Source organism: Streptomyces sp. NPDC001351, assembly GCF_042896045.1.
Classification (GTDB): Bacteria; Actinomycetota; Actinomycetes; order Streptomycetales; family Streptomycetaceae; genus Streptomyces.
In genome coordinates this window covers 1-47022 of record NZ_JBIAWS010000029.1, presented here as the reverse complement: position 1 = coordinate 47022, position 47022 = coordinate 1, and the positions used below count along the sequence as shown (strand labels likewise).

Sequence of the window (47022 nt, the reverse complement as noted above, 5' to 3'; positions counted from 1 at the left end):
CATGCTCAAGCACCGCACCCTCTACCAACCCGGGCACGAACAAACAGCCTGACCAAGCCCACAGACCTTGACCGAACAGATAGAAGCACCCCCCTTTGCGTCACTCAGCAATGCACACTAACCGACGTTTTCGCACTGGAGGTGTGCGGTCCGTGTCGATCACGTCATAGGGGTCCTTAGCCGACAAGGCGGCGCTCACGCATCGCCGCCGTGTACACCTCCGCCGTCGCCGCCGCGGCCGTGTCCCAGCCGAAGGAGCGGGCGTGGCGGGCCGCGGCCTCGCCCATGCGAACGGAGAGGGCCGGGGCGTCGGCGAAGCGGCGCAGTGCCCGCGCGTAGTCGGCCGGGTCGTGGCCCGGTACGAGCAGGCCGCTCACCCCGTCCCGTACCGCCACGGGCAGACCGCCGACCTCGGCGGCGATCACCGGGGTGCCGCAGGCCTGTGCCTCGACGGCGACCAGGCCGAAGGACTCGCTGTAGGAGGGCATGACCAGGACGGATGCCGCCCGGTACCAGTCGGCGAGCCGGCCCTGATCCACGGGCGGCCGGAACAGTACGACGTCGGAGATGCCGAGGCGGGCCGCCAGTTTCTGCAGGCCCTCCGGCTCGGCCAGGCCGCTGCCGCTCGGCCCGCCCACGACCGGCACCACGATCCGCTCCCGCAACCGCGGCCGCTCCTCCAGCAGCCGGGCCACCGCGCGCAGCAGGACGTCCGGCGCCTTCAGCGGCTGGATGCGGCCCACGAACAGGGGGACGAGGGCGTGCGCGGGCAGCCCGAGGCGCGCTCGGGCCGCTGCCCGGCCGGCCTCGACTCCGGACCCGTCGGGGCGGAAGCGTTCCAGGTCGACGCCGGGGTGCACGACGGACACCCGGTCGGGGTCGGCGTCGTAGTGGTGGAGCAGTTCCTCCGCCTCCTGCTGGGTGTTCGCTATCAACCGGTCGGCTGCGCGGGCGACTTGGGTCTCGCCGAGCACACGGTGCGCGGGCTCGGGGGTGTCCCCGTCGGCGAGGGCGGCGTTCTTGACCTTGGCCATGGTGTGCATGGCGTGGACGAGCGGGACGCCCCAGCGCTCGGCGGTGAGACGGCCGACCTGGCCGGCCCAGGCCTGGGTCACGCCGTGGGTGAACGCGCACAGCTGCGCGGGCAGGTCCTCCTTGGCCAGGCCCTCGTAGGGTCCGGCGGCCACATGCCGCACCAGGACCCCGGGCGCGAGTTCGACGCTGGGCGCAAGGGCGGCGGAGGTGGCCCGGGTGAAGATCTCCACCTCGATGCCGAGGGCGGCGAGGCGCCCCGCGAGCTCGACGATGTAGACGTTCATGCCGCCCGCGTCGCCGGTGCCCGGCTGGTGCAGCGGGGAGGTGTGCACGCTGAGCATGGCGACGCGGCGGGGGCGACCGGGGGCGCCGGGCAGTCGCTGCCGGGGCGGGACGAGCAGGGTGCCGCCGTGCAGCGGTGCGCGCGGGGTCACGCCACGGCCTCGGCGGTGAGATCGACGCGCTGCTCGCCCGCGTACACGTTCATGGAGGCACCGCGCAGGAAGCCCACGAGCGTGAGCCCGGTCTCCGCCGCCAGGTCCACCGCGAGGGATGACGGCGCGGAGACCGCCGCCAGCAGCGGGATGCCTGCCATGACGGCCTTCTGCGCGAGCTCGAAGGAGGCCCGTCCGGACACCAGCAGAATGCTCCGGGACAGCGGGAGTCGGCCGGACCGGAGCGCGCGGCCGATCAGCTTGTCGACGGCGTTGTGCCGGCCGACGTCCTCGCGCAGGTCCAGCAGTTCGCCCTCGGGTGAGAAGAGCGCGGCGGCGTGCAGGCCGCCGGTGCGGTCGAACACCCGCTGGGCGGCGCGGAGTCGGTCGGGCAGGGCGGACAGCAGGGCGGGGGTGACGCGGACCGGGGGTGTGTCGGCGATCGGCCATCGCGCGGTGGTCCGTACGGCGTCCAGGCTCGCCTTGCCGCACAGTCCGCAGGAGGAGGAGGTGTAGACGTTCCGTTCGAGCGTGATGTCGGGGACGGGCACTCCGGGGGTGAGCTGTACGTCTACGACGTTGTACGTGTTCGAGCCGTCGGCGGTGGCGCCCGGGCAGTAGACGATGTTCGCCACCTCGTCGGCCCGGGCCAGGACTCCCTCGCTCACCAGGAAGCCCGCGGCCAGGGCGAAGTCGTCGCCGGGTGTGCGCATCGTGATCGCGAGGGGTCTGCCGTTGAGGCGGATCTCCAGCGGTTCCTCCGCGACCAGGGTGTCGGGTCGGGTGCTGTGCGCTCCGCTTCGGATGCGCAGTACGCGTCGGCGTTCGGTGACACGTCCCATGGCCTCAACTCCTGGTTCGACTTCCTGCAGCGCCCGCGCTCTCAGCACTCGATGACATTCACGGCGAGCCCGCCCCGTGCCGTCTCCTTGTACTTGACCGACAAGGGGGCGCCCTGTTCGACTGGTCCCTTGACCTGCAAGTTCGTGGGAATATTCTTGACCCACTCAGCGAGTAGGGACTTCTCAGGGACTTTCGGCTGGGAGTGGTCCTCCAGCCAGGAGTCCATGGCGACGAGACCGCGCTGACCTGCGCCGGGCATGAAGTGAGCGTAGTGGTCGAGGGTGACCTTCGAGGTCGAGTGCCCGAGCCACTTCGACAGGCTGACGATCGACTCGCCGGCTTCCAGCTGTACGCTCGCGTAGGTGTGCCGAAGGACGTGGAACATGTCCTCTCGCGGGGCGGCGTAGATAGGGACGCGACGTATGCGGCCTCCGTCGCGCCGCACCTTTTCCCCGACAGGCTTGATGATGCCGGCATCGACGAGGGCAGGCTTCCAGCTGCGGTCGTTCCAAGTGCGGTAGTAGATCCGGTTGCCGTGCGAGGTGGTAAGGACCAGATTCACCGTGATCGGCTTCCGCTGACGCTCCTCCAGGGCGGTGGCCGGTGGCTCGGGGTTGCGCCAGGGCAGTGTGCAGGGCGTCGAAGGAAAGCGCCGAAAGTGCTCGCGTGCCCGCATGGCGAGGTTGGGCGGAAGAGGTACGTCGCGGGTCTTACGCCCCTTGGGGAGCGAAAAGTAGGGACGTCCCTTGATGTCCCACTTCAGCTGGCGTCGCACGTAGACGACACTCGCATTGAAGTCGAAGTCCTCCTGGGCGAGACCGAAGGCCTCCCCTTGACGGAGCCCCAGCCCGATGCCCAGATCGACAGCGAACCGGTAGCGCTCCTGGAGGCCCGCCCGAACGGCGTCGACAACCTCACGAGCCCAGGCCTTGGCCTTCTTCTCGGTGGGGCGCGGGGGTTTGACGCTGTTCTTGGCCTTCATGGGGTTGCGTACCAGGCGCTGGTCGTCCACTGCGCTGCTGAGGATCGACGACAGATGCCCCCAGATCACCTCCGCCGTTGTCTCCTCGACACGGGAGAGCAGCGAGGCTTTGAAAGAGCGCAGGGCCGCTGCGTCGATGTCACGCAGAGGGAGGTCGCCCACCAGCGGGATGATGTGGTTCCAGATACGGCTGCCCAAGGGCCCTGCGGTTGAGGGCTCGTCGGCTCGGCCTGGCCACCAGTGATCCACGATGTACTCGGTGAGCGGGATCTCGCCCCTGCGTGCGTCGACGAAATCGCCACGGCTGGAGTCAGTCTGGGAGGTGGCGAGCCACTGCTTGGCGTCCTCGCTCGTTTCGAAGGAGCGGTCCTGGACGCCGGGAATTCCCTTGACCCGGTAGCGCTTTCCCTTGCCGTACAGGGCGGTGCGCTCGCGTTTTCCGGTCTTCTTGTTGGGCCGCTTCTTGAGCCAGCGGTCTTCTATGTAACCGGCCATTCAGTGTGGTTCTCCATGCTTGCGTGCGTTGCGTAGTGGTCGGTGGCAACGCACTTCGCATCCGGTGCTTATCCCGGTCGCGGATGCTCTTTTCCTGGTCTTTTCGAAAGGCGGCTACTCGCGGGGCTTGGCGCGGCGTTGAGGCTTCTGCGCAAGAGGGTTGAGAGCAGAGTTGGACCGGGAGTCGGCCTGTTCCTGGGCTTGCACCCACGCGTCGAGAGCGGCGATGCGGTACATCACGCGGCGCCCCATCCGAAAGCTCGGCGGGCCTTGGCGGCGATGGCGCCAGACATAAAGGGTGTTGGGGGAGATGCCGAGATACTCAGCGGCCTTCGGGAGGTTCAGGAAGGCGGCCTCGACTATGTGATTCGGCTGCGACATGACTGTGCTCCTGCCTTCGGTGCGGCTGCGACAGGATGAGAATCCGGAGAAAGGGCAACTTGGTCGGGCCGGGAATTTCTGATATCCGGTGACGCCGGTGGGTGCTCGCGTCGGAACCGCGTCGGTGAGGACGCGTCGCGCAAGTACTCGGCGGAGGCAGGCGCCCACGGACCCCTGTGTCGGCGGGGGCGCCCCACGGGTCGTGGTGCCGACCGTGGCGAGACGGATCACCCCCGCAGACGTGGCGGTGATCCGAGTAGGTCTACTGAGAGTGCTTGACAAGCAGAGTGCTCCCCACCGCCCCAGCGCTAGCGGTCCATCGGCGGTGACCGAAGCGCGGGTTGCAGGCATCGCCTACGGCTGCTGCTACGAACTGGTGCTGGCTGTAGCCACTGCTCCCGCCGCATGGCTGTAGGTCGACCGTTCCGGGAGCCCCCGTAACTCTCGTGTGCATGGATGTAGACGGGACACTGTTCTTGATCGAGTGAAGGCCCGTGGTCCTGCGGTACTGCAATCTGTGAACCCCGGCGAAGTGACCGAAGTCATTTCAGGTCTGTGCAGTCCGGCCACCGCGGCGATGCGGATCCGGGGACGAACGGCGCTCGCCCGGGAGTAGCGGCGAGCTATCGCCGTCGTGATCGGCGTGGCTGGAGGCACCCGCCGGTCGGTGACCGTGCGTCAGTAGGTTGCAGGGGACCCAGCGCTCTGGTCGACCCGGTCGACGACACCTACCGCCGGCTGATGAACCGGCAGCTGACCGTGCAGGAGTCCCGCCACCGTCTGGCCCGCGCGATCTGCCACGGCAGTCGCGGCCAGATCCGCTAGGCGTACCGCGAGGGCCAGGAGGACCAGCTCGCCGCCTTCGGCCTCGTCCTCAAACGCCGTCGTCCTTTGGAACACCCGCTACCTGGACGCCGCCGTCGCCCAGCTCCGCGCCGAGGGCCACAAGATCAAGGACGAGGACGTCGCCCGCCTCTCTCCGCTCAAGGACCGGCACATCAACTTTTATCTGGACACTTGGCAGCTGTCGATGAGGCGGGCAAGGACGCTGAGGGTGGCCAGTTGTTCCAGTGATTCCTGCTCTGTCCACTCGCCCGTCTCGTGTGCGGCGGGGTTGCGGATCGCGAAGAACGATCCGAGCCCGAGTTGCAGGGCACCGCGTTGCCGACTCTGGACGGTAGGACTCGTCGCGTCGCCGGGGACACGGAGCCGAGGCTTGCCGGGCTCGGCTGGTTTGTCGCTGAATGCCTCTTGCACGAGCTTGTCGTCAGCAACGTCTCGGCGCCCGAGCTTCGCCTGGAGGTGAGCGTTGATCGCGCTGGCGGCTGCGTGCACGGCTGCGCGGTAGTGCTGAGAGTCCCAGAAGGTGCGGGCTGCGTCCCAGACCCAGGGGTGGAACTGGTCGGCCGGAAGGGACGGAGCGTCGGGCGCCAGCCTGGCTGCCCATTCGTCCATGTCAGTGAGGATGCCCAGCCCTCGCTGCACTTGGCTCCGGGCGTGTGACTCTCCCGCCATCGCGTCGACGTTTATTTCTTGCGCGAGTTGAGGGTCAAGGCGTCGCAGAATCTGCTTGATCGTGGGTTCAGATCGATGCAGTTGCTCCAGGAGAGCCTCGTCCCCGATGTAGTCGCCGGGCCTGGCGCTGTTTTCGTAGCGCATGGCCAGGTTGTCAAAAGCTTCGAGCTGTTGCCGCATCCAGTCACGATCCACTGCCGCATGGTAGGTGACCTGCCGCGCTATCCGGAGTGGTTTCTGTGTCCTGAGATTCGCCGAGGTCAGTGAGAAGCTGCCCGATCCGGGAGGCGATGGCGTTGTGTCGTTCGACCTCGCGCGGCCAGCCGCGTTCAACTGCATCCTGGGCGAGCTGCTGTTCACGGGCGAGCCTGGACCGCAGTCGCGGTGCGTACTCGCTGGTGGTGAGGAACTTCGAGCAGCGGAGGTAGAGGTCGCACTCGCAGGGGCCTTCGGCGGGCGCCCGCAGGCAGTGGCCGAGTTCGAGTTCGGTCTTGAAGAAGTTGGTCTTGAGCCAGTTCAGGGTGTCCTCGCCGATCCGGCTGGCCAGCAGTTCCTCAGCAGCCGGGCCCGCGAGGCGTCGAGGACCTCCTCGATGACGAAGTGTTCCTCCAAGCCGATGATTCTCATGCCGTTGCCTCACCTTGGGATTGGTAATTGGTCGCGTCCATGGCTCGGAGCGTGCGGCCCTTGGCGCCAGGACAATTCGCTGCCGTTAGCCATCGCCGGGACGCGCAGCCCGGTCGGCCCGGTTGCTCTGTCGGCCGTTCGCGCTCGTGGATCGCACGGACGCAAGGACCCGGGCCATGCCGCTCTCGCCGACGGCGATCCCGAGCAGTCCCGTCAGGCCGATCAGCGGCGGCACCGGGATCGGCGTGTGCAACAGTGCGAACACCGCTCCTGCGAGGATTCCCGCGATCAGTGACAGCAGGTAGCCGACGGTCTGGCGGGCGCGTGCCGTCACAAGGTGCTCCACCAGGTTGCGGTGATGAGCATGCCGCCGAGGCCCACCATGGCGATCAACGGAGCGCGGGCGACTTGATGCGAGCGAGCGCGTGGAGCGCCCCGACGAGCAGGCCGACCGCGGCCATCTCGGCGTAGGCCATAAGGGTGTCCTCTCCCGCCGACTGGGTGTCCGTGCCGCTCAGGTGCCGAGCAGCGCCGGGACGATGATGTCCTCGCTGGTGAGCAGGCGCTTGGAGAGGCCCTGTTCGTGGTGGTAGCGCAGGAACGTGTCGACGACCTTGCGGTTCGCTTCGAGGCCGTAGGGCCACCAGTCCTCACCGAGGAGCTGCCGGTTCTCCTCGAAGTGCTTGCTGAACCACGGAGTGATGACGCCCATGTGTTGCTTCAGGGCACCGTTGCGGTACTTCTGCTGGGTGAGTTCCTTAGCCTCGCAAAAGGCGCGGTAGATCGAGATCATCAGGTCGTTCTGCGTCGCCAGCTCCCGGGGAACCGCGACGATGTGCATGGCGGGGAAGATCCCGGTGCGCCGGTAGTAGTCGCGCTCCACGCTCTCGTACTCCGGGAACAGCCGGGCGATCTTCGTCGAGCCATTGAGCAGGGCCTGGGGGACGTCGACCGAGATCAGCGCGTCGATCTCGCCGGACTCCAGCATCGCGCCCAGGGTCTCCCCCTCCGCCGCGTGCCGCACATCCCCCCCTCCGGCACCGGCTGTGGTACCCAGTCGAAGGAGGGGATGGGGTGATCGGTGCCCCCGATGACCCAGCGGGACTGATCAGGCGTCAGGCCATACTCGTCGGAGAAGATGCCCTTCATCCACACGCCGGGGTCGTGCCCGAACATCGCGAACTCGCCGATCGTCTTGCCCGCGAGGTCCTGCGGCTTCTCGATCCCCGCCGCGGTGTTCACGAAGACGGCCGAGTGCCGGAAGTTGCGGTTCGGGAAGATGGGCAGCGCGAGGAACCGCGAGTCCTCGAGGTCGAAGGTGCGCAGGAAGTAGGTCAGGCCGAACTCGGCCACGTCGTAACGGCCCTCGATCGTGCGCTGGAAGATGTCCGACACCAGCGAGGCCGTCTCGTAGGTGGCGTCAACCCCGTCGATCGAAACGCGGCCGTCGAACAGCGCCTCCGTGTGCTCGTAGGTGTAGGCGGCGACGCGCAGGGGTGTACTCATCAGGGACCTCTCACTTCCGTGAATGACCTTTCACGTTTAGAGTGGGGTCGGCGAGCCGGGACTGTCAAGGTGAATGGCCATTTACGTTGGAGGTGGATCATGCCACGCATCACCCCTGAGCGTCGCGAGGCCAGACGGGCACAGATCGTGGCGGCCGCGCGTCGCTGCTTCTCGCGTGACGGTTTCCACCAGACCTCCATGCCCGACATCGCCACGGAGGCCGGTGTGTCCGCCGGGGCGGCCTACCGGTACTTCGCGAACAAGGAAGAGATCATCCTCACCATCGCGGAAGACGCCTTCCGCCTCGTCTTCGCCCCGGTCCAGCAGCTGGCGGCGACAACCGACCACGCCTCCCCGGCGGAGTTGGTGGCCGCCTCCCTCGACGCGTTGAGCACCGAAACCATCATCGATCCCGCCGGGGCTGAGGTGCCGGTCGAGGAACTGCTGCGCTGTGGGGTACAGAGCTGGTCAGAACTGCTGCGCAACGAGACGGTGCGCACCCGCGCCGTCGAGGGCTTCCAAGGGATGCTGGCCAGCATCACCGACGCCCTTCGCCGCGGCCAGGCCGCCGGCGCCGTCCCCGTCGCCGTGGATCCCGAGCGCGGAGCAAGGGCGGTGATGGCCCTGCTGCACGGGTGCCTGCTACAGCGCGTGGGCTTCGGCCTGACCAACACGGCAGGAATCGCCGACGATATCCAGATGCTTCTCGGCTCCACACACGCACCACCGCGGGAAGAAGGTCGCGCACTACGGAGTAGGAGCCGGTGAAGCCCTGCTCGCGTAGTTCGGCGTGGAGTTTGGAGGCGTCGGTGTGACCTTCGTTCCAACGCCGGTGCAAGTAGGGCTTGTAGGGGTCGAGGATGCTAGGGAGGTTCTGCCACCGGCCGGTGGCCAGTTCCTGCCAGGTGTCGGCCCGGGCGTAGCGTCGGACGGTGTTGCGGGCCAGCCCCAGTCGACGGCCGATGGCCCGCATGCTCAGGCCCTCGTCGAGGAGGGCGTGCACGGCCGTGTGATGCTGCTCGACCCTGACGGTCAGACGACCGCCCTGTGAGGCGGACGGGTGCAGGACCTCGGGCGCCATGCCCGGAGCGGCTTCGGGGCCGCACAGGCACATACTGTGCTTGCTGACCAGGCGTTTGATGGCCTCGGAGAGGTTGTGCCAGACATGCCACAGATCAGCGATCTGGACGGCGCCGGGGGCGCCGGTGCGGCCACCCTCGGCGTAGGCGCCGCCCCGGTCGCGGCAGATGATCTCAACGCCGGGATGCGCGGTGAGCCAGGCAGCGAACGTGGCCGCCTCCCGCTCGGGCAGCAGGTCGACGGGAGCGCGGGTCTCGCCGTCGACCAGCACCGTGCCGCAATTGTGGCGGCCCTTGCGCCAGGCGAACTCGTCGGCCCCGAGCACCCGGGGCGTGGCAGCGGGCGGATCCGGCAGCGCCATCACCAAGGACAGCAGAGTGGTCCGGCTGACCGGCGCGGGCAGCCGGGCCGCCAGGCGTTCACCGGACCGGCCGGCCAGGGCCACCGCGATCGCGCCCAGCAGGTTCCCCAGCTGCGGTGTCCGCCGCCCGTAGCGCACGGTCAGTCCACCCACCTGCTCGGCGAACGTCACCCGTGCGCACCCGGAGGCATCGCAGAACAGACGGCGCACCGTCAGCTCGATGCACACCTGGCGGCCGCCGACCGCACCGTCGCCGAGGCGGCGCTGGTAGCCGCTGTGGCGCCGCCTCGACGGTGTCCCGCAGTCTGGGCACGCCACCGGTACCGACTCGGAGGTTCTGGCCACGATGCGTAACACCCCGCGCTCGGGGTTCACTTGCTCCACGAGCACCCCGCCCACGTGCGGTAACACCGCCTGCAGAAGCTCCCCACACTCGACGAGTGTCACGCCGTCTGTAACGGAGCGTCACCGGCGCACGGAAGCATGATCGGCTTCACGGAAATCTTGACAGAGCCAGCGTTCGGCCGTCGCCGACACCCCCATCGCAGAGGCGGAAACCTTCCCGCTTCAGGCCAACGACCCGTTGCTCGCGTGTGGGCTATTACTGACTTCGGCTCGTCAAGGTGATGCTGGCTCGTCGAGAGTCAGGCCGGTGCCCGCTATGAAGCCGTCGAGGGTGTCGGCCCGGTACTGGAGGCGTTTGAGCCGGTTGCGGACGAGCGCTTCCAGGCGGTCGAGGGCGACGACGGCGAGGTTGGCCAGGCTGCGTTTGACGTGTGCCCACACGCCCTCGACGGGATTGAGGTCGGGTGAGTACGCGGGCAGCAGGAACACCGTCAGCCATTCACGCTCGGCGATCAGCTCACGCATGGCGTGGGAGACGTGGGTGTTGAGCCGGTCCCACACCAGCACGATCGGCGCCTTGACGAGCTGGTGGACGCCGTCGATCAGTGCGATGAAGTCACGCTCGCCCATGCTGCGGCGCTTGCCTTTGCCCGCGGGATGGGTGCGCAGACGGTGACACAGCCGGGTGCGGGAGCCCGGGCGCCACGCGATCAGCCCGGCCACCGACAGGCGCCCCGAGCGCCGCCCGCTCACCGTCACGACCGGGGTGCGGCCCCGCCGGCCCCAGGTGCGTCCTTTGGGCGGCCGACGGGTGAAGCCCGCCTCGTCCTCGAAGCAGATGTAGCCCCCGCAGGCCGCCCGGGCCCTTTTACCTCCGCCCAGGTCGCCTCCTTCCAGCCGGTCACGGCCTCTTCGTCGCGCTCGGCCACCCTGCGTGCGGGCATCTGCGGAGTGAAGCCGAGTCGGCGCATCAGCCTCGTCGCGCCCGAGACGCTGTAGGAGACGTGGAACTTCCTGCCGATCAGCGTGGCCACGCGTGCAGCCGTCCACACCTGGTCCTCAATCCAGCCGTGCGCGGCCGGTCCCTGCTCGAGATACCCGGCGAGCTTCTCCAGACAGCGTGGCGAGAGGCGACACCGGCCCCCGCTCGGCCCTCGGGAAAGCAGCGCGTCGGCACCACCTTGCCGCCACAACTGCTGCCACTGGTAAGCCGACTTCACACTCACACGCAGCTGCCGGGCCACCTCGGGCGGTTTGACCTGCTGCGCGAACAGCTCCGCCGCCTGCATCCGCACCGCTTCCCGGCGCCGCCGTGCTACAGGCGACAGCCCGCCCCCATCCGTATATCTCACGCACCACGGACTACCGGCAACTCCACACCCACATCAGGACGTTCGGCAAACATCACCCTAACGAGCCGAGATCAGTAGTCGGTGCGGCAGGACGCCTTGGATTGTGCCTGAGGCGGTGTTCAGAGGCGGCTGGGTAGGGTCGTGGTACACCGAGCTGGAGAGGTAGTTGCATGGCCAACGAGATTGTGATCGCGCAGACGACCATCGACGACGAGGGCCAGGCAAGGGCGCTGGCACGGGGCGCGGTTGAGAGTAAGTTGGCAGCCGGTGTTCACATCGACGGGCCGATCACTGCCGTCTACTGGTGGAAGAACGAGGTCGAGACCGCCCGGGAGTGGCGTGTCTCGTACATGACGACGACAGACCGTCTCCCGCAGCTGGAGGCGTGGCTGTCCGAGAAGCACCCGTACGACGTCCCTCAGTGGATCACACTGCCTGTGACCGGCGGGTCGGAGGCTTACCTGTCGTGGGTTGTTGAGGAGACAACGCGGGACTGACGAGCGAGGTCCTGCGCGACCGCGTCCGTGTTCTCAGCTTGTCCGTGTCCCGAGTGAGGGGATCGGTTCAGGACGCGAACTGCCGCAAGTGATGGGCGAGCTCCCGCTCGCTGTCAGGGAGCCACTCCGCGATTGTCGCGGCGCGTTCCTTGCCCATCGTGTTGGGCTTGGCTTGTGAGGCGGCCGTGAACTGGCGCGATACGTAGACGCCTTGTTCGACGTCGCCTCCTCGTAGCAGGGCCGAAGCGAGATCGCCGAGGACTACGACGCCGCCGTCCGGTAGGTCGTCCCCGAGGCGGCCGACTGCGGTGTCGGCGGCAGCGGTGAGTTCGGAGCGCCCCAGCTGCCCGTACACGGAAAGAGCCAACGAATCCATCCGGTACGGCGTCACGAAGCGGACCCATGCCTGCTCGCTGGCGTGATCCGCGAAGTCGTAGGCGAAGCGTGCTCGGTCAAGCGCACGCAGCGCCCCTGTCTCGTCGCCGACCGCAGCAGCTTCCTCCGCGTGTCTTCCGAGGACCCAGGCTGCGGCCGTGGCGTTGCCGTGGCCGCGCACATCCTGGGAGGCCTGGGACAGGAGTTGCAGTTTCCTCTTCGGTGTCGGAGCCCCGTAGCTGGCGTAGGTGAGGGCCAATGCTCTGAGGGGAGGATGCCCGGCCTTCGCCGCGCACTCAGTGGTGACTTTGTAGTAGGCGCCAGCCTTGCCGTACTCGCCCAGGTCCCAGGCCACCCATCCGGCAAGGGCGGCGGTTTCCCCGGCGGCGATGGTGAGAGCCCGTTCGTGCTCGCCGGCGTGAGGCAGGGCTGCGGTGATGGCGTCGAGGTGCGACTCAACGGTGTTCTGCAGGCGGCGGGCACTGAGGTTGAGTTCCTGGACGTGCAGGTCAGCAGCGCGGTTGATGAGCGCGACGGCAGCGGGCGTGTCGATGCGGGAGCTCTTGCTGAGAGCGAAGGCAAGCCGCCCCCAGGGCTCGGCAGCCGCGCTTACGCCAATGGCGGCGCTACCCAGCAGCTTGCGGCGCTTCACGTCGTCCTGGTCCTCCTCTTCACGAGCAGTCCCCCTCCTCCGTCGGGCGCGGGCGGCCTTGGCCTCCCGCAGTAATTCTTCGTAGGGGACGCCGCAGGCCACCGCGATGTGGGCGAGTGTGTGGTTCGTAGGGACGTTCTCAAACTTCTCATAGCGGCTGATCTCTCGGCGGGTCATGGTGTCCCGGCCAGAGACGGCGTTGATCGCGTCTGCCTGCTGCTCTTGCGTCCGGCCTGCGTCCTTCCGGAGCCGGAGCAACAGTTCGGCGAACGGATCTGGCATGAGTGTGACCTCTGTCGTGGATGGAATCCAATCATGGCCCCAACTCCCCCTTGGAGTTTCCCCCTTGACAGACTTTTCCCCCTCTGGATTCCCCTGGTAGACGGCTTGGTCGCGCGATGCGATAGGGGCATGACGACGTTCCTGAAGTCGGGTGACCGAGGCCAGCCGGCGCTGCTCTGGGACGAGATCGAGTTAGGCCGCTATCTCCTGCCGGATCCGGTTGAGGGCATGCTCCGCGGCTTCCTTGATCTCCGGCAGCCAAGGGTCCGCCGCGCGCACGATGCGCTGCAACTGGTGGGGAAGACGCTGGCGGACAGCTTCGTCGATCGCTGTGTTGAGGGACTCAGCAGCGCCGCCGCAGTCGTCGGCGGCCAGCCGTACTCGCGCCACTGTGATGAGCTCGATGACGCGCCATTGCGGGGCGACCGTGCTTGTCGGCACTGGACTTCCCTTCTCGACCAGGGCCACGGCGGCTTCCGCCCGGCCGGTGGAGATCAGACCCCGCAGCCGGATCTCGTGCAGGGCATACGGATTGAACAGCGACGTGTGTTCGGTCTGGTCGAGGAGCTGGCCCGTCTCCCGCATCACGCGGTCGAACAGCGGTCGATTGCCGATGGCGCCGGCAGCGCGGGCGAGCAGGGGGAGAGCAGCGGCGCGGGCCTCTGGATCGGGTGCCAAGGCGACGGCGCGCTGCAGACGGTCGACGGCGGCGCCGTGGATGCGGGCTTTGCGCAGTTCGTTGCCGTGCATGCGCAGAACGTAGGAGGTGAAGGCAGCGTCGTCGAAGTATTGGGCGACGTCGATGCTCTTGGCAGTCCAGCGGGCAGCGGTGCTCAGCCGCTCCTCCGGCAGGACGTTCCCCAGGGCGACGCCGAGGCCGACGCGGGCGCGGGCGAGGAGGCGAAGAACATCCCGCTCCGTGTGTCCGTCCTCCACTCGGGCCTCCAACCGGGCGACCAGCGGCCACAGTTCAGCGACGGCTTCAGAGGCGTGGCCGGACTGTCGCGCGATCTCGGCCAGGCGGACAGTGGACTCGCCGAACTGCAGCATGGCGCGGTGGTCGGTGTCGGCCGGGTCCGTGACGCCAAGGACGTGCGGGGGAAGCCTCAGGGATTCGGCGATGTGCCGGCGGGAGCCGATGTCGTCCAGGCTGCGCTTGCCGAGTTCGAGATGGGAGATGTACGTCTTGTCGTACCCGAGCACCAGTCCGAGTTCGGTCTGGTTCATGCCGTGCACGCTGCGGTGGAAGCGCAGGATGGCACCGAGGTCGCGCGTGGCGAGGATCGCCTCCGCCTGGGGCGTGGCCCAGCGCCACAGGACGTGCTGCGCCCGGCGCGCCACCTCCCCTCTGGCCACGGCCGGTTACATCCGCTCGTACCACGTGGCGATGGACTGCTTGTACCCGTCCGGCATGGTCAGGCCGGGCACATCCTCCGCGGCGAACAGGCCGATCTCCTTGTGCTCGTTACTCACCACGGGCTCCCTGTCCGGGCTGAGCACAGTGCAGCCGTAGGTGACGATCACCACCCGCCGGTCCGGCAGAGTCTCGGGCAAGGGCTGGTAGATCCACACGTCGAGGAGATGGCCCGCTTTCACCGCCCAGCCAGTCTCCTCCTCGATCTCCCTTTCCACCGTCAACTCCGGTGTGGGGTCGCCTGCTTCGAGGCGGCCGCCGGGCAGTTCCCATTCCTCGCGTTCGTTCTTCAGCAGCAGTACGCGTCGACGGCTGTCCAAAGCCACGCCCTTGACGGAGACGGGCCAGGTGGGGGGCGTGTTCGCCATCGCTCTCCTCGGATTACGCGGATGGCCGGGGGCGCTCGGAACGTACCACGCTTGCCGCAACCGCCGTCCTTCATGGGCGAATTGCCCGAGTCGACAATCTGTCGCTTTACCTCATGCTCCGTGACTCCGAACAGTGGGAGCACCCAACCGTGGCGAAGGAGATCCGTGATGCGCCGAGCCCCTCAGCTGTATGCCGACGCTTTCGCGCACCACCACATCGACCTCGCGGCGCCGGGGGCCGATTCGATGCTCGCGGCACAGCTGCGGGACACGGGCCTGGTCACGCTCGATGGCCTCACCTCGCGCAACGCCGTGATCGCCTTCGCCAACCGGATCATGAACCTCGTACCGCACCGCGACAGCGACTCGGACGGCCTCACGACCATCCGTGACACCCGCCGACACATCAACCGAGCGGGTTTCGCTGGATTTGGCAACGGTGATCTCGATCCACACACCGAACGTTCTGGCACACCCGCTCCACCCCGTCTGATGCTTCTCGTGTGCGGACAAGCTGCGGTGACAGGCGGGGAGCCCCTGCTCACCGACGGGCGGGCCGTTCACGCCGGCCTGTTCATCGGTGGGTGGGAGGCCGGGCTGACGCTGTCACAGCCCCGGACAGCGTTCTTCGGAGCCGGAGACGGTCACGCCACACAGGTGTTCACCGTCCATCGTGATCAGCGTGTATCGGTTCGTGTGCGGTTTGACGGGCTCTCACACTGGAGCCCGATCGTTCAGCCCTATGTCCCTCAGCTGAGGACCGCAGCCATACGCCATCAGATCCCTCTGCCATTGGCGCCCGGCCAGGGCTATCTGCTCGATAACGAACGCTGGCTGCACGGGCGCCGCGCCTTCGCCGGTGATCGGCTCTGCTGGCGTGCCCTGGGACATCCCCGCTTCCCCATGCCGCAAGGATTCGAGCCTGCCCCGGAGACGGTCCTTCCGCCCATGCTCTCGGAGGCGGGATGACGACCGGACGAACCGCGACGGTCCCCGTCACGTCATTGACGACCATCACAGCTAATGCCTCAGCCGACTCAGATCACGCAGCTGTACGCGGCTTCGAGGTCGATTTCCTTCCTGCTGACTTCCGCGTCGGGCACATGCGACGGATCGTGTCGGCCCACCTACACCTCTGGGACCTGACAGGACTGTGTGACTCAGCCACTCTGGCCGTCTCGGAACTGGTCACCAACGCCGTGCGACATGGCCAAGGGAAGCCGGTCGGATTCCGGGTGACGAACACCGACAACGAACTACGCATCGAGGTCACTGACGGAAACTCGACACCGGCCCGGCTCCGCGAAGCGGGTGAATCTGCTGAGAGCGGCCGCGGGTTGTTACTCGTCGGCGCGCTTGCGAAAGAGTGGGGTGTCAGTCCCGACGGGACGACGACGTGGTGCTCCTTCGCGATCCCCAAAGGGGGATCTTGATGGTCGCAGTGACGCGCGAGGTCGCCGCTGAGCTGACCGGACGGTGCTCCACCGATGACGCCACGCTGGGCGTGGTCCTCTTCTCACTGCGCCGCTCTCTAGCACGCGAGGCGATCAGCGAGGAGCTGTACGACGACCTGGAAGCCGTTCTCGGGGAGTTCTCGCGACCTGACCCAGACGAGGTCGGGGTCATCGCGGATGGGTTCCGGAAGACGACCACCAAGCTCGTGGAGATCGTGCCCTACCTCGTGAAGCCGTACCCGATCGATGAGATACGGCGCGTTATCGATGTGAGTGCCGAGCACCCGTGCCCTGAGCACGCACAGGGCCACGTCGTCCGCTTTGGCCTGGCCATCCTCTCGATCCTCGATCTGATGGGGGACGACGCGTCGTGATGCGCTCGCCAGCACCGACTGTTGGACCTGTACTGAGCGACAACAGCTTGTGGCTCCGCCCGGCGTCGGGCGAACACAGCTCCGCGCGTCCTTCTCGGGAAGTCGGAAATCCCTGGCGACTGTCACTGTATCCGCCATGTCGTACCCACCTTGATCGCCGCGATTTTCCCCAGGTCACCGCCGCCGCCCATTCTCTGGGCAACCACACCTGACTCCCATGCGCGGCAGCCCCGTTGCTAGCCACTGCCGCGCATGGGTTCCACACCCCTGTTCGCGCGATGTGCGAGCAGTCCCAACCAACATCTCGGAGGCATTAGATGACAGTCCAGATGGACGAACAGGCCACTGCGACCACTGGGCCGGCCACCGACCTCTTGCCGTTCTCGGACGAGGACTGGCAGCTCGAGGTCACGATCACCGACGCTCCGCGTTCGGTGCCGGCCAACTGCGACACCAGCGACGGCTGCGAGTCGTCATGCGCGTCCTCCTGCACCAGCGACTGATCCCACTCAACAGAGCCTGTTCCTGCGGGCCGGAAGTTCCCGGCTCGCAGGACCAGACACATCCGACGAGGACGAACATTGACGCGGACCAGACTTCTCCAGCGCGGCGACGTGCTTCTTCTGCGCGCCGCGGTCGCCCCCTTTACACTGCAGCACACTCGCTGGCCTTCGCCCGACGATGCGAAAGCCTGCCGTGAGTGGCTGGCCGGGATGTGGGCTGACCAGGCAGACTTCGCCACTGCGGTGCAGTCCGCCACGCCGCGCCTGACCCGCGCGGTGGAGCAGGCCGTGAACGACCTGAGTCTGTCACCCAGGAAGGTCCGCAGGGCGGCCACCGCCACAGCCCGGTACCTGCTGCGGGCCACCGGCCGTCCGACCCCTTTCGGTCTCTTCGCCGGGGTGACCACCGCGCACATCGGCCCCGCCCTCGCCCGATTCGGCAGCGAGCATCGCCCGATAGCCCGCCCGGACACCCTTTGGCTTGACCACGTACGCCGCGACCTCGAGAACCGCCCCGACGTCCTGCCGCACCTGATCGTGGCAGCCGACACCCTCACCACACGGCGCGGGATCACCCTCGAACGCCCAGCACCCGGCGGCCGTACGGCAACCGTCCGGCTCACCCGGCCGCTCGCATCCCTCCTGGAAATGGCGGTCAAGCCGGTGCCGTCCGCGCAGGTCGTGGAACACCTCACCGCGATGGGCGGCTCCGAATCGCAGGCGACGGGTCTGCTCGCCACTGCGGTCCGTGCGAGCCTGCTGACCACTCATCTCCATGCCCCGGTCACGGACATGGACCCCCTCGGCCACCTGCTCGGCGTCCTGGAGCCGGTGTCGTCGAGTCTGGAGCCAGAGACCGTTGCGGTGCTGACTGAACTCGCCGCTGTCCACCGGTTGCTGGACGGCCACAACACGGCCTGGGATCAGCGAGCAGCGAGGAGGATCCGGGAAGAGGCCGAGCACCGGATGACCACGCTCAAGAACGCCGGCCGCGTACGGCTGAGCGTGGATCTTCGTCTCGATGCCACCGTGCAGATCCCCGCCCCCGTCCTGGACGAAGCGGAAGCCGCCGCCCACGCTCTGCTCCGCCTCACCCGCCACCAGAGCGAGAAGCCCGAATGGGCCGCCTACCACAGTGTGTTCTGGGACCGGTACGGAGCGGGCAGCCTGGTCCCCGTCCGCGACGCCGTGGACCTGGCTGCCGGTGTGGGGCTGCCCGGCAACTTCCCCATGTCGCTGTGGCCCGAGCAACCGACGCGGCCGCTGCCGAGGGACGAGCTGCTGATGCGCCGCGCGTGGCAAGCCGCAGTCACCGGCGAGCAGGAAATCCGCCTCACGGATGCCGATATCGAGGAGCTGAACCCCACGCCGCGAACCGCGGACGACGAAGCAGCGGTGGCCCCGCACGTCGAGATGGGGGTGCGGGTCTACGCCGGAAGCCAACAGGCCCTCGACCGCGGCAACTTCACGATCTCGGTACGCCCGGCGTGGAGCACGGGGAACCTCACCGGCCGGTTCGCGGCCATGCTGCCCGACAGCGGCCTGCGCGAGGTCTACGGGAAGCTGCCCACCCTCGTGGACGGGGCACTCGCTGCTCAGCTGTCCTTCACCCCGGACTACCCGCACGCCGAGAACGTCGTCCGCACGCCGGCCTTCCTGCCGTACGTGATCCCGCTGGGCGAGCACCGCCCGCCCGCCGACAACCTCATCCCCCTTGACGACTTGGCGGTGCTGTCCACCGGCAAACGGCTTCACCTGGTCAGCGTTTCGCGCCGACGTGTCGTCGAGCCTGCGGTCCTGCACCCGCTGGCCCTGGAGAAGCAGGCACCGCCCGTTGCCCGTTTCCTGGCCCAGCTCGGCCGGGGCTTCGCCACCGCGTGGACCCAGTTCGACTGGGGCCCGCTCGCTGCCGGGATGCCGTTCCTGCCCCGCGTCCGCTACCGCAAAGCCCTCCTCACTCCCGCCCGTTGGCACATCGCCGCGAGGGATCTGCCGGCCGGACCCTTCACCCCTGGCTGGCACGAAGCCCTGACCGACTGGGCACGGACCTGGCGATGCCCGCAGTTCCTCGAACTACGCGAGGACGACCGCACCTTGCGTATCGACCTGCGCGAGGCCCTGCACGCACGTCTGCTGTTCGACCACCTTCGGCGGCACGACATCGCCGACCTCCACGAAGCCGCCACAGAAGAGGACTTGGGGTGGATCGGGCACGCCCACGAGATCGTCCTACCGCTCACGTCCACCCGACCGCCGGCGCCTCACCCGGACCTCGACAACGCACCCGTGATCACCAACCGGATGCAAGCCACCCCCGGCGCCGACCAGCCGTGGGTCCAGGCCAAGCTGTTCACCGCACCCGCCGCCATGGACCAGATCCTCGCGCGTACCCTCCCCGACCCACTGGAACAGCTGGACACCTGGTTCGTGCGCTACCGCTCACCACTGGAGGAGAGCCACCTGCGGCTCCGCGTCGCCGCTGCCGAACCGGCCACGCACGCCGGTATCACCCAGACCCTCGTGACCTGGGTCCGACAACTTCAGGACGACTCCCTCGTCTCCCGCCTCGTCTTCGACGGCTACCGGCCCGAGATCGGCCGGTACGGTACCGGCGCCGCGATGACGGCCGCGGAGAACGTCTTCACCGCCGACAGCAGTACCGTCCGCTACGCCCTGGCGGACCTCCCGCGCGCAGACCGGCGCGTGCTGGCCGCGCTCGGCATGATCGACATAGTCCTCGACTTCCTCGGCGACAAGCACGGCACCCGCTGGCTGGCCACCACACCCGCCCGCCGGACCGGCCTGTCGGCCGTCACCCGCGTCGTCGCACAGCACACGGCCTCCGGCCTTCGGGCCCGGCCGCTCGGCTGGACCCCGCGGCTCGACGCCGCGAACGCCGCCCGACGCGCCGCCCTGCACCGCTACCGCGAACACGTCGCCGACCGGCAGGTCACGGCCGTACTGGAATCCCTGCTGCACATGCACCACAACCGGCTCGTCGGACCGGATCGCGACTCGGAGGCCGCCTGCCGTCACGCCGCCCGCCAGGCGAGCCGCACCGTGTGGGTGCGGGAGGCCACCCCATGAGCCAGCACGCCTGCGACCTGGGCACAGGGGCAGTCGGAACGCTCCTACGCCAAGCCGTGATCGCACGCAGCGACGGCGCTTGGGACGCAGCACACCGCACCGCCCGCGCGGTCGCCGCCCAGCCCGCCACCAGTCACCCGGACGACGCCAGCCTGTACCGCGGCGCACCCGCCCTTGCCTACGCCCTGCACACCGCTGGCCACCCGGCCTACCACTCGGCACTCAAAGCCCTGGACGAGACGGTCGCAAATCTCGTGCGCGTCAGACTCGTGGCGGCGCACGCGCGGATGGACGCAGGCCAGCCGCCGAGAATGAGCGAGTACGACCTGATAAGCGGCCTTACCGGGCTCGGCGCCCACCTCCTGCACCGCCGCACCCGCCCGGAGCTCCTGGAACAGGTGCTGCGCTACCTGGTCCGGCTGGTACTCCACCCCGTCACGATTGGCAGCCTCGTGCTTCCGGGCTGGTGGACCTCGGACGGCCCCGGCGGTCGGCCCGTCAATGAATTGCCGCACGGGCATGGCAACTTCGGACTCGCTCACGGCGTTGCCGGCCCCCTAGCCCTCCTCGCTCTGTCCGCCCGAGCAGGAGTGCGGGTGCCCGGAGGGCAAGAGGCGCTTGAGCACGCCTGCCGACTGCTGGAACAGTGGCTGTGCCCCACTCCCCAGGGTGCGGCGCTCTGGCCCGAGACCCTCACCGCCCACCAGTGGTACGCGGGGCCGCCCCCCTCCATCACCCCGGGTAGACCCTCCTGGTGCTACGGCACCCCCGGCATCGCCCGAGCCCTTCAACTGGCCGCACTCGCCTGCGGCCGTGTCTCGGCACAGCGAGACGCCCAACAAGCCCTGGCCGCCTGCCTCACCGACCAGTCGCAACTCGACTTGCTCGGCGGTGCCACGGTCTGCCACGGCTGGGCCGGGCTCGCACTCGTCGTCAACGCGGCCGCGGCCGACGCCCCCGCCGGCAGCCCGCTCCCAGCGCAGATCCCCCTCCTGCGCGAACGTCTGAGCACCCACCTCGACCAGCACCCGATGCCGGACAACGGCGGCCTCCTGACGGGTTCGGACGGCGTCCTGCTGACCCTGCACACCCTCACCCCCACGCGGTGCGCTGCACCGACGTGGCAGACGTGTCTCCTCCTCAACTGATAAGGATGCAAAACGTGAACGACACCCCCACCGTCGATGTCCTCCGCAACAACCTCGTCGACCAGATCCTGGCCAAGCGGCAGCTACCACCCCGCGTCGAGCAGGCCATGCGCACCGTGCATCGGGAGATCCACCTTCCCGGCCTCGACCCGGCCGCGGCCTACACCGACAAGGCCGTCACCATCAAGGACAACCCCAACGGGCCGCTCGCCCTGTCCTGCGCCTCCGTGCCCTCCACCGTGGCCATGATGCTCACCCAGCTCGACGCACAACCCGGCGATCACGTCCTGGAGATCGGCGCCGGCACTGGCTACAACGCCGCCCTCCTCGCCGAGATCGTCGGCAACGATGGTGAGGTCACCACCCTCGACATCGACAGCGACGTCACCCTGCACGCCCGCACCGCCCTCAACAACGCCGGCTACGAGCACGTACGCCTCATGGAACGCGACGGACTGAAGGGCGCACCCGAATACGGCCCCTACACCCGCATGATCGGGACGGTGGGCTTCTGGGACATCCCTACAGCCCTGCGCGACCAACTCGTCGACGGTGGTCGCTTCGTCCTGCCACTGCGCTGGCGCGGCCAGACCCGCTCCGTCGTCCTCATCCGCCAGGGCGAGACGCTGCTGTGCCAGGGCATGGAACTGTGCGGCTTCGTCCCCATCATCGGACAGGACGGCGAACACACCGCCGAACTGGCCGACGGCACCGTCCGCATCTACTATGACCAGGACCAGGACATCGACGCCGCCGGGCTGAACTACGTCCTCGCACAGCCGGCCACCGAGACATGGTCGGACGTCCGAGTCGGCAACCAGGAGTCCTTCGATGGAATCTGGCTGCGAGTCACCGCCTTCGACGACACGGTCTGCCGACTCGAAGCCACGCCGGCCGCCGTGGACAAGGGACTGCGCCGCCCCGTGATCCTTCTACGGAGCCCTGCTCTGGTCTCCGGAGGATCCCTGGCGTACCTGATCGCCAAGCGCGATGACGGGGACCCCGAACGGCGTTCGCTACTGGGTGCTGCCTACCTCGGCGCCGACGGCGCCGATCTGGCCAAACGCCTCATTGCCCACATCACGGCGTGGGGAGCCGACCGTACAGCTGTGCCCCACCTCGCTGTCTACCCGTCGGGCACGCCGCACCGTGACCTACCCGCAGGCCACGTCATCGACAAGGTCAACTCCCGCATCGTCCTTTCGTTCGCATAAGGCGACAGTGGGGCTTCGAGTTGGAATCGGGGCCCCACTCTGGTCATCCCGGCACAGGAGGAGGTGAAGACACTGCTGAAGCACCATCGCCGACACGGAGCGAGGTAGAGGCGACTGCCGTCGTGATCGAGTTCAGGCCCAAGCCGGATTCCGCCGTCTGGGATCCGGACGCGGTCGTCCTGGACGTCGAGGCGCTGACCACGGACGCCCTCCCGGGCCGCGGCGACGACAAGACGTACGACTGGCCCACTGTGCTCGGACCGTGCCGCGCACGCACAGCCCCGGCTGTTGCATCTTGGAGGCTTCATGCCCACCCAGCGTCTGACGTTGCCACCTTCGACGAGGCCGAGCGTGCCGCTGCCCGCAACGAGCGCGACGTCACCGCCCACGTGGTCCTCGTGAAGGCCGACGACCGCACCAGCCTCCCCGCACCGCGAAGGACAAGCTGCTTCAGCCCGCAGAGGCGAGGGCATCGGCCCGGACCGCGACGAGCCGTTCCCGCTCGCCGAGGCCGTCATCCGCTCCTGGGGTCCCGACCGAGTTGAGCGAGTAAGCCGAGCTCATGAAGGAACTGACGGCATGAGCGAGAAGAACGAGCGGCCGAAGCCGCCGGCCCGCCGCACCGGCGGGCGTGCCCTGGTCGGGGCCAAGAAGACGGCCCCGCCGCCCCCTCCCCCGGCCGCCGAGCTCACCCCCGAGCAATACGCCGCCGAACAGGCCGCCGCCCAGGGCGAAGGTCGGCCCACTGCGAGCAAGGCGCAGGTTCAGCCCGCTGCTTCCGCCATTCCCGCCGAGGCATCGGCACACGGCCGGACTGAAGCGGTGCCCGAAGTGGCGCAGACCTCAGCCCAGCCGACTGCCGACGTGCCGGGCGGCCTGGTGCCGGAGCCGGCCGCCAGCCAGCCGACTCACCCGGCCGTCGACGTGCCCGAGGCCGGTACTCCGCCACGATCAACTCACGCGCCCCAGCCCCCATCATGCACAGCTCAACGAGCCACCCGAGCCCGAGCCACGGCCAACCGTGCACGAGGTCGTTAGCCGGACCGACCGGAGCAGCTCTCGTGCCTAATCACTCCCTCTACGCCCACCGGCTGCGGGAAATCGCCGACGCGCTCGACGCTGAACCCCAACCAACCGTCGATGCTCTTACGCCACACCCGGACACTCTGGAGGTCATCAGCAACCGGCACACCAAACGCGGACAACTCAACTACGCCGTCCCCGAGGCACTGGAGCCCCAGCGCCGGATCCGCCGTTGCCACGCCGACACTGGCCTACCGCACGGGGACATCGTGGCTATGGCTGCGGACACCTGGCTCCGCGCCAAGGGGTACCCGCCCAGTTTCCCCCCAGGCCAAGGCGGAAGCACCATGACCGTGCAAAAACGGCCAACTACCCGCTGAGGAAACGCACTTGTCCGAAGGCTGGGAGCCGATGTCCCCCGGCAACTCACCAGCTGGGTTGAACTCGTTGACCCGGCCTCGCCAGGAGCGCGGCTCAGTTGTGTGCGCGGATACTCCTCGGGCAGCTGCCCGCGCACCAGTTGTCCCACCCAGACGTCGGAACCAGATCGAAGCAGACACGATCTGAAGCGTCATCGACCACTTTGAGCCAAGGAAACACCTCTGTCCCTGCAGTATCAGATACTGCTTTGACTCACGGTGGCCACGGACGTGCGTCTGCCCGTGAGCGGGGTTGGAACGATGTCGGGAGTGCGATGCAGCTGACCCATGCCAACGTGATCAATTTCCGCGCCCTGGACAAGGCGGACGTGCGGATCGATCACCAAACCACGCTCATCGTGGGACGCAACAACAGCGGCAAGACATCGTTCGTCAACCTCTTCGAGAAGTTCTTCGGTGACGACGACACGCGCTTCGTGCTGGAGGACTTCTCCACCTGCCGGATCCCCGAAATCGAGCAGGCACTTCAGATCTTCGGTGAAGCACAGAGACATGCGGCCGAAGGCGATCAGGAGACGCGGGAGGGCCTGCTGGCCAAGGCGTACGAGCTCGTGCCGTCCATCCGGCTGGGACTCACGATCGAGTACGCCGAGGACGATGACCTCGCTCCACTCACGGACGTGATCCTGGACCTCGATGACTCCTGTTTCACAGTCAAGATCGAAGCGGCGCTGGAGGCGGCGAGGCCGCACGACCTGCTCAAGGACTTCTGGACTGCGAGTCAGAGGCCGAAATTCGAGCCCATCAAGTGGCTGCGCAAGAACTTCACGGACTACTTCGCCTCCGTCTTTCGAGCAGTGAGCCCGGTCGACGAGAAGGTGACGAAGGAGATCAAGCGCAGTGCCGCGCAGGCGATCGTCTCGGTCAAGTTCGTCTACGCGCAGACCAAGGTCGACGACACCCCAGGAGACAAGGCACGCACGCTGTCCAAGACGTTCGAGACCTATTACAAGGTCAAGAGCGGGCCTGAGGGGCGTCATCAGAGCGTCGAGCAGATCGAGGATGCCCTGGCCGCAGCGTCTCTGGAGCTCGACACCAGCTACAAATCGCTGTTCGACCCGGTCTTCGAGGACCTGCGTAGTTTCGGGGTTGGGACGATCACACCTGTCGAAAAACCTCGCATCGTGTCCCTCATGGAGGGCTCGGGCATCCTCAGGGGCAGCACGCGGCTCCAATATCCCTCTGGAGACGGCGACTTCCACCTTCCCGAAGGCCACAATGGGCTCGGCTACAGCAAGCTGATCTTCACGATCCTGCAGGTCATCAGTTTTCACCAGGCGTACGAGCGTGCTTCTCCGAAGCCGGCGCTCCAGGTGTTGTTCATCGAAGAGCCGGAGGCCCACCTGCATCCCCAGATGCAGGAGGTCTTCATCAAGAACATTCAGGACTTCATCAAGCGCAAGGCCCCGTGGAAGGTGCAGGTAGTCGTCACGACGCACTCTTCGCACATCGTCGCAAGCGGCGGGTTTCACACGGTGCGGTACTTCGACCGCTCCGAGCCGGACGGCAAGGTCAAGGACCTCTCCACCTTCCAGGCGAAGGTCAAGGCCACTCCTCAAGGCGACGAAACGCTACGGTTCCTGCGCCAGTACATGGTCCTGCACCGTTGCGACATGTTCTTCGCCGACAAGGTGATCCTCATCGAGGGCACCGCGGAGCGACTACTGCTTCCCGAGATGGTCCGTCGGTGCGCCGAAGGTCTGCTGCACCAGTACGTGTCGGTCATCGAGGTCGGTGACGCCTACGCGGTCCGGTTCCGTGAACTGCTCGATTTCCTCAACGTGAAGACCTTGGTCATCACCGACATCGACTCCGTCAGCCCCACAGATCAGAAGGCCTGCCCGCCGAGCACCGCGCAGGCAGTCACCTCGAACTCCACACTGAAGAACTGGCTTCCGGGCCAATCCAGCATCGCGAAGCTCCTCGACGTCGGCTCGGACGAGAAGGAGCACGGTCACGTGCGGGTGGCCTACCAGGTCCCGGAAAAGCCAGCAGGCGTCTGTGCACGCAGCTTCGAGGACGCCTTCATCATCGCCAACGCATCAGTCCTCGCCCGAGACCTCAGGCATCTGGAGCTGAAGAGAGCCTTCGTTCAAGAAGTCGGTGCCGACCCCGTCCCTGAAGACATCGAAGCCAACGCGTTCGCCATCGCCAAACGGCTCTCCAAGCACAAGACCGACTTCGCGTTCGACATCATGCTCCTGGAGGACTGGGCCGTCCCCCGCTACATCGCCGAAGGACTCCAGTGGCTCGCCTGAACACCCTCGAAGCCGTGGTCGAAGAGCTGGACGCCCGGCGCAGCTTCCTCGTGGAAGCAGGAGCAGGCGCAGGCAAGACGACCGATCTCGTCCACGCCCTTCAGTACCTCCTCAGCCACCGGCGTAAGGAGCTTGAGGCGAATAGTCGGCGGATCGCCTGCATCACATACACGAACGTCGCCAAGAAGAAGATCCTTGAACGCATCTCGGCGGACCCGCTCGTCGCCGTCGGCACCATCCACGAGTTCCTCTGGAGCGTCATCCAGGCCTACCCGCGCGAGCTCTGGCAGCAGATCCTCGACTACAACGAGACCCTGTCAAAGTCTGAAGACCTCACTGAAGTAGCCGCTCCCCCAGTGATCGAGTACTCAGACCGCGGGCGGAAGCTGAGCGAGGGCCGCATATCCCACGACGATGTCATCGCTCTGTCCCTGCAGCTCGTCGCCACCTACCCCAAACTCATACGCATCACGACCAGCAAATATCCCGTCATCTTCGTCGATGAGTACCAGGACACCTCACCCAAGACGATCGAACTACTGCTGAACCACCTGGCAGGAGCGGGCAAGGACCCCTGTGTGATCGGCCTCTTCGGCGACTCGATGCAGAAGATCTACCGATCCGGCGTCGGCGCTGTCCGGCACGACAAGCTCACACCCATCACCAAAATCGAGAACTACCGGTGTTCGCGCCCTGTAGTCGACGTTCTCAACAAAATGCGGCCCGAACTCCTGCAGCAGGCCACCGGGAAGCAGCAGGAGGGCGAGGTACACCTCTTCCTCAGCACCGACGTGCCGCCCGGCCCTCGACGGCTCGATGCCGCTAAAGCCACCCTCGCGAGCAGGGGCTGGTCTCTTGAGAACTCGAAATACCTCTTGCTAACCCATCGTGGCATCGCGGGCACACTCGAATACGCCAACCTGCTGGAGCAATACCGGCAGCTCGGCAGCCACGGCCCCGATGACCTCATGGCACGCAACGAGCCCTACATCCAGTACCTGACGCAGATTGAAGCCCTGAGCGCGGCCTACCAGTCCCGGGACTTCGTGGAACTGACAGACCTGCTGGGCCAGGGAAAGAGACGCATCACCCAGCACGCCGACAAGAGGATCATCAGCGACGCAATTCGCGAACTCGACACGGTGCGCGCGACCGGGACCATCGGCGACGTTCTGGACCTCATGGCCGACAGCCCCCTCCTGGCCGTACCCGGAAGGGTGAAAGACCGCGAGCGCCGCAGAACCGCAGCCGACCTCGACGAGCGACACAAGCGGCAAGCAGACTTCTCCAACAACATCCGTGGCGTCTCCTACCGGGAAGTCATCAGCGTCACCCAGTTCATCGATGAACTCACGCCCTTCTCAACCCAACACGGCGTCAAGGGAGATGAGTTCGAGAATGTCGTCGTAGTGATCGACGACTCCATCTGGACCATGTACAACATCGGCAAGATGCTCGCCGGCACCGACAAACCTGAGCGCACCGAGCGCTCACGCAACCTCTTCTACGTATGCTGCTCACGAGCCCGCCGGGGCTTGGCCGTGGTCTTCATCAACGACCTCCCAGACGGAGCGGAGGCAACAGCTCGCGACTGGTTCGCTTCGGGCACCGTCCATCCGTAAAGCGTGACCCAGGCACCATCGATCGTGGCGAACAGCCGCCTCATTCTGAAGCGGTCCCCCCGATGCTCTGGTAGCCGCGCTTGTAGGTCTCGTGGCGCCTCCTCGTTCGAGGTGGCGCCACAAGACCCGGTCCCATGCGGCACACCCTGGGAAAGGCCTCCCGGCTCGTCGGCGAGCTGGTCGCCCACCGTTTCCTGGGCCGGGACGACGATCGCCGGGTGCGGTCGGTGTTCGGCTCTGGGAACTCGCCGTCCGGGCTTCGCCCGTGCTGTCCCTGCAGGAGGTTGCGATACCGTTCATGGTGGGCGTGCACGACGTGGTGGGCCACCATGTGCAGCTGAGTGTCCTCGACGGTGACGAGGTGCTGTTCCTCGAACGCCTCTCGGCGCCGAAATCGGTGATCAACTACACACGGATCGCCGGGCGCCTGCCGCTGTACGCCTCCTCCAGCGGCCTCGTCCTCCTGGCCCACGGCCCGGCAGACCTCAGGGAACGGCTGCTGGCAGGCCCGCTCACCGCCTACACGCCAACGACGCCGGCCACGCCGAGCCAGCTGCGGGCGGTCCTGGCCGACATCCGAAAGCAGGGGTACGCCTACTGCCCCGGCCACGTCCACGAGGACGCCGTCGGTCTGGCCGCCCCGGTGCGGGCTGCGGACGGCAGGGGTGCTGGCGGCGCTGTCGGTCGTCGTCCCCAATGACGCGGGCGCCCAGGCGGTCGTTCCTTTCCTGCGGACGGCCGCGCGAGGCGTGTCCCGTGGACTGGGCGCGCCCACCGGACGAGAGGGGCCCGCTGTGTGACCGCAGTGTGACTTCGGTGCGAAAGAAACGTCTCTCACTCAATGGGAATGCCGTCGCGCCGTGCCGGCAGCCCCGTGCATCCTTCCTGCATTCCACAGGAGGGAGGCGACAACGTGGTCGTGCACAACCTGCTTTCCGCAATGCCCCGACCCACCCCACCTCCACCCCCTCCTTGCGGGTCCGTGCCAAGGACGTCGTCGCGGACGGCGTCGTGTCCCTCACGCTCGACCACCCCGACGGTGTCCGCCTGCCGGACTGGACGCCGGGGGCGCACATCGCTTTCGTGCTGCCGGACGGGACGACCCGGCAGTATTCCCTGTGCGGTGACCTGTGGGACCCGCACAGTTTCCGCATCGCCGTCCTGCGTGAGTCCGCCGGGCGCGGTGGGGCGGCGTACGTGCACAACCGGCTCATGCCCGGTGACCGGGTGAGCGTCGGCGGGGTGCACAACCACTTCCCCCTCGTGTCGGCGTGGGAGTTGCTCTACGGGGGCCGTAGCCGCGCCTCGACGGCGTTCCGCGCGAACCTCACGCACACCTACGGCGAGCGGGTGCACATCAGGCCCCAGGACAAGTGCGGGCTGCTCGATCTGGCTGCGTGGCTGGGCGAGCCGCTGCCCGGTACCAAGGTGTACTGCTGTGGACCGGCTCCTCTCCTGGCGGCCCTCCAGGAGGCGTGCGCCCACTGGCCCGACCACAGCCTGCGTACCGAGCGCTTCACCGCCGCCGACCGCTCCCAGCCCGCGCGCCGGGTGCCCTTCGAGGTGGAACTGCGGCGCACCGGCCGTACGGTCACCGTCACCCCGGACGTGACCGTGCTGCACGCCGTGCGCCGAGCCGGTGCCAGAGGTGCTGTCCTCCTGCGAGCAGGGCACGTGCGGCACCTGCCTCGTCCCGGTGCTGGAGGGCACGCCCGACCACCGGGACGCGGTGCTGGCCGACCACGAACGTGGGGCGGGCGACTGCATGCTGCCCTGCGTGTCCCGCTCGCACTCCGACCATCTCGTCCTGGACCTCTGACCGTCCGGTGACCGGTACCGAACCCGCGGCCGGACTTCCGAGCCACGTCGCCTTGAACCCCCTCGCCTCAGCCGCATCTCATGGAGCCGCCATGACCGAGACAGCCGCCGTTCCCGCGTCGCCGCCGATCAGCGACGCAGACCCGTTCGCCGCCGAGCACCTGGAACACCCCGAGCCCCTGCACCGGCAGCTGCGCCAAGCCGGCCCCGTCGTCCGCCTGTCGCGTTACGGCGTCCACGCCCTGACCCGCTACCAAGAGGTGTACGCCGCCCTCGTCGACTGGCAGACCTTCCAGTCCGGCGCGGGAGTGGGACTGGCCAACTTCCGTCACGAAAGGCCATGGCGCCCGCCGAGTTTGCTGCTGGAGGCCGACCCGCCCCACCATGACGCGCCGCGCCGCGTGTTGCGGGACGTCCTCGCCCCGCTCAGCCTGCGCCGGCTGCGGGAGACGTGGCAGGCGGTGGCCGAGGAACTCGTCGCCACCGTACTGGCTGAGCAGGGGAGGGAGTTCGATGCCTTCGAGGTGCTGGCGGCGGCGTTCCCCTTGCGTGTCTTCCCCGACGCCGTCGGCCTCGGCTCGCACGGGCGGGAAAACCTGCTGCCCTACGGCAACATGGCCTTCAACGCCTTCGGGCCGCGCAACGCCCTTGTCGAGGCCGACGCGCACCGCGTCGGCGCGCTGTCGGACTGGGTGAACGCCCAGTGTGCCCGTGAGGCGCTGAGCGAGGACGGCTTCGGCGCCCGGATCTGGGCCGCCGCCGACCGCGGTGACCTCACCCTTGCGCAGGCGCCCCTGGTCGTGCGGTCGCTGCTCACCGCCGGTATCGACACCACCGTGCACGGACTGGCCGCCGCGCTGTACGCCTTCGCCACGCACCCGCAGGAGTGGCAGCGGCTGCGTGAGCGCCCCGAGCTGGCGCGGGTGGCGTTCGACGAGGCGGTGCGCTGGCAGTCGCCGGTGCAGACCTTCTTCCGTACCGCCACGACCGATGTCGACATCGCGGGTACCCGCATCTCCGCAGGCGGCAAGATCCTCATGTTCCTCGGCTCCGCCAACCGCGACCCAGATCGCTGGGCCGACCCCGACCGCTTCGACCTCACCCGCGATCCCTCCGGCCACGTCGGTTTCGGCATGGGTATCCACCAGTGCGTCGGCCAACACGTCGCCCGCCTTGAAGCGGAGGCCCTGCTGACCGCCCTCGCCCGCCGCGTCGGACAGCTGGCGCTGGCCGGCGAGCCGAGGCGGCACCTCAACAACACCCTGCGCTCGTGGTCTTCGCTGCCAGTGCGCGTCCTGCCTGCCGGCTGACCACACTCACCGGACCCCGCCTTACCCACCGAAAGGACCCCTCCCCCATGCCCCAGCACGTACGCGGAGTCGTCGCCCGCACCAAAGGCGAAGCGGTACACGTCGAGACGATCGTCGTCCCCGACCCCGGCCCGGGAGAGGCGGTCGTGAAGGTGCAGGCGTGCGGCGTCTGCCATACCGACCTGCACTACCGCGAGGGCGGCATCAACGACGACTTCCCCTTCCTCCTCGGCCACGAGGCGGCAGGCGTCGTCGAGCAGGTCGGACCCGACGTGACCGACGTTGCCCCGGGTGACTTCGTCATCCTCAATTGGCGTGCGGTGTGTGGCCGTTGCCGCGCCTGTCGGCGCGGCCGCCCGCAGTACTGCTTCGACACGCACAACGCGCGGCAGAAGATGACCCTGCCCGACGGAACCGAGCTTTCGCCCGCCCTCGGCATCGGTGCGTTCGCAGAGAAGACACTCGTCGCCGCCGGTCAGTGCACCAAGGTGGATCCGGCTGCCTCCCCGGCCGCCGCAGGGCTGCTGGGCTGCGGGGTGATGGCGGGCATCGGTGCCGCGATCAACACCGGCGGCGTCGGCCGGGGCGACACCGTGGCCGTCATCGGCTGCGGCGGTGTCGGCGACGCGGCCGTTGTCGGCGCACGTCTGGCCGGCGCGGCGAAGGTCATTGCCGTCGACATCGACGACCGCAAGCTGTCCACCGCCAAGTCCCTGGGCGCCACACACACGGTCAACTCCAGCACCACCGAACCGGTCGAGGCCATCCGCCACCTCACCGGAGGCTTCGGCGCCGACGTGGTGATCGAGGCCGTAGGCCGGCCGGAGACCTACCGGCAGGCCTTCTACGCCCGCGACCTGGCCGGCACCGTCGTCCTCGTCGGAGTGCCCACCCCCGAGATGACCGTCGAACTGCCGCTGCTGGACGTCTTCGGACGCGGTGGGGCCCTGAAGTCCTCCTGGTACGGCGACTGCCTGCCCTCCCGCGACTTCCCCATGCTCATCGACCTCTACCTCCAGGGCCGCCTCGACCTGGACGCCATCGTCAGCGAGACCATCGCCCTCGACGAGGTCGAGGACGCCTTCGCCCGCATGCACAAGGGCGACGTCCTGCGCTCGGTGGTGATCCTCTGATGACCGGCCTGCGTATCGAAAGCGTGGTCACCTCGGGCGTCTTCACACTGGACGGCGGCACCTGGGACGTCGACAACAACGTCTGGGTCGTCGGCGACGATCATGAAGCGGTCGTCATCGACCCCGCCCACGACGCCGACGCCGTCGCCGAGGCCGTCGGCGACCGGAAGCTGGTCGCCATCGTGTGCACCCACGCCCACAACGACCACATCAACGCGGCACCGGCGCTCGCTGCGGCCACCGGCGCACCCATCCTGCTCCACCTGGACGATCGGCTGCTGTGGAAGCACACCCACTCGGACCGCGACCCCGACGGTTACCTCTCCGACAACCAGCGCATCGAGGTCGCCGGCACAGACCTGCGTGTCCTCCACACCCCCGGACACACGCCGGGTGCCATCTGCCTGTACCTGCCGGACCTCGCCACCGTCTTCACAGGTGACACCCTGTTCGCGGGCGGGCCGGGAGCGACCGGGCGGTCGTACTCCCATTTCCCCACCATCATCCGCTCGATCCGCGACCGCCTGCTGGTGCTGCCTCCCGCCACCACCGTCCGCACCGGGCACGGAGCAGACACCACGATCGGCGACGAGGCGCCGCACCTCTCCACATGGATCGCGCGAGGCCGCTGAGGGCGCAGGCTCACCGCCACGGCACCCTGCCGGTGCCGTCCCACCGACAGGGGCCAACGGCGACGCATCGGGGTCGCACCGGCCTGTCGGCCCATGGCGAGGGCAGGTCGGCGCACCGAGGCCAGCGGTTCGACGGCGGACGCCGCGACGTCGATGTCGTCGTAGCCGATGACCTCGACGTCGTCCGGCACGCACAGTCCGGCCTCGTACCGCGCCTGCAGTGCCGAGGGCGAGCAGGCCGTTACCGCAGAAGACGACGGTTGGGCAGGCCGAGGATGCGGGTGTCCGGCGTTCCGGTCGGGCAACCACCGTGAGGTCGACGCAGGGCAGTTACCGCATGGCGTTCGCCGCGATGCCCACCTCGCTCAGGGCAGGGCGTCGGGGTGAATGTGGGACAACGGGCTCGCGCCGCGGCGGTGTACGAGAGCCACAGCAGCCGGCGTGGCGTCCTGGTCGTGTTCGCCTTGGCAGACCTCGGCATGATCGGCGTCGAGCGCGAGCATCGTGCCTACCACTCGGCGTTACGGCAGCACCAGGGGTGGCCTTGCCGGCCGCCAGGGGCCGCGTTCTTGACGATGTCGAGGCGCGTGGTCACCGGCGAGGACATCTTCATGACGGCATCGCGCTGGGAGGGCCAGGCCGAAGAAGCGGTTCATGGCGGAGATATGGGTCGCCCGCGCCTTCACGAAGTTCAGGTAGTTCGCTCCGAACGCCCAGCGGCCGTCTTCCTGCACCCCGGTTCGCTGTGCGAAATCGCTGATGCCCATGACAGGTAAACGAGGCACAGGAGGTTCCGACACATGCACCTACGGCTACTTCCTCGTCCTGGGCCCGTGGAGCAAGCCGATCACCCGAGTGAACAGCCTGTCGGTCTTCTCGGTGCGGTCGAAGGTGGTCAGTGTGAGCATCGGCCTGAACCTCTGCCGGGCGATCGCCTTGGCGTATGTGAACTCCTTCAGGCCGTCGGGCCCGTGGATGCGGCCGAAGCCGGAGTCGCCGACGCCGCCGAAGGGCAGGCTCGGTATGCCGGCGAAGCTGATCACGCCGTTGACCGCGGACATGCCCGAGCGGATCCGCTCGGCGACCGCCATGCCGTGGCGCTTGCTGAAGACCGTGTTGCCGAGGCCGTAGGCGGTCGCGTTGGTCAGTTCGATGGCTTCGTCCATGTCCCGCACCTTCGCGACGGTCATGGTCGGTCCGAAGGTCTCCTCCTGCACCGCCAGGGAGTTCTCCGGCACGTCGACCAGGATGGTCGGCTGCACATAGCGCTCGCCCACGGCGTCGAGGCCGCCGACCACCGCACGGCCGCCCTTGTCGAGGGCGTCCTGCACGTGCCGGCGGATGACGTGCAGCTGGCTCGGCATGGTGATCGGCCCGATCTTGCCCTCGGCGCCCGCGTGCAGGCCGGCGGCCTTGGTTGTGAGTGCGTCGACGAACTCGTCGTACACCTGCTCGTGGACGTAGACCCGCTCGACGCCGATGCACGTCTGCCCGGCGTTGCCGCACGCGCCCCACAGCGCCGCGTCGGCCGCGGCTGGGATGTCGGCGTCGGCGTCGACGATCACAGCGTCCTTGCCCCCGGCCTCGATGACCACCGGTGTGAGCGTCTCGGCGCACGCGGCCATCACCTTCTTACCGGTGGCCGTCGATCCGGTGAAGGCGATCTTGTCGGCCCCGGCGTGGCACAGTGCGGCGCCGGTGGCACCGAGGCCGGTGACGACCTGGAGGACCGGACGGCCCACGGCCTCCTCGAATCGCTCGGCGAGCCACACGCCCACCCCCGGCGTGTACTCGCTGGGCTTGAAGACCACGGCATTGCCGGCTGCCAGTGCGTAGGCGATCGACCCCAGCGGTGTGAAGACCGGGTAGTTCCACGGCCCGATCACGCCGATCACCCCCAGCGGCTTGTAGGCCACCGACGCGGACTGATTGACCATCAGCAAGCCCGGGGACACCTTGCGCCGACCGAGCACTCTCCTCGCGTGTCCGGCGGCCCACCCGATGTGTTCGATCGCGAGCCCTGCCTCGAGCGTCGCGTCACCGCCCGGTTTGCCGGTTTCGCGGTGCACTGTCTCGATCAGCTCGGGCAGTCGCTGGACCATCGCGGCTTTCCACGCCGTCAGGTGCCGCTTGCGTGCGGTGAAGCCGAGGTCGGCCCACCAGGCGGCCTCGGTGCGGGCGCTGTCGACGGCCGCGCGTACCTCTTCCTCCGTGTGCACCGGGTGGGTACCGACGACCTCTCCGGAGGCGGGGTCGAGCGAGTCGAACGTGGCGGCGGCGTGCCCGCGCCGACTGGCGGCTGCTTGGCTGGTCGGACTCACAAAATCCCTTTCGCTTTCGACCTGGCATGGCTCACAGGCGCGCCAGTTCGGTGTTTGTGGCCGCGCGCCGGCCTTGTGGCGCGGGCGCCTGGAGGTTGGTTCAGGGCTGATATCCGCTGGCTGTGGCACGGCGCCATACGTCCTCCAATTGCTCGCTTGTCAGCGTTGCCGGCTCTGCGAGTTGGGCGGCCTGCATGTACAGGCGTGCGAGCCATTCGACCGATTCGGCGTTGTGGACCGCCTCGGCCAATGTGGCGCCACTGGTGACTGCGCCGTGGTTGCGCATGAGCGCAGCCTTCCGGTCGAGCATCGCGCGACGCACGTTGTCGGCGAGTTCCTGGCTGCCGAAGGTTGCGTAGGGCGCCACTCGGATCGGGCCTCCGAGCTGGAGGATGGCGTAGTGGACGCTGGGCAGCTCGTCGCGCACCAGGCCGAGGGCGGTGGCCCACGGCGCGTGCGTGTGCACGATGGCCTGGGCGTCGGTTGTGCGGTAGATCCCCAGGTGGAGGGGGGTTTCCGAGGAGGGTGAGCTCGCGCCCGGGTCGAGGATCTCGCCGTCGAGTGTGACGCGGGCGATGCCGGCGGGTTCCAGCGTCCGGTAGTTCACCCCGGACGGCGTCACGAGTACCTGGTCGCCGGTGCGGACGCTGAGGTTTCCCGACGTGCCGGTGACGAGCCCGGTGTCGTGGAGGTACCGGCTCGCGTCGACCAGAGCTGTCCGGGTTTTCAGTTCGTGCGTGTCGTCCACTGCGTTGTCACCGCGTCCGTTCTTGTGCCGTTGCATCGGGTGGTGGCTGTTCGGTCTTGTCCGGGCGGCTCAGCGCTTCAGGGCGCCGGCCGTCACGTTGCGGACCACGACGGGGAGTTGGCGTGCGAGTTTCCCGCCGAGCAACGCGGCGTAGAGGCGGTGCAGGGGGCCGTCGAGGACGACGCCGTGGGTGGTGCGCATGCCCTCGCCGGCGGGCTCCATGTCGTGGGTGATGGTCAGGGTGGCCAGTGGCAGCCGGATGACGAAGTCCATGGCGCGTTCGTGTTCGACGCGGGTGAACTCGATCTTCTGGGCCGGGGTGCCGTGGTCCTTGACGACTCCGGTGGTTCCGACGGTGAGGGGGCCGTCGATCTGGGCCCATGCGACGCCGGGATCGTCGAGCTGCCAGTAGGCGGCGTTCGTCCAGCGCTCCCACAGCTGGGGGGCGGTGGCGGTGGTCAGCTGGCTGTGGTAGCGGCTCCAGGTCATCGGCGTGCCTTCTCGTAGGGCGTGGTCGTGGTGAGTTCGATGGCGGTCTCGCGGGCGGCGCGTTCGCCGGCTGCGACCGCGCCGTCCATGAATCCGGCCCAACGTCGCGCGGTCTCGGTGCCGGCCCAGTGGATGGGGCCGACCGGCTCTGTCAGCCGGGCGTGCAACGAGGCGACCGCTCCGGGGCCCGGTGCTGCCGTGGGCCCGCCGCCGAGCCAGTCCTCCTCGCCCCACCGCTGATCGGTGTAGCCGCGTGGTTTCAGGACGCGTTCACCGAAGAGGTCCGCGAGCGCCGAGAGCGTGCGCAGGCGCCGCTCGGCAGCGTCCACTGCGTCCCACTCGCGTGCGTAGTCGCCTCCGATGAAGCCGAGGAGGACGCCGCGGGAGGCGTCGGGAGGGCTGGCGTCGAAGGTGATGAAGACGGGGCCTTCGTCGGAGATCGTCATGCCGCTGAGGCCCTGTTCGCGCCAGAACGGCGTGTCGTAGACGGCGTAGATCTTGGACAGGACGCCGGGCGACCAGCGCTGTGAAAGGCGCCGGTGCGCGGCGGGAAGGTCGGGGACGAACCGGATCCGGCGTCGCATGGCCGGCGGCACCGCGACGATGACGCGGCGTGCGGTGGTGGGGCCGTCGTCGGTATGGACGGTCACGGCGTGGTCGCTCCAGTCGATCCGCAGGACCGGCGACCCGAGGTGGACGGTGTCCGCCCCCAGTCCGTCGGCGACGCGGACGGCGATCTCGTGCGAGCCTTCGACGAAGTGCTGCTCCTGCGCGCCGCCGCGGGTGTCGAGCAGCGGGTCGAGCCCGCCGGCCTGGGCGATGTAGTGCAGCACGTACAGCAGCGAGATCTCCGAGGGTTCGCAGCCCCACGAGGTCTTGCACACCACCGCCAGCAGGTCTTTGGTCGCCTGGCCGGCGTGCTTGGCGGCGAGCCAGCTGCCGAGGGTCTGGGCGTCGAGGCCTGCCGCATCGGGGGCGTCCCACGGCCTGCCGACGGGGATCTTGCGGCTCATCCGCTCAAGGGAGGAACGGACACGGGCGAGGTCCAGCAAGGAGGTCGCACCGATCGGGAGGGCGACCCCGCGGTACCGCTTGCGGTCCTTGCGCCACAGCAGCAGGGTGTCCCCGGCCTCGTGCGTCAGGTAGCGGCCAACGCCGACCTCGTCCGCGAGGGAGTTGATGTGGTCGTGGTCGGGGCCGACGAAGGTGCCTCCGAGGTCGACATGCGCATCGGCGACGGTGGCGGAGTGGACCCGGCCTCCGACCCTGTCGAGCGCCTCGAACACCTTCACGCGCAGCCCGTGCCGCTGCAGGCTGCGGGCGGCGGCGAGGCCGGAAAGTCCGGCGCCCACCACTACGACATCGACGTCGAAGCTGTCGGTCACGCTGGTTCTCCTTCGGGAAGAGGCTTGGGGGAAGCAGAGGTACGGGTCGGGAGCCGGCGGGCGATGGGCAGCAGGAGCAGGAGCGCGAGCGCGGGTGCCACGAACCCGAGCCGGAGGGCGGCACCTGAGCCGAGCAGGCCCGGGACGACGGCCCCGGTGACGGCGCCGGCGTAGTTGAAGACGTTGACGCGGGCTATGACCTCGTCGCTGCGGGCGGGCAGCAGCTGACCGGCGGCCGCGAAGGCGATCGGCACCAGGACGCCGGTGGCGATCCCGGCGACCGCGAATCCGGCGACCGCCGCGGCGGCGCCCGGGCCGGCGACGACGAGGGCGCACCCGATCGTTCCGAGAGGGATGGTGCAGACACCGACGGCACGCCGGCCCCAGCGCAGCACGGCCGGGTCGGTCACGAGCCGGGCGAGCAGGACCATCGCCAGGTAGGCCGCATAGCCAATCGGCGCGACGGCATCGGAGGTCTTCAAACCGTCGGAGAGATAGACCGTGCTCCAGGTCGAGACCGCCGCGTCGAGCACGTAGGCGACGAGGACGAGCGACCCGACAGCCCAGATCGCCGCTCGCGGGAGTGGGGTGCTCCGGCGATCGGGCGAAGTGGTGTCCGCCGTTCGGGCCGGAGGCTGCGGCACGAGCCAGATACGGCCGGTGAGGGCCACGGTGAGCTGCAGCAGGGCAACGCCCCCGACCAGGGTGAGCGCGGAGACACCGCCGGTGGCCAGAGCCGCGGCGAGGAGCGCTCCGATGATGCCGCCGGCGGTGAAGGCCGAGTACAGGCGGCCCATCATGGGCACTCCGGCGCGGCTTTGCAGGGCGACGCCCTGCATGTTGCTGCCGGCGTCGACCGTGCCCAGGCCCAAGCCGTAGACGGCGACCGCGCCCAGGTAGACGCCTCGGTCGTGGGCGAGGCTCATCCCGGCCATGGCGGCGAACTGCAGCAGGAATCCGAGGCACAGCGCACTCCGGCTCCCGCGGCGCACGGCGACCGCATCCGCCAGTCCCGACCCGAACACCGCGGCGACGCAGACCCCGAGCAGGATCGCGGAGAGGACGGCGTCGCTGAAGTCCATGCGGTCCTTGGCCGCGGGAAGCGCGGTGACGACCGCGGCGTAGCCGAGCCCCTGAGCGCCGTATACCGCGCAGACCATCAACGTCGTCGCGGCCGGTCTCTTACGGGGGCTCACCGCACGTCCAGGCGGTCGGCGCTCGCGGCGAATGCGCGGATGTCGTCGAGCGTGTAGGTGCCGGCGTCGGTCCCGAGGCCGCCGGCGACCTGTGCCGACGTCGCGCAGCCGAGCTCGGCCGCCTCCCGCAGCCCGAGCCCTAGCGACCGGGCGCGCAGGAAGCCCGCGCTGAACGCATCGCCGCACCCGGTGGTGTCGACGACCTTCACCGCGTAGGCCGGAACCTTCACCACCTCGTCCGCGGTCACCACCACCGCGCCATGGGCGCCGTGGGTCACCGCCACGCACCCGGCGCCGGCGCTCACGAGCGCGCGGGCGCCGGTGACCAGGTCGTCGGCGCCGGTGAAGCCCAGCACCTGCTCGTGGTTGGGCAGCAGGTAGTCGGTGTGGGGCAGCGCGGCCGCGATCCACTCCAGCATTCCCGGGTCGCCGGAGGCGAGGATGTCGACCGAGGTCGTCGCACCGCACGAGCGTGCCCGGGCCAGCAGCGAGGCGGCGGCGTCGCCGCCGAGGAACTCCGGACCGCCGAGGTGCAGATGCGTCAGGTCACGCAGCAACTCGTCGGAGACGTCGCCGAGGGTGAACGCCGCGTTCGCCCCGATGCAATGCCAGGCCGGGCGGTCGCCGTTCGGGCGGACGGGCAGCACGGAGGCCGATGTCTGGTGGCCCTCCTTGCGCACCAGGCCGGAGGTGTCCACGCCTTCGCGGGCCAGGAGCGCCACGAGTGTGTCCGCGAGAACGTCGTCCCCGATCGCTCCGACGCTGCGGACGTCGGCTCCCAGCCGCGCCGCCACCAGCGCTGTCCCGCCTGCCGTGCCGGCGGCGGTGGCGCGGATGGTTTCGACCAGCTGACCCTCGTTGCGCTCGGGGATCGACTCGATCCCGATCACCAGATGGTCGAGCACGTGCACGCCCACGCACCCCAGCTTCATCACGTCGCTCATCGCGTGTTCCTCCCTCGCCTTGCTCCGCCTCCTGGCCCGTGGTGCGACGTCATCGCTGCGCGGCGGCCAATTGCCTGCCGCAACCACGAACGGTTGAGCGACGGTAGGAGCGCGCCGCCCGAAGCTGGGCGCCGCGTCACGCTTGTGGCAACATTTCCCCCCGTCATGGCGCGAACGCGGCCCCTCCTCACCTCGGGCGGAGGCAGCTGGCGGCGGCAGGATGCCGAGGAGGCGGACCGTGGAGAAACCGAAGCTGACGCAGGCCACGATTCCTCCGCTGACCCTGACCGGGTTGCTCGAAATGGCCGACCACCACCGAATCGAGACGGCCAGGTGGTTCGCGGGCACGGGCCTGGATCGGGCCCGGCTCGAGCAGCCCCGGACGCTGGTCTCCTACCGGCAGGCGATCACCGTGATACGCCGCGCCCTGAAGGAACTGCCCGCCGGACCGATCGGCCTCATGATCGGAAGCCGCGACCCGCTCCTCACCTGGGGAACGCTCGGCACCGCCGTGCGGTCCGCCTCGACGGGCGCCGAAGCCCTCAAGGTCGCGACCCGGTTCCAGCAAGGGGCGGGCACGATGATGGACTACCTCGTGTCCCGCACGGACCAGGGAAACGTGGTCGAGCTCCTGCCCCGCACCCACGAGCCGGACCTGCTGGTCTTCCTCAGCGAGGAGGCGTTCGCCGGGATCGTGGTCCTCACCCGGCTCATGTTCGGTCCGTCATCCGGCCCGCTGGCCGCAGAATTGTCCTACCCGCCGCCACCGTGGGCTGCGGAGTACACCCGACTGTGGCGCTGCCCGGTCACCTTCGACTGCGAACGCACGACCCTCACGATGCCCAGTGCCCTCGAAGAGCGGCGCGTTCCCACGGCGAACGCCACCCAGTTCGAGGCCGCTCTGCACGCCACTCGCGCGATCCTGGACTCCGACCCGGTCGACGACCTCGTCGCAGCCGTCGAAGGAACACTTCGCCAAGACCTCCGCTCCCGCCGAACCGCGACGCAGGTCGCTGACGCGCTCGGCATGAGTCCCCGCACCCTTCATCGTCACCTCGCCAAAGCCGGGTACAGCTTCGGCACGATCCAGGACCGGGTACGGCGGCAGCAGGCCGACGTACTGCTGATGCAGACACGCAGGTCGATCACCGCCATCGCAGCCGAACTCGGCTACAACGACCCGCGCGAGTTCCGCCGCGCCTACAAACGATGGACCAACACCACACCCACCCAAGCGCGACAACAATCGACCCCCAGCATTTGAGGAGGCGCCACTCCCCCGGCGATTGCCCAGGTGAGCTGAGAGAGCGGTATGAGACCTGATGCCCGATTCTTCGTTTCGTGTGGGACAGGCGAGCAGGTCGTGGCGACGTCGGTCGTCTACGGCCGGGACTGAGTGAACAAGCCTGACTCGGTCTCGGCCAGGATCCCGCGGTCGGCCAGCCGCTTGAGCTTGAGGCGAACGTTGTTGATGTTGTTGAGCGCGATCTCCAGGTCCATCGCCTCGCGCCACGGATGAGCGAGGCCCGCCGTTACCAGCAGCTGCGGGCGGCCACCGGGTCTATCGGGTGTCCTCGGCCAAGGCGGCCGATCTGCGCCGGTTACTGACGAGGTGGTCGCCGCGATCGGCGACCCGCCCCGGTTCCCCAACGGCAAGGCCTTTCGCTCCTACACCGGGCTTGTGCCCAAGGCATCCGAAACGGCGACACCGACCGCAAGGGCCAACCCATGTCCAAGGCCGGCTCCTCGCTGCTGCGCACCACCCTGATCCGGGCCGTCGACAACGCCCGACACCAAGACCCCCAGCTGGCCCGTCTGGTCGTCGGGGACAGGCCGGAGGACTTCGCGCTGGCCCAGCTTGCCGGTCTGGTCCATGGCCCGTGCATGTGGCTGCCGTGGCCGGACCCGAGTCCATTGACGGTCATGGGCCGCTTCCCGCGCTGGACAGGGGCAGGCATGGTCCGGGTGACCAGTGCCTCGTTGCCCTTGGAGGACGTCGAGGCGCGGATGCGCAAGATGTGGGACCGACGGCTGCGCGCCTTCGTCGACGGCAAGGAGATGGACGACAAGGCATTCGCATGCGTCTCTGTGAACGAACTGTGCACCCGCGGAAACAGCCTTTACGTCCACGAGCAAGCGTGGGATCTGCCGCGTTCGCTGCCAGCCACCGTATTGCCAGACGGCTCGCTGGAGGCCGCCCTGGGCCTCCCCGCGGAGGTTCCGCCAGGCCTGGATGCAACCCGGGACAAATGGCAGGTCCTTCTGGTGGCTTCGGACCACCCGCTGCCGCCGCACCGGGCGTTGACCGGCGACGCACTGTACGCCGGGCAGAGCAACTTGTGGTCGACATTCGTGCGGGCCGCGGACGGGGGCATCACCTACTCCTCACACCGCTTCGACTTCGTACCCCAAGGCGCCTCTTTGGCAGGCACGTTGGCCGCACCACGGTTGCGGTGGCCGAGCCTGCCTGGAGTCCTGGCAATGGCGGCCAAGCCCCATACTGTCCAGGCGAGCGCCGCGGGCAAACGAGCGGCAGTGGCCGAGCGACTTCTTGGCTCCCGCGCGGCTCTTGAGGAGCTTGCCGATGGCCCCGGATGGAACCTGCTGAAGACGTTCCTGCCCGGCCAGCAGCATCCCGGCCAGCCCGAGAGCGCCTGGTGGGCTTTGAAGACCTCAGTGGTGATGACCTTCCGCGCCCTGGCAGCCACCCCCATCGCACCGGAATGGGATACACCACAGCGGCGCGCCCAGGTCGACGAATGGACCAGGCAGGGCATCCTGCGCAGAGGGCTGGCCCTGGGCTGCCAGGAGTGTCCCGCCTTCGAGTTCTATCCCCTAGAGGAGATCGCACAGCACTATCGCTGCCGCCGCTGCGGCGCAGGCAACGACCTCGTCCAGGCACGCTGGAAGACGGATACCTGCGAACCCGAGTGGTCCTACGAACTCCACCCAGCCGTCGTCGAGCTCATCGACAACAACGCCGACGTGCCCCTGCTTGCCACCCGCTACCTGCGCCAACAGGCCAGAGGCACGCGCCCTTTGGTGGCAGCGGAGTTCGAGATCCTGCGCGACGGCGGATCCTGACCCCCCAGCTGCGGCAACGACACGAACCCGTCCTTGCCCCAGCGCTGCCCGCGCTGGCCTCCTTCAGCCCCCAATGGCCTGGTCGCGCTCGCTTCTTGCGCTGGTACTCCCTCGTCGGTCAATTCACCCAGGCCAGCGATGAACCGGCACGAGCCGTCTGCGCCCTGCAGCACGATCTCGAAGACCTGCTGAAGCTGGCCCACCGCACATACGCACCGGTCGCCCGCATGGCGGTCCTCCACCACATCACCCTGCTGACAACCGGTCCTGCTGCAGCCCGGCGCCTGCTGTTGGCCGCACTCGCTGCAGGTCAGCCGACCGCGCGCATCGCTGCCGCACACGCCCTGGCGGACAAAGTTAATCAAGGCGATGGAATACAAAGCCTCCTGACGGCTCAGGCGGCCAACGATCCGGACCCTTCCGTGAGAGCGGCCACCCTGACCTTGTTGGTCGGTCACTGGGGCCACGATGACGACATGCTCACGCTGCTGGCCCACCGTGCGACGGCCGATCCCGATCCACGTGTCCGCTGGACCATCGTCACTGCCCTGGCCAACGCTTGGCACGACAGTCCTGACGCCCGCACGGTGACGGCGGCACTGGCCGGCTGCGACAGCGACCCCACCGTGCGCGCTATCAGCCTGCAGGCCACGATGTTGATGGCAAACGGCTCCACCGATACGCACGACGCCCTACTGCGCTTTGCCGCACACCTGCCCGACCCACAGATCCGCAGCATGGCATTGCGCGACCTCGCCCGACGCGCTCCCCACGACGAGGGCACCTTCCATATTGTCAAACAGGCCACCAAGGATCCCCACGGACTGGTGCGTTGCGCCGCCGTGGAAACCCTCACGCAGCATTGGGCCTGGCGCGAGGACACGCTGCCGGTCGTGAGGCACGCCGCCGAGGATCCCGAAGGAACGGTCCGTGCCCTGGCCGTTGAGGCGCTCGTACAGGGCTGGGCTACCCACGACGACCTCCTCGCCGTCGTCGACAAGGCCGCACGCGACAACCACCCTGACAGTCGGTTCGCCGCCTACCAAGCCCAAGCCCGACTGAGAGGAACAGACCGCACCTTCTGGACATCCCTGGCAGACACGGTGGCAGAAGACCCCGATCCCACCGTACGACAGCGGCTCATGCACCTCATCGCCCTGGCAGAGACCGACGCTTCCCGTGCACGGACCTTGCTGGAAGCACGCACGCGGCACGAGCCGGATCCTGCCGTACGCGAATGCGTCTGGGAGCTGCTGGCCTCTTTCACCACACCGTTGTCTCTAAGGCAAACCGCAATTGACTGACGAGGAGCTTCACTTCTCAATCTCGTCCCGCCGAGACCGGGCGTGCAGGAACCATTGCAAGGCTCAGCCGCCAGGTCGCTACCGTCACACACCGGTGATTTGAGGCGTGATCTCGGGGAGCTACCGAGCGAACGAGTCTTGCGCGCCGTCCCGCCAACCAACGCGCCGGCGATCTGGCCCAGTTGCGGCTGACCCACAGCCAAGGGCCCGACATCGTGTCCCGCGACAACGAAGACACCTCTAGCGGTGGCAGGTCCCCATCCGCGCCTACCAAGGGCGCGTGTGATGAGCCATATTGCTCTGTCGGTGATCAGGCCCGGATGGTGGGGGTGATCAGTCGGCGATAGCCGGCCCAGGGAGCCCGCTTCCGGGTTCCTGGACCGGCTGATGGTACTGGCGTCAGGCGTCCGGCGTCGGCTTGAGCAGGCGTACATCGCCAGCCCTGCCGTTCTTGATCACGAACTCGACCTGCTCCCCGGGTTTCGGTGCACGCGAGAAGACCTTGAAATCCTGGCAATGAACCGGGACTTCGCGGCCTCGGGCCACGGCGATATAGCCCATGCCCTCGCGCGCGTCGAACCACTTGATGCGGCCCTTCAGCACCGCATTACCCGGTGGGCGGGCCTGGGCCCGCTCGGGGACCAGTTGCTTATTGTCCCGCTGCTGCTCGTGGCGGGGCATCACCCGTGCCCTCTGGATCACCTGGTTGAGGCCATCGCCCAGGCTGATCACGTTATGCAGGGAGTCCACTGCGGAGTCGGACACGGCCGCGACGTACTTGTCGAATGCCTGGTCCTGCAGCTCATCCTTGTCGAGGTCGTCCCATGGAGTGCTCATTCGTCACCCCCCATGAACCAGTCGCGATTGTCGTTGAGGGCTTCCTTGAGCCTTTTTCGTGCCAGATGAAGGTTCGAGCGGACACGGCGGGGATCAACGTGGAGCAGATCCGAGATCTCCGGAATGCTGAACCCGTCGTAGTTCCAGGCCATGACTTCACGCTGCCGTTCAGGCAACTTTGCGATGGCATCGATGACGTCCTTCTCCTCGTCGAGGAGCTTGAGCTGGTCGAATGACGGGAAGTAGAACCATTCCGCTTCGGTAGCCCGCCGGACGTCCTCGCTCGAACGCTGCTTTTGCGCCCGGTAGTTGCGCAGTGCGGTGGCCCGCACGTACTTCGCCGGGTAGTCGATGCTGTCCCACCGCTGGAACGCCTCCGCAAATGCGTTCTGGGTCGCGTCCCATGCGTCATCCCACGTCGCACCGTTCTTGTACACGAACAGGACGATGAGCCTGACCTCTGAGGCGTAGAAGTCGGTGAAGCTCGACTGGCCGGCCCATTGGTCCGCGGAAGGGTCCGGGTCGTCGGGCGTTTTCATGTCCAAGGCGTGCTCCTTGCGGATTCCAGTCCTTGGGCTTGATGGTGCCACTGGGTACCAGGCCAGGAGCACACCATGGAGTGTTCCTCCCCGAAACTGGACCAGGCGATCACGCCACCACCGGGAAGCAGGGGAATAACTGCCTCAAGGAGGTCCTGGCGTGATCGTGCTTCCCGCCTGCTGATCCAAGCCCTCAGGAGCACGCCTGGGTACGGGTAGAGATATCGCAGAGCCAAGAGCATTGCGCTCAGCCCCACCACGGCCGGTTCGGCCATCTGAACCTCCTCGCTACGAGACCGGGTTGTCAGGCGCAGTCACTAAGTAAGAGCGAGACGATCACCGATTCATCAAGTAGCTGTCGAATGAACCCATTTCATGGGGCTGCGGCGCAGAACGGTCGGCCAGTCCGGCCCCGCCGCCGATCAGCCGATCAGCTTGGCGGGACCTCGACCGTCAGGGGGCTGCTTGCGGGCTCGGGTTGCGTGCTGATTGGCGGGCACACCGTGGAGTCGACACTCAGGTCCGGGGTCACCAGGGCGGGGTGGGGGTTCCATCCGGGTCAAGCCCGTAGCTCCACATACGGAAGACATCCCTCCCGGTTCCTCCCCAGGCTTTCCCCGCATTGAGGGCGCGTTTGACGGTGTCTTCGGCGCGGGCATCCTCTCCGGTCGCTGTAAGGAGCAGGAAGAGTTCGATGAGGGCTTGCGGATGACCGGTCTCGTCGGCCCTATTGAGCGCCTGTTCCGCGCCGGGTAGATCACCGGCAGCTCGGCGGATCCGGGCAATCTCGAAAAAGGCGGTCGGCTCACCCTTGTCAGCGCCCTCGGTCAGGAGTTGCTCGGCGCCCTCGCGGTCTCCGGCAGCGTGTCGGAGACGGGCAAGCTGGATGACGGCCCACTGATGACCAGCCGCAGCCGCATTTTTGAGGAACTGTTCAGCGCCTTGAAGGTCCCCGGCCTGCTGCCGTCGACGGGCGAGTTCGACAGCTGCCCATGGCTGGCCGGCTTCAGCGGCTTGGGCGAGGGGCTGGTCTGCCGCCTGATCGTCCCGGGCTCCCGGCTGGCGGGGAAGCGGCTCAGCACCCGCCTCGACCGAGACTTCAGCGCGACGGGGACGTCGGCCTCTCAACTCCTGGCGGCCACGCCGCACGCCCTCACTGTGCAGCATCGCTTGGGCTATGGCATCCCCAGAGTCGGCTGCTTGGCTCAACAGGCGTTCGGCATCCTCGTCATCACCAGCCGCACGGCGAAGTCTCGCAAGGTCGACGAGGGCTGACGTATCGCCAGCATCGGCGGCTGCGGTTAACAGCTGCACGGCAGCCTTGACGTCTCCTGCTCTTTCCCGAAGCACTGCGAGTTCCCTGAGCGCGCGCGGGTCACCGCTGGCAGCGGGCTGGGCCAGCAACTCCTCGGCACCGCGCATGTCACCAGAGCCCAGCCGGAGATCGACCAGCTCGAACAGGGCAGCACGACTTCCCTCTGCGGCAGCTTCGCTGAGCAGTTCAGCCGCTCCTCCCCTGTTGTCTAGGTACTCCTCTGAGTGCACCATCGAGTACGAAGTTGTGTGCACCACAGCTCAGGCCACGTCGGTGTCCCGCTCGATGGCCTGGAGGCGG

Annotated in this window: 43 protein-coding genes and 4 pseudogenes; 21 read left to right on the top strand and 26 right to left on the bottom strand. The window is 68.1% G+C overall.

Annotated elements, in window-relative coordinates; all coding sequences use genetic code 11:
- Nucleotides 1-176: 176 nt before the first annotated feature.
- The 4 genes from mshA to ACFY1U_RS50195 form a co-directional block, all read right to left on the bottom strand.
- A complete protein-coding gene (mshA, locus tag ACFY1U_RS50210) occupies nucleotides 177-1469 on the bottom strand; it encodes a D-inositol-3-phosphate glycosyltransferase (protein ID WP_390700803.1) in 1293 nt (430 codons plus the stop codon).
- Complete coding sequence (gene fdhD / locus ACFY1U_RS50205; protein ID WP_390700802.1) at nucleotides 1466-2311, bottom strand: formate dehydrogenase accessory sulfurtransferase FdhD; 846 nt, start codon at nucleotides 2309-2311, stop codon at nucleotides 1466-1468. The genes mshA and fdhD overlap by 4 nt, the downstream gene beginning before the upstream one ends.
- Before the next feature lie 41 nt (nucleotides 2312-2352).
- Nucleotides 2353-3789 carry a tyrosine-type recombinase/integrase gene (locus ACFY1U_RS50200; RefSeq protein ID WP_389088233.1) on the bottom strand — a complete coding sequence of 479 codons (1437 nt, stop codon included), beginning with the start codon at nucleotides 3787-3789 and terminating at the stop codon, nucleotides 2353-2355.
- Nucleotides 3790-3903: 114 nt separating this feature from the next.
- Nucleotides 3904-4170 carry a helix-turn-helix transcriptional regulator gene (locus ACFY1U_RS50195; protein WP_389088230.1) on the bottom strand — a complete coding sequence of 89 codons (267 nt, stop codon included), beginning with the start codon at nucleotides 4168-4170 and terminating at the stop codon, nucleotides 3904-3906.
- 702 nt (nucleotides 4171-4872) lie between these two features.
- Between ACFY1U_RS50195 and ACFY1U_RS50190 the strand changes: the two are divergent.
- Nucleotides 4873-5173, top strand: a pseudogene (locus ACFY1U_RS50190) (Tn3 family transposase); the annotation flags it as partial.
- Nucleotides 5174-5175: 2 nt separating this feature from the next.
- On the opposite strand, the gene ACFY1U_RS50185 reads toward ACFY1U_RS50190, so the two are convergent.
- The 5 genes from ACFY1U_RS50185 to ACFY1U_RS50165 all read right to left on the bottom strand — a co-directional run bounded on the left by ACFY1U_RS50185 (nucleotide 5176) and on the right by ACFY1U_RS50165 (nucleotide 7818).
- A complete protein-coding gene (locus tag ACFY1U_RS50185; protein ID WP_389088228.1) occupies nucleotides 5176-5880 on the bottom strand; it encodes a TIGR02391 family protein in 705 nt (234 codons plus the stop codon).
- Nucleotides 5870-6325 carry a hypothetical protein gene (locus ACFY1U_RS50180; RefSeq protein WP_389088226.1) on the bottom strand — a complete coding sequence of 152 codons (456 nt, stop codon included), beginning with the start codon at nucleotides 6323-6325 and terminating at the stop codon, nucleotides 5870-5872. Before ACFY1U_RS50180 ends, ACFY1U_RS50185 begins: the two co-directional genes overlap by 11 nt.
- Before the next feature lie 72 nt (nucleotides 6326-6397).
- Entirely contained in the window at nucleotides 6398-6646 is a 249-nt protein-coding gene (locus tag ACFY1U_RS50175) for a XapX domain-containing protein (RefSeq protein WP_389088223.1), read from the bottom strand.
- Between the two features lie 180 nt (nucleotides 6647-6826).
- Entirely contained in the window at nucleotides 6827-7300 is a 474-nt protein-coding gene (locus tag ACFY1U_RS50170) for a hypothetical protein (RefSeq protein WP_389088221.1), read from the bottom strand.
- Nucleotides 7270-7818 carry a hypothetical protein gene (locus ACFY1U_RS50165; RefSeq protein ID WP_389088219.1) on the bottom strand — a complete coding sequence of 183 codons (549 nt, stop codon included), beginning with the start codon at nucleotides 7816-7818 and terminating at the stop codon, nucleotides 7270-7272. The genes ACFY1U_RS50170 and ACFY1U_RS50165 overlap by 31 nt, the downstream gene beginning before the upstream one ends.
- Nucleotides 7819-7917: 99 nt before the next feature.
- Here ACFY1U_RS50165 and ACFY1U_RS50160 point away from each other — a divergent pair.
- Nucleotides 7918-8409: pseudogene (locus ACFY1U_RS50160) on the top strand (TetR/AcrR family transcriptional regulator); the annotation flags it as partial.
- On the opposite strand, the gene ACFY1U_RS50155 reads toward ACFY1U_RS50160, so the two are convergent.
- From ACFY1U_RS50155 to ACFY1U_RS50145, 3 genes are all read right to left on the bottom strand, one after another.
- Nucleotides 8357-9604 carry an ISL3 family transposase gene (locus ACFY1U_RS50155; protein ID WP_389088217.1) on the bottom strand — a complete coding sequence of 416 codons (1248 nt, stop codon included), beginning with the start codon at nucleotides 9602-9604 and terminating at the stop codon, nucleotides 8357-8359. The pseudogene ACFY1U_RS50160 and the gene ACFY1U_RS50155 sit on opposite strands and share 53 nt — an antisense overlap.
- A 273-nt stretch (nucleotides 9605-9877) precedes the next feature.
- Nucleotides 9878-10444 carry a transposase gene (locus ACFY1U_RS50150; protein ID WP_389088347.1) on the bottom strand — a complete coding sequence of 189 codons (567 nt, stop codon included), beginning with the start codon at nucleotides 10442-10444 and terminating at the stop codon, nucleotides 9878-9880.
- Nucleotides 10360-10899: a winged helix-turn-helix domain-containing protein gene (locus tag ACFY1U_RS50145; protein ID WP_389088215.1), complete on the bottom strand. Its 540-nt coding sequence runs from the start codon at nucleotides 10897-10899 to the stop codon at nucleotides 10360-10362. The genes ACFY1U_RS50150 and ACFY1U_RS50145 overlap by 85 nt, the downstream gene beginning before the upstream one ends.
- A gap of 227 nt (nucleotides 10900-11126) precedes the next feature.
- Here ACFY1U_RS50145 and cutA point away from each other — a divergent pair, with 227 nt between their 5' ends.
- Nucleotides 11127-11453 carry a divalent-cation tolerance protein CutA gene (cutA, locus tag ACFY1U_RS50140; RefSeq protein ID WP_389088212.1) on the top strand — a complete coding sequence of 109 codons (327 nt, stop codon included), beginning with the start codon at nucleotides 11127-11129 and terminating at the stop codon, nucleotides 11451-11453.
- A 67-nt stretch (nucleotides 11454-11520) separates the two neighbouring features.
- Here the strand turns inward: cutA and ACFY1U_RS50135 are convergent, their stop codons facing one another.
- From ACFY1U_RS50135 to ACFY1U_RS50125, 3 genes are all read right to left on the bottom strand, one after another.
- Nucleotides 11521-12762 carry a helix-turn-helix transcriptional regulator gene (locus ACFY1U_RS50135; protein ID WP_390700801.1) on the bottom strand — a complete coding sequence of 414 codons (1242 nt, stop codon included), beginning with the start codon at nucleotides 12760-12762 and terminating at the stop codon, nucleotides 11521-11523.
- A 192-nt stretch (nucleotides 12763-12954) separates the two neighbouring features.
- Nucleotides 12955-14118, bottom strand: coding sequence for a helix-turn-helix domain-containing protein (locus ACFY1U_RS50130; protein ID WP_390700800.1), 1164 nt, complete (start codon nucleotides 14116-14118; stop codon nucleotides 12955-12957).
- 6 nt (nucleotides 14119-14124) lie between these two features.
- Nucleotides 14125-14544 carry an NUDIX domain-containing protein gene (locus tag ACFY1U_RS50125; protein WP_389088205.1) on the bottom strand — a complete coding sequence of 140 codons (420 nt, stop codon included), beginning with the start codon at nucleotides 14542-14544 and terminating at the stop codon, nucleotides 14125-14127.
- 168 nt (nucleotides 14545-14712) lie between these two features.
- Here ACFY1U_RS50125 and ACFY1U_RS50120 point away from each other — a divergent pair, with 168 nt between their 5' ends.
- The 14 genes and pseudogenes from ACFY1U_RS50120 (at nucleotide 14713) to ACFY1U_RS50055 (ending at nucleotide 32560) form a co-directional block, all read left to right on the top strand.
- Nucleotides 14713-15513, top strand: coding sequence for a TauD/TfdA family dioxygenase (locus ACFY1U_RS50120; RefSeq protein ID WP_390700799.1), 801 nt, complete (start codon nucleotides 14713-14715; stop codon nucleotides 15511-15513).
- Complete coding sequence (locus ACFY1U_RS50115; RefSeq protein ID WP_390700798.1) at nucleotides 15510-15977, top strand: ATP-binding protein; 468 nt, start codon at nucleotides 15510-15512, stop codon at nucleotides 15975-15977. Before ACFY1U_RS50120 ends, ACFY1U_RS50115 begins: the two co-directional genes overlap by 4 nt.
- Nucleotides 15977-16372 (top strand): hypothetical protein, encoded by a 396-nt coding sequence (locus ACFY1U_RS50110; RefSeq protein WP_390700797.1) that lies wholly within the window; start codon nucleotides 15977-15979, stop codon nucleotides 16370-16372. Before ACFY1U_RS50115 ends, ACFY1U_RS50110 begins: the two co-directional genes overlap by 1 nt.
- Before the next feature lie 317 nt (nucleotides 16373-16689).
- Nucleotides 16690-16875 carry an FxLD family lanthipeptide gene (gene fxlA / locus ACFY1U_RS50105; RefSeq protein WP_390700796.1) on the top strand — a complete coding sequence of 62 codons (186 nt, stop codon included), beginning with the start codon at nucleotides 16690-16692 and terminating at the stop codon, nucleotides 16873-16875.
- 210 nt (nucleotides 16876-17085) lie between these two features.
- Nucleotides 17086-19962 (top strand): lantibiotic dehydratase, encoded by a 2877-nt coding sequence (locus tag ACFY1U_RS50100; protein ID WP_390700795.1) that lies wholly within the window; start codon nucleotides 17086-17088, stop codon nucleotides 19960-19962.
- A complete protein-coding gene (locus ACFY1U_RS50095; RefSeq protein WP_390700794.1) occupies nucleotides 19959-21110 on the top strand; it encodes a lanthionine synthetase C family protein in 1152 nt (383 codons plus the stop codon). The genes ACFY1U_RS50100 and ACFY1U_RS50095 overlap by 4 nt, the downstream gene beginning before the upstream one ends.
- A gap of 14 nt (nucleotides 21111-21124) precedes the next feature.
- Nucleotides 21125-22324: a methyltransferase, FxLD system gene (gene fxlM, locus ACFY1U_RS50090; RefSeq protein ID WP_390700793.1), complete on the top strand. Its 1200-nt coding sequence runs from the start codon at nucleotides 21125-21127 to the stop codon at nucleotides 22322-22324.
- Between the two features lie 1717 nt (nucleotides 22325-24041).
- Complete coding sequence (locus ACFY1U_RS50085) at nucleotides 24042-26045, top strand: ATP-dependent endonuclease (RefSeq protein ID WP_390700792.1); 2004 nt, start codon at nucleotides 24042-24044, stop codon at nucleotides 26043-26045.
- A gap of 14 nt (nucleotides 26046-26059) precedes the next feature.
- The gene (locus tag ACFY1U_RS50080; protein ID WP_390700791.1) at nucleotides 26060-27667 is read left to right on the top strand and encodes a UvrD-helicase domain-containing protein; all 1608 of its coding nucleotides are present in this window, start codon (nucleotides 26060-26062) and stop codon (nucleotides 27665-27667) included.
- Between the two features lie 298 nt (nucleotides 27668-27965).
- Nucleotides 27966-28367 carry an IclR family transcriptional regulator C-terminal domain-containing protein gene (locus ACFY1U_RS50075; protein WP_390700790.1) on the top strand — a complete coding sequence of 134 codons (402 nt, stop codon included), beginning with the start codon at nucleotides 27966-27968 and terminating at the stop codon, nucleotides 28365-28367.
- A gap of 272 nt (nucleotides 28368-28639) precedes the next feature.
- A pseudogene (locus ACFY1U_RS50070) lies at nucleotides 28640-29486 on the top strand (PDR/VanB family oxidoreductase).
- Between the two features lie 91 nt (nucleotides 29487-29577).
- On the top strand, nucleotides 29578-30795 hold the full coding sequence (locus ACFY1U_RS50065) for a cytochrome P450 (RefSeq protein WP_390700789.1): 1218 nt from the start codon (nucleotides 29578-29580) through the stop codon (nucleotides 30793-30795).
- A 47-nt stretch (nucleotides 30796-30842) separates the two neighbouring features.
- Nucleotides 30843-31928 carry an S-(hydroxymethyl)mycothiol dehydrogenase gene (locus ACFY1U_RS50060; RefSeq protein WP_390700788.1) on the top strand — a complete coding sequence of 362 codons (1086 nt, stop codon included), beginning with the start codon at nucleotides 30843-30845 and terminating at the stop codon, nucleotides 31926-31928.
- A complete protein-coding gene (locus ACFY1U_RS50055) occupies nucleotides 31928-32560 on the top strand; it encodes an MBL fold metallo-hydrolase (RefSeq protein ID WP_390700787.1) in 633 nt (210 codons plus the stop codon). The genes ACFY1U_RS50060 and ACFY1U_RS50055 overlap by 1 nt, the downstream gene beginning before the upstream one ends.
- 128 nt (nucleotides 32561-32688) lie before the next feature.
- Here the strand turns inward: ACFY1U_RS50055 and ACFY1U_RS50050 are convergent.
- The 8 genes and pseudogenes from ACFY1U_RS50050 to ACFY1U_RS50015 form a co-directional block, all read right to left on the bottom strand.
- Nucleotides 32689-32751, bottom strand: a pseudogene (locus ACFY1U_RS50050) (hypothetical protein); the annotation flags it as partial.
- Between the two features lie 330 nt (nucleotides 32752-33081).
- Nucleotides 33082-33327, bottom strand: coding sequence for a hypothetical protein (locus ACFY1U_RS50045; protein ID WP_390700786.1), 246 nt, complete (start codon nucleotides 33325-33327; stop codon nucleotides 33082-33084).
- A gap of 45 nt (nucleotides 33328-33372) precedes the next feature.
- A complete protein-coding gene (locus ACFY1U_RS50040) occupies nucleotides 33373-34881 on the bottom strand; it encodes an aldehyde dehydrogenase family protein (RefSeq protein WP_390700785.1) in 1509 nt (502 codons plus the stop codon).
- A gap of 100 nt (nucleotides 34882-34981) precedes the next feature.
- A complete protein-coding gene (locus ACFY1U_RS50035) occupies nucleotides 34982-35629 on the bottom strand; it encodes a class II aldolase/adducin family protein (RefSeq protein ID WP_390700784.1) in 648 nt (215 codons plus the stop codon).
- Between the two features lie 69 nt (nucleotides 35630-35698).
- Entirely contained in the window at nucleotides 35699-36118 is a 420-nt protein-coding gene (locus tag ACFY1U_RS50030; RefSeq protein WP_351955265.1) for a hypothetical protein, read from the bottom strand.
- On the bottom strand, nucleotides 36115-37503 hold the full coding sequence (locus tag ACFY1U_RS50025; RefSeq protein ID WP_390700783.1) for a flavin monoamine oxidase family protein: 1389 nt from the start codon (nucleotides 37501-37503) through the stop codon (nucleotides 36115-36117). Before ACFY1U_RS50025 ends, ACFY1U_RS50030 begins: the two co-directional genes overlap by 4 nt.
- A complete protein-coding gene (locus ACFY1U_RS50020) occupies nucleotides 37500-38699 on the bottom strand; it encodes an MFS transporter (RefSeq protein ID WP_390700782.1) in 1200 nt (399 codons plus the stop codon). Before ACFY1U_RS50020 ends, ACFY1U_RS50025 begins: the two co-directional genes overlap by 4 nt.
- Nucleotides 38696-39643 (bottom strand): carbohydrate kinase family protein, encoded by a 948-nt coding sequence (locus ACFY1U_RS50015; RefSeq protein WP_390700781.1) that lies wholly within the window; start codon nucleotides 39641-39643, stop codon nucleotides 38696-38698. The genes ACFY1U_RS50020 and ACFY1U_RS50015 overlap by 4 nt, the downstream gene beginning before the upstream one ends.
- A gap of 238 nt (nucleotides 39644-39881) precedes the next feature.
- On the opposite strand from ACFY1U_RS50015, the gene ACFY1U_RS50010 reads away from it, so the two are divergent.
- From ACFY1U_RS50010 to ACFY1U_RS49995, 4 genes are all read left to right on the top strand, one after another.
- Nucleotides 39882-40907 carry an AraC family transcriptional regulator gene (locus ACFY1U_RS50010; RefSeq protein WP_390700780.1) on the top strand — a complete coding sequence of 342 codons (1026 nt, stop codon included), beginning with the start codon at nucleotides 39882-39884 and terminating at the stop codon, nucleotides 40905-40907.
- A gap of 348 nt (nucleotides 40908-41255) precedes the next feature.
- Nucleotides 41256-41411: a transposase gene (locus ACFY1U_RS50005; RefSeq protein ID WP_390700779.1), complete on the top strand. Its 156-nt coding sequence runs from the start codon at nucleotides 41256-41258 to the stop codon at nucleotides 41409-41411.
- Entirely contained in the window at nucleotides 41372-42727 is a 1356-nt protein-coding gene (locus ACFY1U_RS50000; RefSeq protein WP_390700778.1) for a hypothetical protein, read from the top strand. The genes ACFY1U_RS50005 and ACFY1U_RS50000 overlap by 40 nt, the downstream gene beginning before the upstream one ends.
- Nucleotides 42728-42822: 95 nt before the next feature.
- Entirely contained in the window at nucleotides 42823-44031 is a 1209-nt protein-coding gene (locus ACFY1U_RS49995; RefSeq protein ID WP_389085175.1) for a HEAT repeat domain-containing protein, read from the top strand.
- A 399-nt stretch (nucleotides 44032-44430) separates the two neighbouring features.
- On the opposite strand, the gene ACFY1U_RS49990 is transcribed toward ACFY1U_RS49995, so the two are convergent.
- From ACFY1U_RS49990 to ACFY1U_RS49980, 3 genes are all read right to left on the bottom strand, one after another.
- Nucleotides 44431-44868, bottom strand: a complete 438-nt coding sequence (locus tag ACFY1U_RS49990) for a cold shock domain-containing protein (protein WP_389085177.1) — start codon at nucleotides 44866-44868, stop codon at nucleotides 44431-44433.
- The gene (locus ACFY1U_RS49985; protein WP_389085179.1) at nucleotides 44865-45407 is read right to left on the bottom strand and encodes an RNA polymerase sigma factor; all 543 of its coding nucleotides are present in this window, start codon (nucleotides 45405-45407) and stop codon (nucleotides 44865-44867) included. The genes ACFY1U_RS49990 and ACFY1U_RS49985 overlap by 4 nt, the downstream gene beginning before the upstream one ends.
- Before the next feature lie 528 nt (nucleotides 45408-45935).
- A complete protein-coding gene (locus ACFY1U_RS49980) occupies nucleotides 45936-46574 on the bottom strand; it encodes a tetratricopeptide repeat protein (RefSeq protein ID WP_390700804.1) in 639 nt (212 codons plus the stop codon).
- Between the last annotated feature and the right edge of the window lie 448 nt (nucleotides 46575-47022).

Coding starts and splice junctions, on each gene's coding strand:
- cutA (WP_389088212.1), top strand. CDS start 11,127: ATGGCCAACGAGATTGTGATCGCGCAGACGACCATCGACGACGAGGGC.
- ACFY1U_RS49985 (WP_389085179.1), bottom strand. CDS start 45,407: ATGAAAACGCCCGACGACCCGGACCCTTCCGCGGACCAATGGGCCGGC.
- fxlA (WP_390700796.1), top strand. CDS start 16,690: ATGACAGTCCAGATGGACGAACAGGCCACTGCGACCACTGGGCCGGCC.
- ACFY1U_RS50165 (WP_389088219.1), bottom strand. CDS start 7,818: ATGAGTACACCCCTGCGCGTCGCCGCCTACACCTACGAGCACACGGAG.
- fdhD (WP_390700802.1), bottom strand. CDS start 2,311: ATGGGACGTGTCACCGAACGCCGACGCGTACTGCGCATCCGAAGCGGA.
- ACFY1U_RS50115 (WP_390700798.1), top strand. CDS start 15,510: ATGACGACCGGACGAACCGCGACGGTCCCCGTCACGTCATTGACGACC.
- ACFY1U_RS50170 (WP_389088221.1), bottom strand. CDS start 7,300: ATGCTGGAGTCCGGCGAGATCGACGCGCTGATCTCGGTCGACGTCCCC.
- ACFY1U_RS50030 (WP_351955265.1), bottom strand. CDS start 36,118: ATGACCTGGAGCCGCTACCACAGCCAGCTGACCACCGCCACCGCCCCC.
- ACFY1U_RS50195 (WP_389088230.1), bottom strand. CDS start 4,170: ATGTCGCAGCCGAATCACATAGTCGAGGCCGCCTTCCTGAACCTCCCG.
- ACFY1U_RS50060 (WP_390700788.1), top strand. CDS start 30,843: ATGCCCCAGCACGTACGCGGAGTCGTCGCCCGCACCAAAGGCGAAGCG.
- ACFY1U_RS50095 (WP_390700794.1), top strand. CDS start 19,959: ATGAGCCAGCACGCCTGCGACCTGGGCACAGGGGCAGTCGGAACGCTC.
- ACFY1U_RS49990 (WP_389085177.1), bottom strand. CDS start 44,868: ATGAGCACTCCATGGGACGACCTCGACAAGGATGAGCTGCAGGACCAG.
- ACFY1U_RS50110 (WP_390700797.1), top strand. CDS start 15,977: ATGGTCGCAGTGACGCGCGAGGTCGCCGCTGAGCTGACCGGACGGTGC.
- ACFY1U_RS50085 (WP_390700792.1), top strand. CDS start 24,042: ATGCAGCTGACCCATGCCAACGTGATCAATTTCCGCGCCCTGGACAAG.
- ACFY1U_RS50200 (WP_389088233.1), bottom strand. CDS start 3,789: ATGGCCGGTTACATAGAAGACCGCTGGCTCAAGAAGCGGCCCAACAAG.
- ACFY1U_RS50015 (WP_390700781.1), bottom strand. CDS start 39,643: ATGAGCGACGTGATGAAGCTGGGGTGCGTGGGCGTGCACGTGCTCGAC.
- ACFY1U_RS50075 (WP_390700790.1), top strand. CDS start 27,966: ATGGTGGGCGTGCACGACGTGGTGGGCCACCATGTGCAGCTGAGTGTC.
- ACFY1U_RS50000 (WP_390700778.1), top strand. CDS start 41,372: ATGTCCAAGGCCGGCTCCTCGCTGCTGCGCACCACCCTGATCCGGGCC.
- ACFY1U_RS50065 (WP_390700789.1), top strand. CDS start 29,578: ATGACCGAGACAGCCGCCGTTCCCGCGTCGCCGCCGATCAGCGACGCA.
- ACFY1U_RS50055 (WP_390700787.1), top strand. CDS start 31,928: ATGACCGGCCTGCGTATCGAAAGCGTGGTCACCTCGGGCGTCTTCACA.
- ACFY1U_RS50045 (WP_390700786.1), bottom strand. CDS start 33,327: ATGGGCATCAGCGATTTCGCACAGCGAACCGGGGTGCAGGAAGACGGC.
- ACFY1U_RS49980 (WP_390700804.1), bottom strand. CDS start 46,574: ATGCTGCACAGTGAGGGCGTGCGGCGTGGCCGCCAGGAGTTGAGAGGC.
- ACFY1U_RS50120 (WP_390700799.1), top strand. CDS start 14,713: ATGCGCCGAGCCCCTCAGCTGTATGCCGACGCTTTCGCGCACCACCAC.
- ACFY1U_RS50135 (WP_390700801.1), bottom strand. CDS start 12,762: ATGCCAGATCCGTTCGCCGAACTGTTGCTCCGGCTCCGGAAGGACGCA.
- ACFY1U_RS50100 (WP_390700795.1), top strand. CDS start 17,086: ATGTGGGCTGACCAGGCAGACTTCGCCACTGCGGTGCAGTCCGCCACG.
- ACFY1U_RS50125 (WP_389088205.1), bottom strand. CDS start 14,544: ATGGCGAACACGCCCCCCACCTGGCCCGTCTCCGTCAAGGGCGTGGCT.